This is a genomic window from Brumimicrobium sp., assembly GCF_048268645.1.
Classification (GTDB): domain Bacteria; phylum Bacteroidota; class Bacteroidia; order Flavobacteriales_D; family Crocinitomicaceae; genus Brumimicrobium; species Brumimicrobium ulvae.
The window spans coordinates 1-57,671 of sequence record NZ_JBLWVE010000007.1 but is presented as its reverse complement, the minus strand read 5'-3'; the positions used below and the strand labels follow the sequence as shown (position 1 = coordinate 57,671).

At 35.8% G+C, this 57,671-nt stretch carries 54 protein-coding genes and 1 riboswitch (1 of these 55 running past the window's edge); of the genes, 21 read left to right on the top strand and 33 right to left on the bottom strand.

Translation table 11 applies throughout. From position 1 onward, the window contains the following. The 3 genes from ACN0U3_RS07430 to ACN0U3_RS07420 form a co-directional block, all read left to right on the top strand. Positions 1 to 1,160: the 3' portion of a M16 family metallopeptidase gene (locus ACN0U3_RS07430; protein ID WP_417265706.1), read on the top strand. 91 nt of this gene lie to the left of the window's left edge; only the last 1,160 of its 1,251 coding nucleotides appear in the window; its start codon lies off the left edge, out of view; it ends in the stop codon at positions 1,158 to 1,160. Between the two features lie 67 nt (positions 1,161 to 1,227). Continuing rightward, entirely contained in the window at positions 1,228 to 2,766 is a 1,539-nt protein-coding gene (locus ACN0U3_RS07425; RefSeq protein WP_417265705.1) for a sensor histidine kinase, read from the top strand. 188 nt (positions 2,767 to 2,954) lie between these two features. Continuing rightward, positions 2,955 to 4,481 carry a histidine kinase dimerization/phosphoacceptor domain -containing protein gene (locus ACN0U3_RS07420; RefSeq protein ID WP_417265704.1) on the top strand — a complete coding sequence of 509 codons (1,527 nt, stop codon included), beginning with the start codon at positions 2,955 to 2,957 and terminating at the stop codon, positions 4,479 to 4,481. On the opposite strand, the gene ACN0U3_RS07415 is transcribed toward ACN0U3_RS07420, so the two are convergent. The 8 genes from ACN0U3_RS07415 to ACN0U3_RS07380 all read right to left on the bottom strand — a co-directional run bounded on the left by ACN0U3_RS07415 (position 4,482) and on the right by ACN0U3_RS07380 (position 12,296). Then, entirely contained in the window at positions 4,482 to 5,873 is a 1,392-nt protein-coding gene (locus ACN0U3_RS07415) for a hypothetical protein (protein WP_417265703.1), read from the bottom strand. Positions 5,874 to 5,901: 28 nt separating this feature from the next. Next, positions 5,902 to 6,315: a DUF6691 family protein gene (locus ACN0U3_RS07410; RefSeq protein ID WP_417265702.1), complete on the bottom strand. Its 414-nt coding sequence runs from the start codon at positions 6,313 to 6,315 to the stop codon at positions 5,902 to 5,904. 17 nt (positions 6,316 to 6,332) lie between these two features. After that, positions 6,333 to 6,893: a YeeE/YedE family protein gene (locus ACN0U3_RS07405; RefSeq protein ID WP_417265701.1), complete on the bottom strand. Its 561-nt coding sequence runs from the start codon at positions 6,891 to 6,893 to the stop codon at positions 6,333 to 6,335. 6 nt (positions 6,894 to 6,899) lie between these two features. Further along, on the bottom strand, positions 6,900 to 7,733 hold the full coding sequence (locus ACN0U3_RS07400; protein ID WP_417265700.1) for a universal stress protein: 834 nt from the start codon (positions 7,731 to 7,733) through the stop codon (positions 6,900 to 6,902). After that, positions 7,723 to 8,130, bottom strand: coding sequence for a rhodanese-like domain-containing protein (locus tag ACN0U3_RS07395; protein ID WP_417265699.1), 408 nt, complete (start codon positions 8,128 to 8,130; stop codon positions 7,723 to 7,725). The genes ACN0U3_RS07400 and ACN0U3_RS07395 overlap by 11 nt, the downstream gene beginning before the upstream one ends. A gap of 93 nt (positions 8,131 to 8,223) precedes the next feature. Further along, a complete protein-coding gene (locus ACN0U3_RS07390) occupies positions 8,224 to 9,636 on the bottom strand; it encodes an MBL fold metallo-hydrolase (protein WP_417265698.1) in 1,413 nt (470 codons plus the stop codon). 234 nt (positions 9,637 to 9,870) lie between these two features. Next, positions 9,871 to 10,470, bottom strand: a complete 600-nt coding sequence (locus tag ACN0U3_RS07385; protein ID WP_417265697.1) for a methyltransferase domain-containing protein — start codon at positions 10,468 to 10,470, stop codon at positions 9,871 to 9,873. Positions 10,471 to 10,562: 92 nt separating this feature from the next. Beyond that, complete coding sequence (locus tag ACN0U3_RS07380) at positions 10,563 to 12,296, bottom strand: SulP family inorganic anion transporter (protein WP_417265696.1); 1,734 nt, start codon at positions 12,294 to 12,296, stop codon at positions 10,563 to 10,565. 746 nt (positions 12,297 to 13,042) lie between these two features. On the opposite strand from ACN0U3_RS07380, the gene ACN0U3_RS07375 reads away from it, so the two are divergent. Beyond that, the gene (locus ACN0U3_RS07375) at positions 13,043 to 13,708 is read left to right on the top strand and encodes a hypothetical protein (RefSeq protein WP_417265695.1); all 666 of its coding nucleotides are present in this window, start codon (positions 13,043 to 13,045) and stop codon (positions 13,706 to 13,708) included. A gap of 112 nt (positions 13,709 to 13,820) precedes the next feature. After that, positions 13,821 to 14,243: a nucleoside-diphosphate kinase gene (locus ACN0U3_RS07370; RefSeq protein ID WP_417265694.1), complete on the top strand. Its 423-nt coding sequence runs from the start codon at positions 13,821 to 13,823 to the stop codon at positions 14,241 to 14,243. A gap of 582 nt (positions 14,244 to 14,825) precedes the next feature. Here the strand turns inward: ACN0U3_RS07370 and ACN0U3_RS07365 are convergent. The 3 genes from ACN0U3_RS07365 to cdd all read right to left on the bottom strand — a co-directional run bounded on the left by ACN0U3_RS07365 (position 14,826) and on the right by cdd (position 17,796). Continuing rightward, a complete protein-coding gene (locus tag ACN0U3_RS07365) occupies positions 14,826 to 16,100 on the bottom strand; it encodes a pyruvate dehydrogenase complex dihydrolipoamide acetyltransferase (protein WP_417265693.1) in 1,275 nt (424 codons plus the stop codon). Positions 16,101 to 16,114: 14 nt separating this feature from the next. Then, on the bottom strand, positions 16,115 to 17,167 hold the full coding sequence (gene pdhA, locus ACN0U3_RS07360) for a pyruvate dehydrogenase (acetyl-transferring) E1 component subunit alpha (RefSeq protein ID WP_299205342.1): 1,053 nt from the start codon (positions 17,165 to 17,167) through the stop codon (positions 16,115 to 16,117). A gap of 155 nt (positions 17,168 to 17,322) precedes the next feature. Then, a complete protein-coding gene (gene cdd / locus ACN0U3_RS07355) occupies positions 17,323 to 17,796 on the bottom strand; it encodes a cytidine deaminase (protein WP_417265692.1) in 474 nt (157 codons plus the stop codon). 249 nt (positions 17,797 to 18,045) lie between these two features. On the opposite strand from cdd, the gene ACN0U3_RS07350 reads away from it, so the two are divergent. From ACN0U3_RS07350 to ACN0U3_RS07340, 3 genes are all read left to right on the top strand, one after another. Continuing rightward, positions 18,046 to 18,801, top strand: coding sequence for a polyphosphate polymerase domain-containing protein (locus tag ACN0U3_RS07350; protein WP_417265691.1), 756 nt, complete (start codon positions 18,046 to 18,048; stop codon positions 18,799 to 18,801). Continuing rightward, positions 18,791 to 19,414, top strand: coding sequence for a DUF4956 domain-containing protein (locus tag ACN0U3_RS07345; protein ID WP_299205351.1), 624 nt, complete (start codon positions 18,791 to 18,793; stop codon positions 19,412 to 19,414). The genes ACN0U3_RS07350 and ACN0U3_RS07345 overlap by 11 nt, the downstream gene beginning before the upstream one ends. A gap of 101 nt (positions 19,415 to 19,515) precedes the next feature. Beyond that, positions 19,516 to 19,941, top strand: coding sequence for a hypothetical protein (locus tag ACN0U3_RS07340; protein WP_417265690.1), 426 nt, complete (start codon positions 19,516 to 19,518; stop codon positions 19,939 to 19,941). A 180-nt stretch (positions 19,942 to 20,121) separates the two neighbouring features. Here ACN0U3_RS07340 and ACN0U3_RS07335 read toward each other — a convergent pair whose 3' ends face one another. The 5 genes from ACN0U3_RS07335 to ACN0U3_RS07315 all read right to left on the bottom strand — a co-directional run bounded on the left by ACN0U3_RS07335 (position 20,122) and on the right by ACN0U3_RS07315 (position 28,228). Then, a complete protein-coding gene (locus ACN0U3_RS07335; protein ID WP_299205357.1) occupies positions 20,122 to 20,421 on the bottom strand; it encodes a type II toxin-antitoxin system RelE/ParE family toxin in 300 nt (99 codons plus the stop codon). Continuing rightward, positions 20,405 to 20,638, bottom strand: coding sequence for a hypothetical protein (locus ACN0U3_RS07330; RefSeq protein ID WP_299205360.1), 234 nt, complete (start codon positions 20,636 to 20,638; stop codon positions 20,405 to 20,407). The genes ACN0U3_RS07335 and ACN0U3_RS07330 overlap by 17 nt, the downstream gene beginning before the upstream one ends. 200 nt (positions 20,639 to 20,838) lie before the next feature. Beyond that, complete coding sequence (gene purL / locus ACN0U3_RS07325) at positions 20,839 to 24,525, bottom strand: phosphoribosylformylglycinamidine synthase (protein ID WP_417265689.1); 3,687 nt, start codon at positions 24,523 to 24,525, stop codon at positions 20,839 to 20,841. A 361-nt stretch (positions 24,526 to 24,886) separates the two neighbouring features. Next, on the bottom strand, positions 24,887 to 27,136 hold the full coding sequence (locus ACN0U3_RS07320; protein ID WP_417265688.1) for an FUSC family membrane protein: 2,250 nt from the start codon (positions 27,134 to 27,136) through the stop codon (positions 24,887 to 24,889). A 261-nt stretch (positions 27,137 to 27,397) separates the two neighbouring features. Beyond that, positions 27,398 to 28,228: a hypothetical protein gene (locus ACN0U3_RS07315; protein ID WP_417265687.1), complete on the bottom strand. Its 831-nt coding sequence runs from the start codon at positions 28,226 to 28,228 to the stop codon at positions 27,398 to 27,400. A 165-nt stretch (positions 28,229 to 28,393) separates the two neighbouring features. Beyond that, positions 28,394 to 28,577: riboswitch (cobalamin riboswitch) on the top strand. Between the two features lie 92 nt (positions 28,578 to 28,669). Here ACN0U3_RS07315 and ACN0U3_RS07310 point away from each other — a divergent pair. The 3 genes from ACN0U3_RS07310 (at position 28,670) to ACN0U3_RS07300 (ending at position 32,833) form a co-directional block, all read left to right on the top strand. Next, positions 28,670 to 30,397 carry a T9SS type A sorting domain-containing protein gene (locus ACN0U3_RS07310; protein ID WP_417265686.1) on the top strand — a complete coding sequence of 576 codons (1,728 nt, stop codon included), beginning with the start codon at positions 28,670 to 28,672 and terminating at the stop codon, positions 30,395 to 30,397. Between the two features lie 195 nt (positions 30,398 to 30,592). Beyond that, the gene (locus ACN0U3_RS07305) at positions 30,593 to 31,102 is read left to right on the top strand and encodes a T9SS type A sorting domain-containing protein (protein WP_417265685.1); all 510 of its coding nucleotides are present in this window, start codon (positions 30,593 to 30,595) and stop codon (positions 31,100 to 31,102) included. Positions 31,103 to 31,135: 33 nt separating this feature from the next. Then, positions 31,136 to 32,833: a tail fiber domain-containing protein gene (locus ACN0U3_RS07300; protein ID WP_417265684.1), complete on the top strand. Its 1,698-nt coding sequence runs from the start codon at positions 31,136 to 31,138 to the stop codon at positions 32,831 to 32,833. Positions 32,834 to 32,906: 73 nt separating this feature from the next. Here the strand turns inward: ACN0U3_RS07300 and ACN0U3_RS07295 are convergent, their stop codons facing one another. The 5 genes from ACN0U3_RS07295 to ACN0U3_RS07275 form a co-directional block, all read right to left on the bottom strand. Continuing rightward, positions 32,907 to 33,737 carry an efflux RND transporter permease subunit gene (locus ACN0U3_RS07295; protein ID WP_417265683.1) on the bottom strand — a complete coding sequence of 277 codons (831 nt, stop codon included), beginning with the start codon at positions 33,735 to 33,737 and terminating at the stop codon, positions 32,907 to 32,909. A 173-nt stretch (positions 33,738 to 33,910) separates the two neighbouring features. Beyond that, positions 33,911 to 34,732: a glycerophosphodiester phosphodiesterase gene (locus ACN0U3_RS07290; protein WP_417265682.1), complete on the bottom strand. Its 822-nt coding sequence runs from the start codon at positions 34,730 to 34,732 to the stop codon at positions 33,911 to 33,913. Positions 34,733 to 34,743: 11 nt separating this feature from the next. After that, complete coding sequence (locus tag ACN0U3_RS07285; RefSeq protein WP_417265681.1) at positions 34,744 to 35,250, bottom strand: hypothetical protein; 507 nt, start codon at positions 35,248 to 35,250, stop codon at positions 34,744 to 34,746. 151 nt (positions 35,251 to 35,401) lie between these two features. Further along, positions 35,402 to 36,118: a DUF4328 domain-containing protein gene (locus ACN0U3_RS07280; protein ID WP_417265680.1), complete on the bottom strand. Its 717-nt coding sequence runs from the start codon at positions 36,116 to 36,118 to the stop codon at positions 35,402 to 35,404. Positions 36,119 to 36,322: 204 nt separating this feature from the next. Further along, positions 36,323 to 37,771, bottom strand: a complete 1,449-nt coding sequence (locus tag ACN0U3_RS07275; RefSeq protein WP_417265679.1) for a DUF2079 domain-containing protein — start codon at positions 37,769 to 37,771, stop codon at positions 36,323 to 36,325. Between the two features lie 443 nt (positions 37,772 to 38,214). Between ACN0U3_RS07275 and ACN0U3_RS07270 the strand changes: the two genes are divergently transcribed. Together ACN0U3_RS07270 and ACN0U3_RS07265 are read left to right on the top strand one after the other, a co-directional pair. After that, entirely contained in the window at positions 38,215 to 38,676 is a 462-nt protein-coding gene (locus ACN0U3_RS07270) for a GbsR/MarR family transcriptional regulator (RefSeq protein ID WP_299205392.1), read from the top strand. Between the two features lie 10 nt (positions 38,677 to 38,686). Continuing rightward, positions 38,687 to 39,196, top strand: coding sequence for a DUF6653 family protein (locus ACN0U3_RS07265; RefSeq protein ID WP_417265678.1), 510 nt, complete (start codon positions 38,687 to 38,689; stop codon positions 39,194 to 39,196). Between the two features lie 259 nt (positions 39,197 to 39,455). On the opposite strand, the gene ACN0U3_RS07260 is transcribed toward ACN0U3_RS07265, so the two are convergent. The 4 genes from ACN0U3_RS07260 to ACN0U3_RS07245 all read right to left on the bottom strand — a co-directional run bounded on the left by ACN0U3_RS07260 (position 39,456) and on the right by ACN0U3_RS07245 (position 42,580). Then, on the bottom strand, positions 39,456 to 40,454 hold the full coding sequence (locus ACN0U3_RS07260) for a S41 family peptidase (RefSeq protein ID WP_417265677.1): 999 nt from the start codon (positions 40,452 to 40,454) through the stop codon (positions 39,456 to 39,458). Positions 40,455 to 40,457: 3 nt separating this feature from the next. Next, positions 40,458 to 41,348, bottom strand: coding sequence for a hypothetical protein (locus ACN0U3_RS07255; RefSeq protein ID WP_417265676.1), 891 nt, complete (start codon positions 41,346 to 41,348; stop codon positions 40,458 to 40,460). A 92-nt stretch (positions 41,349 to 41,440) separates the two neighbouring features. Further along, complete coding sequence (locus ACN0U3_RS07250; RefSeq protein ID WP_299205424.1) at positions 41,441 to 41,671, bottom strand: FeoA family protein; 231 nt, start codon at positions 41,669 to 41,671, stop codon at positions 41,441 to 41,443. Between the two features lie 135 nt (positions 41,672 to 41,806). Beyond that, on the bottom strand, positions 41,807 to 42,580 hold the full coding sequence (locus ACN0U3_RS07245) for a glucose 1-dehydrogenase (protein WP_417265675.1): 774 nt from the start codon (positions 42,578 to 42,580) through the stop codon (positions 41,807 to 41,809). 93 nt (positions 42,581 to 42,673) lie between these two features. Between ACN0U3_RS07245 and ACN0U3_RS07240 the strand changes: the two genes are divergently transcribed. The 3 genes from ACN0U3_RS07240 (at position 42,674) to ACN0U3_RS07230 (ending at position 44,200) form a co-directional block, all read left to right on the top strand. Continuing rightward, a complete protein-coding gene (locus tag ACN0U3_RS07240) occupies positions 42,674 to 43,069 on the top strand; it encodes a hypothetical protein (protein WP_417265674.1) in 396 nt (131 codons plus the stop codon). Between the two features lie 125 nt (positions 43,070 to 43,194). Beyond that, positions 43,195 to 43,677 (top strand): hypothetical protein, encoded by a 483-nt coding sequence (locus ACN0U3_RS07235; protein WP_299205433.1) that lies wholly within the window; start codon positions 43,195 to 43,197, stop codon positions 43,675 to 43,677. Positions 43,678 to 43,843: 166 nt separating this feature from the next. Next, positions 43,844 to 44,200: a hypothetical protein gene (locus ACN0U3_RS07230; protein ID WP_417265673.1), complete on the top strand. Its 357-nt coding sequence runs from the start codon at positions 43,844 to 43,846 to the stop codon at positions 44,198 to 44,200. Positions 44,201 to 44,289: 89 nt separating this feature from the next. Here ACN0U3_RS07230 and ACN0U3_RS07225 read toward each other — a convergent pair whose 3' ends face one another. Then, a complete protein-coding gene (locus tag ACN0U3_RS07225) occupies positions 44,290 to 44,652 on the bottom strand; it encodes a four helix bundle protein (RefSeq protein ID WP_299205438.1) in 363 nt (120 codons plus the stop codon). A 193-nt stretch (positions 44,653 to 44,845) separates the two neighbouring features. On the opposite strand from ACN0U3_RS07225, the gene ACN0U3_RS07220 reads away from it, so the two are divergent. From ACN0U3_RS07220 to ACN0U3_RS07205, 4 genes are read left to right on the top strand one after another with little or no spacing between them, the layout of a single operon-like run. Beyond that, positions 44,846 to 45,469: a 7-carboxy-7-deazaguanine synthase QueE gene (locus tag ACN0U3_RS07220; RefSeq protein WP_417265672.1), complete on the top strand. Its 624-nt coding sequence runs from the start codon at positions 44,846 to 44,848 to the stop codon at positions 45,467 to 45,469. Positions 45,470 to 45,473: 4 nt separating this feature from the next. Next, complete coding sequence (locus ACN0U3_RS07215) at positions 45,474 to 47,492, top strand: OmpA family protein (RefSeq protein WP_417265671.1); 2,019 nt, start codon at positions 45,474 to 45,476, stop codon at positions 47,490 to 47,492. Then, on the top strand, positions 47,489 to 48,445 hold the full coding sequence (locus ACN0U3_RS07210; RefSeq protein WP_299205447.1) for a geranylgeranylglycerol-phosphate geranylgeranyltransferase: 957 nt from the start codon (positions 47,489 to 47,491) through the stop codon (positions 48,443 to 48,445). The genes ACN0U3_RS07215 and ACN0U3_RS07210 overlap by 4 nt, the downstream gene beginning before the upstream one ends. Before the next feature lie 9 nt (positions 48,446 to 48,454). Then, positions 48,455 to 49,027, top strand: coding sequence for a Maf family nucleotide pyrophosphatase (locus ACN0U3_RS07205; RefSeq protein ID WP_417265670.1), 573 nt, complete (start codon positions 48,455 to 48,457; stop codon positions 49,025 to 49,027). 15 nt (positions 49,028 to 49,042) lie between these two features. Here ACN0U3_RS07205 and ACN0U3_RS07200 read toward each other — a convergent pair whose 3' ends face one another. Both ACN0U3_RS07200 and ACN0U3_RS07195 read right to left on the bottom strand, forming a co-directional pair. Beyond that, on the bottom strand, positions 49,043 to 49,939 hold the full coding sequence (locus ACN0U3_RS07200) for a J domain-containing protein (RefSeq protein WP_417265669.1): 897 nt from the start codon (positions 49,937 to 49,939) through the stop codon (positions 49,043 to 49,045). Continuing rightward, positions 49,936 to 50,928, bottom strand: coding sequence for an AMP-binding protein (locus tag ACN0U3_RS07195; protein ID WP_299205456.1), 993 nt, complete (start codon positions 50,926 to 50,928; stop codon positions 49,936 to 49,938). The genes ACN0U3_RS07200 and ACN0U3_RS07195 overlap by 4 nt, the downstream gene beginning before the upstream one ends. Before the next feature lie 107 nt (positions 50,929 to 51,035). On the opposite strand from ACN0U3_RS07195, the gene ACN0U3_RS07190 reads away from it, so the two are divergent. Beyond that, positions 51,036 to 51,464, top strand: coding sequence for a thioredoxin family protein (locus ACN0U3_RS07190; protein ID WP_417265668.1), 429 nt, complete (start codon positions 51,036 to 51,038; stop codon positions 51,462 to 51,464). Between the two features lie 61 nt (positions 51,465 to 51,525). Here the strand turns inward: ACN0U3_RS07190 and ACN0U3_RS07185 are convergent, their stop codons facing one another. The 5 genes from ACN0U3_RS07185 to ACN0U3_RS07165 form a co-directional block, all read right to left on the bottom strand. After that, entirely contained in the window at positions 51,526 to 52,608 is a 1,083-nt protein-coding gene (locus tag ACN0U3_RS07185) for a CaiB/BaiF CoA transferase family protein (RefSeq protein WP_417265667.1), read from the bottom strand. Between the two features lie 169 nt (positions 52,609 to 52,777). Next, positions 52,778 to 53,197 (bottom strand): lipocalin family protein, encoded by a 420-nt coding sequence (locus ACN0U3_RS07180; protein ID WP_299205465.1) that lies wholly within the window; start codon positions 53,195 to 53,197, stop codon positions 52,778 to 52,780. Between the two features lie 134 nt (positions 53,198 to 53,331). Then, the gene (locus ACN0U3_RS07175; protein WP_417265666.1) at positions 53,332 to 55,413 is read right to left on the bottom strand and encodes a TonB-dependent receptor; all 2,082 of its coding nucleotides are present in this window, start codon (positions 55,411 to 55,413) and stop codon (positions 53,332 to 53,334) included. 316 nt (positions 55,414 to 55,729) lie between these two features. Next, a complete protein-coding gene (locus ACN0U3_RS07170) occupies positions 55,730 to 56,080 on the bottom strand; it encodes a four helix bundle protein (protein WP_299205471.1) in 351 nt (116 codons plus the stop codon). A 152-nt stretch (positions 56,081 to 56,232) separates the two neighbouring features. Then, positions 56,233 to 57,477, bottom strand: coding sequence for a PQQ-dependent sugar dehydrogenase (locus ACN0U3_RS07165; protein ID WP_417265665.1), 1,245 nt, complete (start codon positions 57,475 to 57,477; stop codon positions 56,233 to 56,235). Between the last annotated feature and the right edge of the window lie 194 nt (positions 57,478 to 57,671).

The window sequence follows — 57,671 nt, the reverse complement described above, 5'->3', positions numbered from 1 at the left end:
TCATACGCGCAGGTTCAAGATTCGAAAATGAAGGAGAGGAAGGATTAGCTCATTTTTTAGAACACTGTATTTTTAAAGGAACAAAAAAGAGAAGGGCTTTTCATGTCTTGTCACGTCTTGATTCTGTTGGTGGAGAACTGAATGCTTATACCACAAAAGAGGAAATTTGTGTGTACAGTTCTTTTACCATTGAACATTTGAAAAGAGCCTCTGATTTATTGGCTGATATCCTTTTTAATTCGACTTTTCCAGAAAAAGAAATCGAAAAAGAAAAGGAAGTCGTTTTGGATGAAATCAACTCCTATTTAGATAGTCCTTCCGACAGGATTTTTGATGATTTTGAATCTTATTTGTTCCCGAACAATCCTTTAGGAAATAATATCTTAGGTACAGTAGCTTCAGTGCAATCTTTTAGCAGAGAAGATTTAGAAAGGTATGTAAAAAGATTCTTCTATCCTGAAAACATGGTGATTTCCTTTGTAGGGAACCTAAAAGCAGAAGCTGTATTAAAGAAACTCAATAAAGATTTTGGTCATTTTTCAAATCAACAAGAATTGATTGCACCGATTCCCCCAGCTCCCCTTCAACCATTTGATGTGGTAAGGGCAGAAGCCAATTATCAATCTCATATTATGATAGGAGGTAGGGCGCCAGGGTATAATCATCCGAATCGTCGGGTATTTACTTTATTGATTAATATTTTAGGCGGTCCAGCTTTGAACTCTCGTTTGGGCTTATCAATCCGTGAAAAATATGGATATACTTATAATATTGATGCGAGCTACACCCCGTTTGAAGAGGTCGGCTATTGGAATGTGTATGCAGGGACAGATCCAAAATATCAAAAAAAGACCATTCGACTGATTAAAAAGGAGATTCAGCGATTTATTGATGAACCACTAACTGAAAATCAATTGAAAAAGGCCAAACAGCAGATGAAAGGTCACTTTGCTTTAGGGATGGACAGTAATTCAGGTGTAATGCTAAATTTTGGAAAAAGTCTGTTGGTGTTTAATGAAATTGATACACTTGCCGAGATTTACGAGGTAATTGAAGGGATAACTCCTGAGGAAATTCAAAGCATAGCAAAAGAGTTTTTACACGAGACTAATATCTCTAGTTTGGTATTTAGTGTGAAAAAAACAGAAACAACAGCGTAATGTTTTTTTATTTTTTTTGTAAATTTATAAAAAACAAAAATTGTATTGTTTTGGGAATCAGTGTTCAATGATAGACGAACGAGAGAAGTTAAATTTAGAAATTCAAGAAACTAGAGCTAAACTGCTGAAGTTAAAAAAAAGAGCGCTTGAGCTCGATCCGAACAACACACCATTTGAGGACAGTTTTTCTAACGTGTTAAGAAATGAAAATTTAGAAAACTATAAGTCTAAATTCATAAAAGGTGATGATCAAATTCAAAGGGCGGAAACATTTTTTAAAGTTGGAAGATGGGCTTATTATTTTGAAACAGAGAGTCTAGTTTGGTCGGAGGAAACCTATAAAATTTTCGAGTTTCCAGAAGATTTCAAAGGAACTGTTCAAGAATATTACTTTACTTGTGTTGATGATAGGAGTATTGCTCGATTGCCAGAGCATATTAACTTTCTAATGAACAGTAAGGAAGATTCTATAATGAATCAAACCATTATTACAGCTGCAGGGAATAAAAAACTGCTGTCTTTTTCTTCTACACCAATTTTGAATGATGAAGGGGAAATCATTGGAGCAAAAGGGTTCGTAAAAGATATATCGGATAAAATTATTGGTAAGAATGGTTTGGATAATTTTTTTAATTTATCACTTGACCTTCATAGTATCATTCACTTAGACCGATACTTTGTTAAACTTAGTCCTGCGTGGACAAAATTGCTAGGGTATTCAGAAAAAGAATTGCTGTCTTCTTCTTTTCTCGAATTTATTCACCCTGATGATATTGAAAGTACTATTGAAGTCATTGAGAAAATAGCCAAAGAAGGATCTGCTGTTCAATTTGAAAACCGCTATCTTAAAAAGTCCGGAGAAATCGTTTACTTGAGTTGGAATTCTCAATTGGATGAAGAAACCCAATTGGCTTATTGTAATGCTACAGATATTACAAAGTCAAAATTAGATAAAGAAGCATTGATTGATGATTTGAATGTGAAGGATTTAATGCTCAGAGAAATTCACCATAGAATTAAAAATAACCTTCAGATTATCTCTAGCTTGTTGTCATTGCAGTCTGGAATGAATAGTGAGGAGGAGCGACTTACAAAGCTGTATTCGGACATGAAACATAGAATTCAATCAATGACAGCTATCCATGAAATGTTTTATCAATCAGAAGAGCTAGATAAAATTGAATTGAGTAAATACTTGAATAGAGTAACTGCAGATTTAGCCATATCTTTTGATTCGGCCGATAATACTTTTGATTATAAAATTGATGTCGATAATGTTTTTGTAAACCTAGATACTTCTATTCCATTAGGCTTATTAATTAATGAAATCATCACGAATTCAATGAAGCATGGAGCAAGTAAAGACGGTGATGTGCATGTTTTTATACGAATGAAAACGCTTGAAGACGGTCGGTTTGAAATTATAATTGGTGATAAAGGAGCCAATAGTTTTGCAAATATCCTACATCAAAAAACTGAAAGTTTAGGGGTTTTACTAATCAATAGTTTAGTTGAACAAATTGACGGTGATATTACTCAATTAGAAAATGTTGAAGGTACAGTTTACCGTTTGACCTTTATTAATAGATTAGGAAGACGATTGTAATTGATTTTTTAGTGAGTTATTGAACTGAGGGCTGTTGTCTGAGTCCTACCTATAAAGAAGTAAAGGGAATATAAAGTTAAATAAAACACTGTTTGGCTAAATAAAATAGTCGAATGATATCACTGTATAATATTGATTATTACTAATTTTAGTATTAATTTAGTTGACATAAATCAAGATACTACTTAATGAAACGCGACCTAGAATCATTACTTCAAGAAATCAAAAATACCAAAGAGCGATTGGCCTTCCTTAAAAGTAAGGCAAGCGAGTTAACTGCTCATATATATGATTCGACAATTACTGGGGTTTACGATAAAGAAAATGGAAGTGATATCGATCAATATACTGTTAGTTTATTAGAGTCAGAAATAAGGGATAGAAACATTGAAGATGAATCTCAAATTGGTATTTGGTCTTATGATTTTGAATCGTTGGATTTATATTGGTCGGAAGAAGTTTATGATATTTATGAGTATGAAGGAGGGTTTGATGGAACGTTAGCTGATTTCTTCATGTCATGTATGGATCCTATTTCTGTTTCTAGATTTAGGGAAAGAGGTGTTCTTTTAAGAACTTCAAAGGACAAACAAATACTAAATCAATTCATTATAACGCCTAAAGGAAATACTAAGTATTTGTCTTTTACCTCTATTCCTATACTCAATAAAAAAGGGGAAATTACTGGTGCGGAAGGCATTGTTACTGATTTGACTGATCGAATTATTGGGAAAAAAGGTTTGGACAATTTTTTTAACTTATCAAGTGATTTACATTGTATTGTACATACCGATCGGTACTTTGTAAAGGTGAGTCCTGCATGGTCTAAACTTCTTGGATATACTGAAAAGGAAATATTATCGAGCTCTTTTTTAGATTTTATACATCCAGATGATGTAGAGAAGTCTACTTTTGATGCCAATGATTTAGATCCTTATGGTATTATGACTTTTGAAAATAGGTATGTAACTAAGTCAGGGGAAATCGTTTATTTAAGTTGGAATTCTCGATTAGACAAAAGCTCTCAACTGGCTTATTGTACAGCACGAGATATAACAGCATCTAAAAAGGTGCAAGAAGATTTATTGAGTGACTTAAGCGAAAAAGAATTACTATTAAAAGAAATTCATCATCGTGTGAAAAACAATTTGCAGATTATTTCAAGTTTACTTTCTTTACAAGCTGGTGCAAATAGACATCAAAAAGAACTCAATAAGTTGTATGAAGACAGTCGCAATAGAATTAAGTCAATGGCGGCTATTCATGAAATGTTTTATCAATCCAAAGAATTAGATAAAATTGAATTTGGAAAATACCTCGATAAATTAATAGGGGATTTATCAAAATCCATTAGTTCTAGTCATAAATCTATTGACTTGTCCCTTAATGTCGAATCTGTTTTTGTTACACTTGATGTAGCTATTCCCCTGGGGCTTATCATTAATGAAATTGTAACTAACGCAATTAAACATGGAGCAGATGAAAACAATGAAGTAAAAATATTTGTTCACTTAGAAGTTGTTGAAGAAGGTCACTTTGAATTGATTATTGGAGACAAAGGATGTCAGGGTCTACAAGATATTCTAAATGAAAAAAGTGAAAGTCTTGGTGTGATGCTAATCAATAGTTTAGTAGAACAAATCAATGGAGAAATAATCCAACTGACGGATTATCCAGGTACTGTTTATAAACTGATCTTCTTTGGACGTATTTAATTAAAACTTGTAATCAATGACAAGATTAAGGTTGATCATATCCACTTTATTGAGTTTCTGTTGGGCTGTCATAACTCCTTGTCCAATCTCTTTTTTATAAGTTGCAATAAAACGTAAGCTTAATCCTTTCATGTATTTTTCAAAATGATATTTGTGTTCAATCAGAAAATGATAATAATTGTCTAGTCCGTATTTATTTAAACGCAAATTATCTATACTCGGCTGATCGATTACTCCTCCACTAATTATTGAAGTATGTTGTTTGTTTTTAGAAAAGTATTCATACCTCAAAACATAAGCATTGAGACCTCCGTATCCTTCAAATAATTCAGTGGTTTGACTGGCGTAAAACTGTTCACGTCCCCATTCTCGAGGGAATAAATACCGTCCTTGATCAGAAATACCTAAATAGTTAAAACTGATTTTATGTTGTTGGATAAATTCCAAGGCAAACTGACCACCAATAGCGAAGGTTGATTCATTTTTCAGCATATAAGCATGAGTTGGGTCATTGTTTCCACCATTGTTTAAAGCAGTTTGATATAAACCTTGAATTCCGAATAATAGTTTTGTAGAGTTGAGTTTTAGCGTGTAATCTGATTGAAGAAAACTGAGGTTAAAGACATTCTCACTCCAGAAGTTCCAAGCTTGGGTTTTCCAATTCTTTTCTTCGTATTGAAATCCTAAAATTCCCGTTCCATGTGTGTTGATGTATCCATGATAATCATTGTTCAGTCCACTAGGATGACGTCCTTGCCCATACACTCCAAAAGAGTTGGACATAGCGTATGTCTCCATTGTTCCACGGACAGCTTCGGAGGCAAACCAAGCGGCAGATATACTTACTTTTTGCAATTGATATTTTGCAGATAAACCATGAAATAAATTGGGACGTAAACGGTTGAAGTTTTTATTTAGGAGTGGTGTTTTATAGGCTTGCCGACCGAGTTTGAAACTAATTCCTTGATGCAGGTAGGAAAGGTAAACTTCATCGAGCCCTCCTAAATTGTATTTGCTTTGTGGGTGCTTAGTGTCGTAAAGTGCTTTTTCATATCGATTTTTGGTCCATTGACCTGTCTCAGAATCGATGAGGTTATATTCTGCTAATCGAAAAGAAAGGAATCCGCCTGTTTTAATTTGAAATCCGTGAAAAATCGGTGTTTCGTATGAAAAAATATTTCCATTGGCTAAAGTAAAAAAGTCATTCCCTTTTCCTTCATTGAGTGTCGACATCAGGTAGGTTCGCGAATGAAAACTTAATTTTCCTTTTTTAATGAAACCAACAAGGGATTTCGAAGTGTCTCTTTGATTCTGTTGTCCATAACCCAAAAAGGTAAAAGTGAACAACAGACTTAATCCAAGGATTAAATTTTGAGGCTTAAAACTTTTCATATTCATCGTATTGTTCACTTTTAAGTAATTAATGAGGAAGTTTGTCTCTAAATGCTCCGTACAAATATGTTCCAAGTAGTGCAAATACGAAGACTACTCCAAATGACATAAATCCATATCCTATATTTACCACCATTGGTCCAGGGCAAGCACCACTAAGTGCCCAGCCAAGTCCGAAAATTGTTCCGCCAATTAAATAACGTGCAATTGATTTATTTTTAGGGTAAAACAGAATAGGGTTTCCTGCCATGTCACGTAACTTAAACTTTTTGATCAGGGCAACGCCTATGATTGAAGTCACTACAGCAACTCCAATAATACCAAACATGTGAAAGGCTTGGAACCTGAACATTTCTTGGATTCTATACCATGAGATGGCTTCAGATTTAGCCATTACAATTCCGAATAGTGTCCCCACTATTAAATACTTTATAAATTTCATCTCTCTCTATATAATTTTTAAAAAATAAGTGGAAATATTCCGAAAGTCATGATGAGTCCACCGATAAAGAACCCTATCACTGCTATTAAGGAAGGCAGCTGAAGGTCAGCTAATCCACTGATGGCATGTCCAGATGTACATCCTCCTGCATAACGTGCACCAAATCCTACCATTAATCCACCAATTGCAAGAATTAAAAATCCTTTAAGTGTAAATAGCGCTTCACTATCAAAAAGTTCTGAAGGCTGAATGGATGTGGGTGCTGCAAAACCTAATGCCTGAAGGTCTTGAATAGTGTTTTCTGAAATGTCTACCACTTGATCAGGCAAGGTAAGGTATTGATTGGTGATGAATCCTCCTAGGATTGCACCTAAAAGAAATACAAGGTTCCAAGTTTGTTTCTTCCAATCAAAATCGAAGAATTTGACTTTTTTTCCTGCCCCACCAATAGAGCATATTGTACGTAGGTTTGCCGAGAATCCAAATGAATTTCCGAAGAACAATAGGCTGAACATAATGCCAGCAAGGATGAGCCCTGAGAACCACCATGGCCAAGGTTGTAATATAAAATCTAACATTTTTTTCTATTTAATTTTGTATGAAATAATGGGTTTGTAAAGGTGGTTGATCAGTGTTTCTGTTGCACTTTTGTGAAAGATTCCACCCTTTCCGTGCGTACCAATACAAATGATGTCCATATCATGAGATTCCATGAAATGATTGATTCCATCTTCAATATTGTGGTCGTGAATGACATGCGTTTCATAACTGACTAAGTCGTTCTTTTGTGCAAACACAGCCATGTTTTCTTTGATTTGATTTTCATCATCGCTTTTTGAAGCAATTTGTAAGAAATGAAGCTTTGTATCAAAAATATCTATGATGCGCTTCATTAGTTTTAAATTTTGAAGTTCATTTTCTTCAAAATTATGAACCAGGAGTATATCTTTTAATTCTAATCCTGAACGGTCGCACATTAAAGTCAATACTGGAATATCTGATTTACGTGCTATTAATTGTGCGTTACTTCCAATAAAGCGTTCTGCCAATCCAGAAGTACCTTTGGTACCTAGTGCAATAAGGTCGAAGTTATTTTCTTCAGCATAGCGAATAATTCCTGTTGTGGTGTGACCAAAAATGAGGTCTGTTTTGACACTCGGATTTTTCTCCTTTAGTTCGGCTAATTTTGATAAAGCCATGCTGCGTTGAACTTCTACGAAATTCACGTCTATTTCTCCACAAGTACTGATGGTATTATCCAAACCTAAAGTCACTGTATCGGGTACATTTAAAATATGTAAGAACGTAACTTCCATATTTGCCTTTTTTGATAGATTGTTGACCATCAGAAAAGCATATTCCGCCTCGATTGAGAAATCAGTAGGAATCAATACCTTGATTTTATTGTTATTTTCCATCTTGTTCCTTTTTTAACTTGTTCAAATGAGATAGGTTGATTGCATTAATGATATTGGTGTAACCGTTGCGTTCTAGAATTTTTTTCGCATTCCCAGATCGCGCACCACTTCTACAGTAAACTACAATTTGTTCTTCCCCATCAAACTTGCTTAGATTTTGTTCTACTTCATTTACAGGAATGTTAACCGCTCCTTCAAACTGACCTGAAGCAAATTCACCGGGTGTACGAACATCAACTATAAAAGCATTTTCAAAATTAATTGTTTCTTTTTGTGAATTGCTTTGCGTTGAGTTTTTAGCAATCGGTGTATCTGTTGTTTGAGAGTTTGAACAACTTGTAAAAACAATAGTTCCTAACATTATTGTTCCTAATCCTAATTGTTTTAAAAAGCTCATTTGATTTTGTTTTGAATCGGGTGTAAATCCGATGGGTTTGTAAAATACAGCGGTTCAAAAGTAGGAACCGCTGTAAATGCTATTTTACTTGTATTATGACATTGTTTTTGAAGCACAAACGAAGTCCGTTTTAGGTACGTTTGTTTTAGCAATTGCTCCCATTCCTCCTTCAATCTCGGTGAAGTTACGGTAACCTCTCGATTGTAAGATACTTGCAGCAATCATACTTCTGTATCCTCCAGCACAGTGCAAGAAGAAATGCTCTTTTGGATTGATTTCTCTGATCCAGTCGTTAAGATTCGATAAAGGACGTGAGAAAGCCTCGTCTACATGCTCTGCTTCGTATTCAGATTCTTTACGCACATCAAATACAACACTTTCTTCAGGCTTAAATCGACTTTCGAATTCTTGGGGTGTAATTCTGTCTACCTTGTCAATCTCACGATCTTCTTTTGTCCAAGACTCAAAGCCTCCTTTCAAGTATCCAACTACGTTGTCAAATCCAACTCGGCTTAGACGAATTACAACTTCCTCTTCCATTCCTGGTTCAGCAACCAAAAGTAATGGTTGTTGTACATCTCCGATCATTGCACCAACCCATGGGGCAAAATCACCACCGATTCCAATACTAATTGAGTTAGGAATAAATCCTTTTGCGAAATCTCCATTTGCTCGTGTGTCAAGAATCAAAGCGCCAGTTCCTTCTGCTGCAGCTTCAAACTCTTTTGGAGATAATGCAGTTAACCCAGTTTTGATTACTTCATCAACATTTTGGTATCCTTTTTTATTCATCGCCACGTTCGCCCCAAAGTAAGCTGGAGGCGGTAGTAGTCCATCTGTAACAGCCTCAATGAATGCTTCCTTGTTGGGCTGATTTAATGCGTAGTTTACTTTCTTTTGATTTCCTAAAGTATCTACTGTTTCTTTCATCATGTTTTTACCACATGCTGAACCTGCACCATGCGCTGGATAAACGATTACGTCATCTGCTAAAGGCATAATCTTCGTCATTAACGAATCGTATAAGTGACCTGCTAACTGCTCTTGGGTCATGTTTGCAGCTTTCTGTGCCAAATCTGGACGTCCCACATCTCCTAAGAATAAAGTATCTCCTGAGAAAATAGCATGGTCTTTTCCATCTTTATCAATCAATAGATAAGTTGAACTTTCCATGGTGTGACCTGGAGTGTGCATTAATTTAATTTTAATGTCTCCAATTTCAAAGATTTGCTCATCTTTTGCAATGATGCTATTAAACTCTGTCTCTGCGGTTGGACCAAAAACGATATCTGCTCCTGTAGCTTTCGCTAAATCAACGTGACCTGAAACGAAATCTGCGTGGAAATGTGTTTCGAAAATGTATTTCAATTTCACACCGTCTTTTTCTAATCGCTCTAAATAGGGTTGAATTTCACGCAATGGGTCAATAATCGCCGCTTCACCATTACTTGTTATGTAGTACGCACCTTGCGCTAAACATCCTGTGTAAATTTGCTCTATGTTCATATTTTCTTTTTTTTTAGTTTTTTTCTTTTGACTGGTACAAAGGTCGGGATTCATTAATGATATCTCGGTTACAATTGTTACAGTCTTTGCAAAAGTTTTCCAAATCCTGCGTTATGCTTGGTTTTAATTATCAGTTCCATTGTCAAAGTATCGTTTTTCGAACAGGCTCAATTACCTAAAAAACGATAGCGTTGACTAAACCTTTCTAAGGCAACATATAATCTAATTTCAAATTTAATGCTTTTGAAGGTTAATCCATAACTCTGTGTTTTTTCTTGCAGGGTGTGAGTTATAACAAACTTCCATTGTATTTACTTTTAATCTTCCTTCTATTAAGTTTAAATACTCTTCTTTGCTTCCTCCAAATGGAGGTCCGCCTATAAATTCTCTATTGAATAAAACGCCACATAGCTTTCCGTCCTTGGAAAGTAGGGATTTCATTTTTTGAATGTAATCCAGACGAAGTGAGGGATGAATTGCACAGAAAAAAGTTTGCTCTAAGATTAGGTCATACTTTCCATTGTGCTCAAAGAAATCTCCATGGATTAACTGAATAGCATTATTTCCTTTAAAATCTTGTTTTAACTTATCTATTAGCCTTGGGGCAATATCGATTACGGTTACATTGCTAAATCCTTTATCGATGAGATACTTGGCTTCGTAAGCATTTCCAGCGCCTGGAATTAAAATCTTTAATTTTTTAATTTGTAATTGATCAATATATTCTTTAATCGGTGGAGAGACTTCTCCCAAATCCCAACCTGCTAAATTATTCTCGTATTTGGAGTTCCAGAATTCTTGGTCTAGACTTTCTATAGTTTGTTTTTCTTTCAAGGTTTTGTAAATTTTAATTCAATAAGGAAAGATACAAAAAAATCCCTTCCGACTATTTGTCAAAAGGGATTTGTAAGAGGGGAGTGTAGGATTTAATTCACATTACTCTGTAACGCATACTTCTTGTTTTCAATCAAGTTCGCTTCTTCAGTCTTATTTAGATATTGTACAGCATCGTGCATGTTGATGAAGATGTAATCTTCTCCAAGTTTTTCGATCAGGTTCCACTTTACTAGAATGTCTCTAACGGGACCACGTGCTCCAGCAATAGCAACGCTTATTCCTTTCTTGTGCCAATTGTTGATCCAGTCTTCGATTTCATGTGCCCCAGTACTATCGATAGATATTACACTTTCAAAGTTGAGCACTACTTTTTTAAGGGCATTCGCTTTTTCTTTTTCCCATGCTTCAACCTGTTTTTGAATAAAACTGATGTTTGCAAAGTAAATTTGACCATCAATACGGATAAAAAGTTCGTCATTGTTTTCTTTTAATTCCTTGAATCGACGTGTGTTCCTGTAGAAATTTGTATTCGGTACGTGTGCTAGTTTTGCCATATGTGGACGAGAAACTTTGTATAAAACCGCAACTAAAGAAAGAATCATTCCTATGATAATTCCTGTTACAATACCTAAAGTAAGCGTAGAAACAAAAGTAATCATCAAGAGAGTAAAATCGGTTTTGTCTGTTTTCCATAACTTTTTCGGTGTTTTTGCGTCAATTAATCCATAAACAGCTACCATAACTACTGCTGCAAGAATTGATTTCGGCAAGTAGAAAAACAACTCAGTTAAAAACAATAATGTGATGATGATTAATGCAACACTGATGATTGAGGCTAAGGCTGTTTTTGCACCTGCTTGGTCATTCACAGCTGTTCTTGAGAATCCACCTGTAACGGGATATCCCATAAAGAATGCTGCTCCAAAGTTTGCCATTCCCAAGCCAATAAGCTCTTGGTTGGCGTCCAACTTATAATCTTTATGTTTGCCTTGAATAATCTTGGCAACCGCAAAGCTTTCAGCAAAACTCACCAATGAAATAGTGATGGCAATTGGGAGTAAAACACTCCACGTTTCCATAGAGAATGAAGGCGATGATAAGCCTGGGAGTCCCGAAGGAACTTCACCTAGAACTGAAACGCCATTTGCGGTAAGTCCAAATCCCCAAACCAATAAAATACCAAAGACTACCGCTAAAAGTGGTGTGGGCAGACTTTTGTGAATTTTCTTTCCGAATTTAATAATGATGATTCCACCCAGTCCTATTGCAAAGGCCGTCCAATTTATTCCACCGATGTTATGGTAAATGTTTACCATGATGTCCTGAAAGTATTCACTTCTTGGTAGCTCAATTCCAAAAAGATGCTTGGCTTGACTCAATCCGATGATAATTGCTGCTGCAGAAGTAAATCCGTTAATTACAGGATGTGATAGGAAGTTGACAAAGAACCCGAAGCGCAAAACTCCCATTCCAAATTGAATCAATCCAATCATGAAGGCAAGGGTTAAGGCATACAATAAATATTGTTCGGGGGAACTAGGATTTAATGCACCGATTCCCGCAGCGGTAAGTAAAGAAACCATAGCTACCGGACCAACCGCCAATTGTCTGGATGTTCCGAAAATAGCATACAATAGAATAGGAACCGTTACTGCGTATAAACCATGAATAGGATCTAGTCCAGCCAACATTGCGTAAGCCATTCCTTGAGGAATAAGCATGATTCCAACCGTTAATCCAGCAGATAAATCGCCTTGTAGGTTTTTCTTTTTGTAATTCGGAAGCCAGTCTAAAATAGGCAGGTACTTTTTTAGTAAATGCATTTTGTATATTTTTCTCTCGTGATTAATATTTTTTACAAAAGTCTAGAATTCTAGTTGAAATTTAGGTGACTTATGTAACGTAGACATCTTTCATTAGGAATTGAATTAAATCATGTGATTCCTTGCGACTATACCAGTAACATTTTTATAAGATTTCTCCATCCCAAAAATCAAAGATTTTGGAATGATCGAAATGACAGTCGTGTGGGGTAAGTTAGGAAAAAAGAAGAAAAGCTGAGCTTTTCTTCTTTTTTCCATTTGACCTAGCCTGAAACCTGTCTTTTCGACAGAATCCCAATTTATTGGGATGACGAGAAATCTTTATATATATCTTTTGAATTTCAATTTTTACAATAAAAGTCTTACAGATTGAGGGTTTTAACTTAAAGGTTGACTATCAAGCAAGATATCCATTAAAATTCTTAGTGGTAAGAAGACGGAGAATCAATACATCATTTCCCTTTTTGAAAGTTAATCATTTCTCGATTTCAACACGATTTATAGAAGTGTTCAACATGAAATGAAGGAAGCGTCAGGGACTGAGGATGTTAAAAGAAAATGAAATCAATTTTAGTAGGTTAAATATTTGGTTTTATTATAAATAGACTATAAGTTTGAGTATCAATCAATACATTACTATTATGAAGGAAATAACTATTTTCAGTAACAAGCAACAAAAAAAGATTGATTCTACTTTTTGCAACTTTATTTTTATCTACATTGTTAAGTGCTCAAAACCAACACCCATGAAAACAATAAAATATATACTCACTGCACTTTTACTAACATGCTTCCTGTTTGCTTGTGATAAAAGCAATGAAATCAAATATACAGTTAAAGGCCGTTTAATGCATGATTGTGGTGTTCCAGCTGCGAATGTAACGGATGTATCATTTAAGCAACACGGTCAACCATTGTTTGGACAAAAAGGAATGGTCTTATCTTTTAATACAGATGCTGAGGGTTATTTCGAGGTAGTTTATAACCGTAAAGACGCCAATTCTTTAGATATGGAAATATTGAAAAATGGTCCTATTTTAGAAGGAATACCCGCTATGAAAAACTTGGATTTAGGGGAAGTGTTTTGGGGGGTGCCACCATTCAACTTTATTTTAAGTTTAAATGTTTCAAACGCATATACAAACCTCGACACTTTGCATTATTATGATTGGAATTATCCTCAAAATGGAGCAGAACATTGGATGAAAAAGATTCCAGGTCCATTTGAAAGCGGAGTTTTAGATACTGTTTGGAATTGTATTTATATGAACAGTCCCACTTATGGAAAGGATCCATTAATGAATGTAAGTTACTTTATTAATGATTATCAGACCAATAAAAAAGAAATAACTTTTCCTTTGGTTGACCTTTGTTCAGACGAACTTTACGAAGCAGTCATAAAAATAGATTGATAAAAGTCATGAAAAATTTCCGTCCATTATAACAGTAAAATATATCTTTAGAAATCTACTTATTCAATTCTAATTCACTATTTTTGCGCCACAATTAGAAAAACACATTAAAATGGCAACGAATAGAACTTTTACAATGATTAAACCAGACGCAGTTAAGGCTGGTAACATCGGAAACATTATCCAAATGATTACTGATGGAGGATTTGAAATTAAAGCGATGAAATATACGCAATTGACAGAAGAACAAGCAAAAGAATTTTATGCTGTTCACAGTGAGCGTCCTTTCTATGGAGAGTTGGTTGAGTTTATGACATCAGGACCTATCGTTGCTGCAATTTTAGAGAAAGATAACGCTGTAGCAGATTTCCGTGCTTTAATTGGTGCAACTAATCCAGCAGAAGCAGCAGAAGGAACAATCCGTAAGAAATATGCAACTTCAATGGGAGAAAATGCAGTTCACGGTTCAGATTCTGATGAGAATGCAAAAATCGAAGGAGAATTTCACTTTACAGCTGATGAGGTTGTAGCGTAATTTGAACTTTATATAATATTTGAAAAGCTGTACTGAGAGGTATGGCTTTTTTATTTTCACCTCAATTTTTTACCGCAGAGATCCCGGAGGTTTTTCGCAGAGGAGCAGAGGTTCGCAGAGCTGTTGGGGTATAGAGAGTGCCGGTGGCACTCGAGTTTTTACACAGAGATAAAGGGGAGGGTTTTTACAGAGATTCACTGAGGAAGAATTACTCAGAGATTCGGAGGAGCGGAGGAACGTAAAGTTTTTGAGATGTAGGGAGCTCCTTCGGTTCTTGAAGATTTTACAGAGATTTGTAGAGTTTTTTCGTAGAATATAGAGGTAGAGCACTTTCGATGATTTAGAAACCTTGCAGAAGTATGCAAAAGAAAAGTTTTGTGCAATGAACTTCTATAAATAAAAAAAGTCCAAACGAAAAAGTCTGGACTCTCAAAAAGATTTTATGGAATTAGAAATCCAAAATTTTGAATTAGAAAGTTTGTTAGCAAGGCGCAAGTAGTTTTAAAAATCAAGGAGTTGACATTTGTCAATGACTGTTTTTAAAACTTCTTGCAACGCCGATAACGGACTTTCTAAACAAAATTAAACCAGCATCATCATTGGGTTTTCCATGTAAGACTTAAACGTGTTTAGGAATTCAGACCCTGTCACACCATCAACCACTCTGTGGTCACAAGAAAGTGTTACACGCATAACGTTACCTGGAACAACTTGTCCATCTTTAACAACTGGTACTTGTTTAATTGCTCCAATCGCTAAAATACAACTGTCTGGTGGATTAATAATGGCAGTAAATTCTTCAATGTTGAACATTCCTAAGTTAGAAATTGTAAAGGTATTCCCTTCCCAATCTTGTGGTTGAAGCTTTTTGTCTTTTGCTTTCTTTGCAAATTCTCTTACTTCCGAACCAATTGTCATCAGTCCTTTTGTATCTGCAAAACGTACAACTGGAACCAATAATCCATCTTCAACAGCAACTGCTACACCAATATTGATGTGATTGTATTTACGAATCTTATCGCCCAACCAAGCACTATTTACAGCAGGATGTTTTCTTAATGCAACAGCACAAGCTTTAATGACCATGTCGTTGAATGAAATGCGGACGTCTTCATTTGCGTTTACTGCTTTACGCGCAGCAATTGCATTGTCCATGTCAATATCCAAAGTCAAATAGAAGTGAGGGGCAGTGAATTTACTTTCTGCTAAACGCTTCGCAATGGTTTTACGCATTTGAGAAATATTTTCATCTGTGTAAGATTCTGTTAAAGCAGGACCGCTAGCTGCAACTTGTGCACTACCTTGAGGTCTTTCGTAAGGAACGTAATTTTCAATATCGCGTTTAACGATACGTCCGTTTTCTCCTGATCCTTTTACTGTATTCAGATCGATGTTTTTTTCTTCAGCTAATTTTTTCGCTAGAGGAGAAACAAAGATTCTTCCACCATCTCCGCTTGTAACTGGAGCTGCAGGTGTTTCTTTGGCAGCAGGTTTGCTTTCTGTTTGCGTTTTCTCTTCAACAACCTCTTTTTTCTCTACAGTTTCTGAACTGTCGTCCTCTGAGGCATCTGCGCTACTAGATTGTTTTGCTTCTTCGATTAACTTCTCAATGTCTTCGCCTTCTTCACCAATGATAGCTAGAATGTCGTTGACCGGTGCAGTTTGACCTTTTTCAATCCCTATATATAAAAGTTTTCCATCATAAAATGATTCAAACTCCATTGTTGCTTTGTCTGTCTCGATTTCTGCGAGTAATTCACCAGATTCTACGTCATCTCCAACCTTTTTGTGCCATTCTGCAACGACACCTTCAGTCATCGTATCTGATAATTTTGGCATTAAAATAACCTCAGCCATAATTCTTTAATTTTTTAGTATTCAATAATAAATGGATAACCCTCTGTCTTGTACACATCTTTGTACAATTCATCTTTTGTTGGGTATTCAGATTGCTCAGCAAACTCAATTGCCTCTGTAATTTCATTTGTTACCCACGATTGGATATCTTTAATCTCTTCTTCTGTAAGATATTTATTGTCTCTGATTACCTTCAAACAGTGTTCTATTGGATCCTTTGATTGGTATTCTTTTACTTCGTCCTTTGTTCTGTATTTTTGAGGATCAGACATTGAGTGCCCTTTGTATCGGTAGGTTTTAATGTCTAACAATGTTGGTCCATCTCCTTTTCGTGCACGCTCTGCAGCCATTGCAACAGCCTCGTGTACATCTTCTGGAGACATACCGTTTACAGAAAAAGAAGGCATTTCGTAAGAAGAACCTAATTTTGATAAATCCATTACGTTAGTTGTACGTTCAACAGAAGTTCCCATGGCGTAATTGTTATTTTCAACGATGAAAATTACAGGTAACTTCCAAAGCATCGCCATATTAAATGTCTCATGAAGCGCACCTTGACGAGCTGCTCCATCACCAAAAGAAACCATTGTTACGTTATCTGTTCCTTTGTATTTCTCAGCGAAAGCAACACCAGCACCCATTGGAATTTGTGCCCCAACAATACCATGTCCACCTAAAAAGTTTTTTTCCTTATCAAAAAAGTGCATTGAGCCTCCTTTTCCTTTAGAAACACCTGTTTGACGACCATATAATTCAGCCATCAAGCGACGAACATCTGTTCCTAGTCCGATTGGATGCGCATGGTCACGGTAGGCTGTCATGTGCAAATCTGTTGGTCTAGTAGCACTTACTGTTCCAGCTACGATAGCTTCTTGACCAATATATAAGTGACAGAAACCACCAAATTTTTGTTGGATATATAATTGTCCAGCCTTCTCTTCAAATTTTCTCATTAAAAGCATATCCTTATACCATTTGATATAAGTTTCTTTCGAGAACTTTATTTTTTTTGAAGCCGCTTCCTTCTTCGTGGTTTTCTTAGGCGTTTGTGATGATTTTGCTGCCATAATTTAATACAGTTTAATTCGAATAGACAAATATAGAATTTATATAATTTTAAAGAGTCAATTTTAAAACAGAATTAACAATTTAGCTGATTTTACTTTGGTTTTTGTAGGCGTTGAATCCATTGAATACAGTTAAACAACTGTTTTGCATTCCTTTATTTTGTGCCGAATGTAAATGGGAGTAAGTTGTAAATACTCTCAAAAATCAAAAAGCTGCCATCCTCATTTTTAATTAAAATTTCATAAGGAGCTTCTTGCATAGAGGCGTATTCTGCCATGACTTGACGACATCCACCGCAAGGGGAAAAGAATTGATCGTTTTTTAACATAGAACCATTGCTGGTGATGGCTAATATTTTTATGCCTTGTGTATTGTGTTGTGCACCATACGAAAATAAAGCCACGCGTTCTGCACAGAGTCCAGCAGGATAAGCCTTGTTTTCTTGATTACTACCTAGAACTAAGGTATCATCATTAAGTAAAAGTGCTGCCCCAACTTTAAATTTAGAATAAGGCGCATAAGCTTTTTTACATGCTTTTTCAGCAGCGGCAAAAACTTTCTTTTGATCGTCAGTTAATTCATCAATAGACTTTAAATGACGGTAAGAAAATGTAAATTCTTTTTTCATACTGAGTTTTAATTAACCAATTTTACCTTGTTAATCTTCTTTTATTTCACCTTAAGAGAAAAATATAAGCTCATCCTTTTAAAAGAGAGTTGCTTAAAGAAGTAACATTGGCATTCACCCATACGAAAACTCATCGCCTTGTATGGGGCACTAAAGTAATAGGATTATCTTAAGGGATAAAGTTTTAGAGGATGTTTTTCTTCAAAAAAGGTCATATTCATTACACAATGCTTATTTTTATTCAAATAAATGAAAAACCTTACACAAATACTCCATCAGTTTGAAAGCATTAGTTTAGAAAAGCTTTTAGATGCTGACCTTATGAATAGGGTGGATTCCAAATTTTTGGTAAACTTTTCTTTGTTGCCCAAATTGCTTGAAGAATTAAAAGACCATTATCATGTCTTGGAAATCGAAAACCAAAGGATTTCAAAGTATGAAAATTTTTATTTTGACTCCGATGATAGAAGGTTTTATCTGGATCATCACAACCACAAAAATCACCGTTTTAAAGTGAGATACCGCAAATATTCATCTACAAAAACCACCTATTTTGAAATAAAAGAGAGGTGTAAAAACAGAACGATTAAACAACGTTTTTTAGTAGAGCAATTTGTCGACGACCTGGGAAAAAAGGAAATGGATTTAGTTCAAAGTGTAATCGGTACAAAAGTAAAACTTTATCCTGTATTGGTTAATGAGTATCACCGTATAACTTTGGCTAGCACCGCCTTGAAGGAGCGTTTAACGATTGATGTTGGAGTAACCTACACTAAAGGAGAAGTAAAGAAACCTGTTGGTGATGTTGTTATTGTAGAATTGAAACAAGAAGAATTAAATAGGATGTCTCCTGCTTTTCAAGTGATGAATCAAAATAAAATACGACCTTTCCGATTCAGTAAATATTGTGTGGGTTCGGTTCTACTTTTTCCAAAAGAGGAAATCAAATACAATAATTTTAAATATATTATTCAAAAATTAAACACTTATAAAAATGCTATTTGATACAACTAGTAGCCTTCAAGATATTTTTAATATACAATTCTATAATAAGGATATTTATAGTTTGCTCTTTAGGCTGCTATTGAATTTCTTTTTTCTGACTTTGATCATCAGGTTTGTTTATTATCCAAAAACCAAAAGGAAGGATTATGTATTCACATATTTGTTGATCGGTTTGGTGACTTTCTTTCTCACTTTCGCATTGAAAAAGCTAGACATCGGAGTAGGGATGGGGCTGGGATTATTTGCCATCTTTGGAATCATTCGCTACCGAACTCAAACAATCGAGATCAAAGAAATGACTTATTTGTTTGTGGTGATTGGACTTTCGGTAATCAATTCATTGGCTACACAAGAAATCAGTTTATTGGAAGTTTTGTTGCTGAATGGTACTGCATTGTTGATTACAGCTGGGTTAGAATTCTTTTGGTGGAAAAATAATGAGCAAATGCGCACAGTAATTTATGAGAAAATTGATTTAATTACCCCGGAGAAGTACGATGAAATGAAACTTGATTTAGAACTTAGAACAGGTTTAGAAATTATTCGTTTTGAAATTGGTAAGACTAACTTTTTGAATGATACAGCAGAGGTGAGGGTTTATTTTGTCGAATAAAAAGGAGGTGCTAAATAATAGGTTGCTTTTTTAATTCGTTGTATTAAAGTAGTTTGGCACTTTGTTTGTCTTATTGCAATTAACTAATAAAATTATAAGTCATGAAAAAAATTAAAATCGTTTTACTTGGAATAGGAATTTTAGCTGGTTCTTCAGTATTTGCACAAGAACAAAAAGCTGTTGAAAAACCAAAAATGAAAAAGGAGCAACGCATGGAAAAGCTTGCTGAAGAATTAGATTTATCGGAGGAACAAAGAGAACAAGTGGATAAAATTCATAAAAACCATGTTTTAGAATCCCGAAAAATTAAAAATAATTCTGAAATGCCAGAAGATGCTAAAAAAGAAGCCCTTAAAAAACTTCGTTTAGATAAGAAAGCACAAATGGCAGAGGTTCTAACCGAAGAACAACGTCAGAAACTTGAAGAAATGAAAAAGGAAAGAAAAGAGAAACGTGTTGAACAAAAGAAAGTTGAACGCCATTCTATTAAAAAAGAGAAAAGAAATATACAGCCTGTAGAAAAATAGATTGTATTGTTGATTTCTAAACTGCTTATTTTCTGAAATAAGCAGTTTTTTTTTATGGATAAAATTGAATCAAAAAAAGGAGTCTCATTGCTGAAACTCCTTCTCAAAATATATTCTTAAAACGTTTCTTGAGTCTCAAACCATTTCCTGTCATTCAAAAAAAAACCTTTCGTTCATGTACTATTCAGGTGTTCTCTCTGGACTTTGTCGATTAGAAAAGAATGAAATAATTTCGATTTGATTTTTGTTCACTTTGTAATACATAGTATTGTACTTTTTGATTACAACTTTTCTGATTTCAAGCGATTCGGAAATAGGAAATAGTTTAGGTTTTTTTGATATTAGTTGAAGTACCTGATCTATTTCTAATGAAAGATTTTTCATTTCTCTCGGTGTAAAGTTTAGCTCTAAATACTCATAAGTGTCAGCTAATTCAGATAAAGCGTGATCAGTCCAAAAAATGTTATAACCACTTTCCATATATCTTTTTTGCTTCTGAATTTGGTTTTAATTTCCCATTATCAGCATCAGATAATCCTAATTCAATTGATTTTTTCTCAGGATCAGACAATTCATCTGACCAATCTTTAGTTTCACTGCGTCTCAATTCAATTATTTTTTGAATCAAATCACCATCCTCCAAAGTCGTTAACCATTGAATCAGTTCAATTTTGGCATTTTGAATATTCATTTCCATAAATCAAAGATATAGGATTTAATTTAAGATAACAAAAGGGCTAATGCAAATCTGATTCTTGATTATCTGTGAATATTGGAAATCCTGCCATGATATGCCAATTGGTTGTTTCAATTATTTACAACCAATGTCGCTAAAACCACAAAAAAAAAAGGAGTCTCATTGCTGAAACTCCTTCTCAAAATATTTATGCAAAATGCTTACTTCTCTTCAATCCACTTTCTAGCATTCACAAATGCCTCCAACCAAGGAGTCACTTCGTCTTTTCTGCCATCTGGATAGTTCGCCCAGTTCCATTGGAAAGTAGAACGTTCGATGTGTGGCATCGTTACCAAGTGTCTTCCTGAAGCGTCGCACATCATCGCGGTGTTGAAATCTGAACCATTTGGGTTCGCTGGATAGTGTTCGTATCCGTATTTCGCTACGATGTTGTATTTGTCTTCGCTGTAAGGTAAATCAAATTTTCCTTCACCGTGTGAAATCCAAACTCCTAATGTTGTTCCAGCTAATGAAGAAAGCATTACAGAGTTGTTTTCTTGGATTTTCACAGAAGTGAACCCACTTTCGTGTTTTTTAGAATCGTTGTAGGTCATTTTTCCGTGCTTGTCGTGGTCTGGGTTGACTAAATCTAGTTCCATCCATAATTGACAACCATTACAAATTCCCACTGAAAGTGTGTCTTCACGTTTGAAGAAATTTTCCAAAGCTGCTTTTGCTTTTTCATTGTGTAAGAAAGCACCGGCCCAACCTTTTGCAGAACCCAAAACATCAGAGTTAGAGAATCCTCCAACTGCTCCGATAAATTGAATGTCTTCTAAGTTTTCACGTCCCTCAATCAAGTCCGTCATGTGTATGTCTTTCACATCAAACCCAGCCAAATACATTGCATTGGCCATTTCTCGCTCACTGTTACTTCCTTTTTCACGTAAAATAGCCGCTTTAGGACGTGCTTTTGTCGTGTCTAATTCTGGAAGCTTCCCTGTGAAATGCTCTGGGAAAGTATAATTTAACGCTTGATTTTTATAGTTTTCGTAACGGTCTTTTGCTAATCCGTTTGCCGTTTGTTTTTGGTCTAGTAAATAAGAAGTTTTAAACCAAGTATCACGCAATTCGGAAACGGTCATTGTGAAGGCATCTGTTCCGTTGATGATGCTCACAAAATCGTTTTCTACTACTTTTCCAATTTCGTGGAAGGTGATGTTGTTTGCCTCTAATTCTTTCGCTACACTCGCATCTTTCGCTTGGAAAACAATTCCTGAATTCTCAGCAAACAAGATTTTAAATGAATCTTCTTCTTTTAATGATGTTAAATCATATTCTGCTCCGATGTTGTTATCGGCAAAACACATTTCCAATAGGGTAGTGATTAACCCTCCTGAAGCCACGTCATGGCCAGCAATGATGTGTTCTTTTTGAATTAAATCTTGAATGGTGTTGAAAACCGTTTTTACATATCCAGCGTCTTTTACATCTGGTGCTTCATTTCCGAGTTTTCCAATAATTTGAGAGAATGAACTTCCGCCCAATTTGAAATCATCCTGTGAAATGTTAATGTAGTAAATTGGACCGCCTTCTTTTTTGAAAACAGGCTCAACTACTTTTGAGATCGCATTACAATGTCCAGCTGCTGAGATGATTACTGTTCCTGGAGATATTACTTCATCATCAGGGTATTTTTGTTTCATCGATAAAGAATCCTTTCCTGTAGGAACATTGATTCCCAAAGCGATTGAAAAATCGGAAACCGCTTCGACTGCTTTGTACAAACGTGCATCTTCACCTGGGTTTTTACACGGCCACATCCAGTTAGCAGATAATGATACGCTTTTTAAACCTTCTTCTAAAGGTGCCCAAATGATGTTGGTTAAAGATTCTGTAATTGCATTTCTACTTCCAGCAGCAGGATCAATTAGTGCAGCAATAGGAGCATGTCCGATTGTAGTGGCAACTCCTTCTTTCCCTTTGTAGTCCAAGGCCATCACCCCAACGTTATTCAAAGGCAATTGTAAAGGACCAGCGCATTGTTGTTTGGCTACTTTACCACCCACACAGCGGTCTACTTTATTCGTTAACCAATCTTTTGAAGCCACTGCTTCTAGTTGCAATAACTGGTCTAAGTAGTCGTAAAATTTTTCTTTTTTGTAATCCAGATCAGAATAAACACGTTTTACTGTGCTGTCTGTCATGATTGTTTTTGGTGAACTTCCAAACATATCAATCAGTGCCAAGTCCATTGGCTTTTCACCTGTGGTTTTTGATTCGAAAGTAAAACGATTGTTGTTTTTTACGTCTCCAACGGTGTACATTGGCGAACGTTCACGATCTGCAATTTTTTGAAGTGTCTCTATATGCTTTTCAGCAATCACAAGCCCCATACGTTCTTGAGATTCGTTTCCGATAATTTCTTTTGCAGAAAGCGTTGGGTCTCCAACTGGAAGTTTATCCAAATCGATTAATCCTCCAGTATCTTCAACCAATTCACTTAGGCAGTTCAGGTGACCACCTGCACCATGGTCATGAATTGAAACGATGAGGTTTTCATCACTTTCAACCATTCCACGAACAGCATTAGCTGCACGTTTTTGCATTTCTGGGTTAGAGCGTTGTACCGCGTTCAATTCGATTCCTGAAGAAAATTCTCCAGTATCAGCACTAGAAACTGCTGCCCCCCCCATTCCAATACGGTAGTTTTCACCCCCTAAAATGACGATTTTATCACCGTCTTTTGGCGTGTCTTTTATTGCTTGATCTGCTTTTCCGTATCCAATTCCACCGGCTTGCATGATGACTTTATCGAAACCTAATTTTCTAAGATCGGCATCTGCATCTTTATTGTCTTTGTCGTGGTGTTCGAAGGTTAAAACAGAACCTGAAATTAAAGGTTGACCAAATTTATTTCCGAAATCTGAAGCACCATTCGACGCTTTGATTAAAATATCCATTGGCGTTTGGTACAACCATTTTCTTTCTTCGAAAGCTTGCTCCCATGGACGTTCTTTCTCTAGTCTAGAATAAGAAGTCATGTAAACCGCTGTTCCTGCTAAAGGCAAAGCACCTTTTCCGCCGGCTAATCGGTCTCTAATTTCTCCTCCAGAGCCTGTTGCAGCACCGTTGAATGGCTCCACAGTTGTTGGGAAATTATGTGTTTCAGCTTTTAATGAAATAACTGATTCGAAATCTTTGATGTTGTAATATTCAGGAATATCAGCACGTAAAGGTGCGAATTGCTCCACTTTTGGTCCTTTTACAAAAGCAACATTATCCTTATAAGCAGAAACAATTCCGTTTGGATTTTTATTTGACGTGTCACGAATCATTCTAAACAATGATTTGTCTTTTTCTTCTCCATCAATAACAAAAGTCCCATTAAAAATCTTGTGGCGACAGTGCTCTGAATTCACTTGTGAAAATCCAAAAACTTCTGAATCTGTTAAAGGACGACCGATTTTCTCGGACATATTTTCCAAATATTCAATTTCTTCGTCGTTCAATGCCAAACCTTCTTTTTCGTTATAGGCTGCAATGTCTTCGATTTCCAAAATGGGTTCTGGTTCGATTTGAATGTCAAATGAATCTTGGTGAAGTCCATTGTATTTTTCAGAAATCATAGGGTCGAAATCTTTGGTGTCTTTATCTACCGCTTGAAATTCTTCAATACGAATGATGTCAGAGATCCCCATGTTCTGTGTAATCTCAACTGCATTGGTGCTCCAAGGACTAATCATAGCCGCACGTGGTCCAACAAAAAAAGCATCGAGAGATGCTTGTTCTATTTTTGGCGCGTCGCCAAATAACCACACCAATTTAGCAGTGGTCTCAGTTGATAATTCTTTTGTTGTTTGAACAGCAAATACTTTACCGTTTGTGTTTCCAAAGAAATGAATCATTATATGTGTTGTTAGAATGTTATTTTATAGTTGCAAATTTAATCTTTTTAAATGATGTTTTAGTTATAAAATTGGATTTAAAAGAGGTGTAGTTGCAAGGTATGGTTAATTCATGCGGAACGCGTTACATTTTGTCGAGTTGAACAGAGTTCTGAGCCCGTTTAGATTGTCTTAAATCTGAAAGATTACTCTTTTAAATAGATATATCTAATATTTTTAATTGTTGTTTCCAATCAGCTTTGTGTAATCAAACGCCCTGAAGGGGCAGTTTTTTCCAACCCAATGGCATCGCCTTGGGTTGGAAAACTACTCAATGCGCTATCGCCCTGAAGGGGCAGCTCAACTTTTTCATGAACCAACTCTACCCAAAACTTTCTTGGTATTTCTCTATGGATTTTTTTAGGTTATGCGATAAAGAAACTAGCCAAATGAGTTGATTACTGACAAGGTGTGCTTCTTGAAGTTCATGTAAATCTTCTTTGTCTATTTTTAAAACGCCTTCTTTTATACTCTCATCTCGCTCTTGAGATAAAATTTGATAGCTTTCCAATAACTTTTCTTTAGCCGCTTTAATGTTTCCATGAGGGTGAACCTTGAATTGATAAGAGTCATCTAATAGACTGATTGTTTTTGATAAAGTATTGGCAGTTTTAGCAAATAGTGCTTTGGTTTCTTGAGAAATCGGAGTTGTTTTATGACTTTGAATAAAGCTTCCCAAAGAAGCAATTCCTGATAGAATGGTTTGATTCAAAGTAACAATTCCATAGATTAATCGAAATTCAATTTGTTTTGATTTGGGATCTTGCGTAATTCTTTGAAAAGCAGCACTAAGTTCACTTAATGCTAAAAATGCCTCTTTCCGGGCGACCTTATACGGAATTTGGTTGTTGTCTTTGTCTGCATAAAAGGCTTGAGTCGCTTTTAAATAAGCTTTGTTTTTTGCAATTGCGTTCACCAATATTGTTTTGATGTTCAGCACTTCCCAGGTGGGGAATAAGGTGTAAATTGCCGCGTAAGAAATGAAACCTCCTAAAATGGTATCGAAAATACGGTATTGAATGACTGCAAAGGCGTTGGGAGTAATGAAAGAATAAACAAAGACCACATTTAAGGTGATGAATGCCGCAGCCCATCTGTAATTTTGTTGAATCAGAGCAAATCCTAAAATTAATGAAGACACTGCTAGTACTCCATAAACAATTGGGTTTTGGGTAAGTATAACAATACCAAATGCAATGGCACCTCCGATGACGGTTCCTATGATTCTGTCTTTTGCGCGTTCTTTTGTTAACCCATAGTTTGGGCGTAAGATAACCAGCACGGTTAACATGATCCAATACGCATTTTGTATTTCAAAAAGATTACCCAATACATACGCAAAAACCATGGCGATGGTTAGCCTAAGCGCATGTCTGAAAATCACCGAATGAATGGAAAGGTGCTGGAGTAAAATTTTTGGTCTGTACTCTTGTAAGGTTAAGAATTGTTTTGCCTCGCTTCTCTTTAATGTCACTTTTGAGGTTCCACTAATGTTTACCAAAGCATAACGGATGGCCTCAACTTCTTGCAGGATTTGCTTTTGGAAATCATGAAGATTACGCATCATTAAAGCACCCTCACGAGCTTGTGGAAGTTTATAAATAGAAATATAATTGGCTATTGCATGATGTGCTTCGAGTAAACATTGTTCGATTTGCTTTTTATCAGGAACCTCTCCCTTGGTAATGAGTACATGCGATAATTGTATCAATTGCTCTCCCATAGAGACATTGAGTTGACTAAATTTCTTAAGGTGAACACTGTCCTTTCCAAATAATTCGTCAAATTTCTCATAGTCCCAGCTATTTGCAATCACCAATTCATAGATATCAATAATTGAAATAAAAATCAACAAGCGTTTTTCATCAAAATGAGAACGGCCAGATCGTTTTCTGCTGGCCAATAATAACTCTCTTAGCGTTTCATGTTTTTCATTGATTTGAGCTTGTAAAACGAAAGTGACTTTTGTGTTATCATGTCTGTTGGGCGCATCGATTAATAATTTAGCACGAAGTTTCAAATACTCACCTGTCAATTTTAAAGTTTCAGAAAGCAACTGGTCATCGTCCTTGTTGGGAATGATTTTATGAAAAATAATCGAAGCTAAAAGATACCAAAGTCCACCAAGTAAAATCAATATTCCGTGCATCCATATTTCGTATGGAGCAGAATCGTCAACAGCGAGGGCCAAAACCATTGCCAGTAATCCTGAGAATCCAACCAAAGAACCTCTAAAACCGTATGCAGAAAGAAAAGAAATTCCAAAAGTTAGGGCGCTGATGAGGACGAGCACCAAAGCAAAATTAGGTTTGGTAAAGAGGATGACTATGGTTACAAATACAGTAAGGGCTATACTAATCAGTGTTCCAATTACTTTTCTACGTAGGCTTCCAGGAACATCACTTGGAGCATTCAAAAAGGCTCCAAAAACAAATGCTGGAGCAAGACTGAAATATCCTAAGGCATTAAAAGTAAGAAGAGGAATGATTAAAGACGCTGTAATTACTACACCTCTAAAGAAGTGTGAACTTTTGACGAATAGTTCAAGTTGAGAACGTCTATTTTTTGTCATTTAATTATTTCTAGTTGACAAAGATAAGGGAAGATTTGTATTTGATCTTAACTTAAATATAGAAACTAACATGTTTAGTGATATCATAGCTGCAAAAGCATTTTTTAATGGACGTATGATGCTTGCTTATCGTATTTCTTTGTCAGGAAAGTAAGTCTAATTTCATTTTGTTTATTGGTGCTGACGTTCTTGCTTTACAGGTTGAGGTGCTGTAAATACACTAGTTTTACGATTAATTGAAAGAGGGGGTAGTCAACAGCACTATAATTGTTCTAAATAGCGACTGCTCATCCATCCAGAGACTTTATAAGGATATTCATTGTTGTTTCCTGAATGGAAAATAGAAAAGGAAGGGCTTGCATCGCGCTCAATAATAACAAACCACCAGACTCTGCCTGTACTGTCAATGTGCTCGGCTATTGCAACTCCTTTGGTTCCGGCGGGAAATTCAGCAATTACATTTCCTATGGATTCAAATTGTCGATCATTTTCTTCATGAATGGTATTGTCAATTTTTGGTTCAGACCTTAATCTGTACTTATCATTTGTTGTTATGAATTGTAGATTGATTTTGGGTTGATTGGGTAAATGGGTAAAGTAGTTGCAGGCGATTTTATCAATATGTCCAAATCTATTTTTTGAAGGATAAAAACGATATGTTTCATAATGATGTGTATATCCTGCACAGCAAGGGTAGTCATTAATCAGAAAGCTATTTAAACCATTTTTATCAAAGTATAGGCTTTGTAGTGCTCCGAAATAGTGAGCTTTCAGTTCGTAAACACCATTGTTGTTGATGTAGAAAAGAATCCTATCGCTTTCATATCCTGCATAACCACTGTAAATCAAATCAATTTTAGCATCATTGTTTAAATCGATGAAGTGAAATGAAGAATCATTAATATAATTAGTTTCTAAATGTCTGAAGGTTGTACTTGTTAGAATACTATCTACACGTTTTCTCTTTTCGATTTTTGAAATTTGATCAGGGTATTCACTCCATTTTACTTCTTTAGAAAAAATCCAATCATTGCTTTGTGAGGACACTTGACTAGAAAACACTAGAATGGTTGCTATTAAGAATTGTTTCATATTTCAAAGTTAAGTTTTTTAATCATTTTATGGAGTTGTAAGTATTTTAACCCATTAAGTATTTTTTTATAGGCAATGAATTTACCTACAGTGAATTATGAATTTAGTCTTGGTAGACCTAACGAAATATACTTTTTACTCCTATGAAATGAATTTTATATCACTACTTTTGCGCCACATTTTGGTTTCACTTTGTGAATGAAAAGGGAATGCTGTGAAAATCAGCAACTGTTCCCGCAACTGTAAAAGTTCGTATTTAATTGAGAATACCACTGATTGTCACCCGACAGTTGGGAAGGTTTGATTAAAGAACTAAGTCAGGAGACCTGCCAGGATGTAAATAATTCGCTTTCGGAGAAAAAGTAGAATGAGAGACAGTCTGGCCAGATGTCTGTACACTCTATCGTTTTTCCATTTTATTAATTTTTAATCATTTATAAAATGAGAACACAATTTACATTTTTATTTTTCGTCCTATTTTCGGCGCTAACATTCGGGCAAACCTTTTATAATTTAGAGCTTGCTGCAGAAGGAAACTTTGGAACTCCCAATGCAGATGTTTTTAATGTCACCAATACAACAAACCCAACTACTACTTCATCAGGATTGTATCAAACTGCAAACTCAACCACAGGGTTTGATGTTTTGCAAGATTATGGTGTTTATGGAAATAAAGCCTTATTGATTGAAAAGCCATCAGGACCTGGTAGAATTGTAATTGTTGATTACCCTGCTTTTACAGAAGTGCATACCTTTGCTACTTCAGAAGCACCACAAACTTTGGTCATGGCAAGTCAAACAAAAGGTTATGTCGCAACAGGAAACCCCAGTGGAATTCAATTTGTTGATTTGGCAAACAATACCATTGCCCCAGTAGCAGATCCAAATGATGATATTTCTTCAACTGCTCAATTTATGTTGCAAGCCAACGGATTTATCTATGCACAAATGAGTGCTAAAATCATTAAAATCGATACGCTAACGCAAACTGTTTCAGGAGTTATCTTGCCAGCAATTGGCTCAATCAAAGGAATGGTTTTCGATGAACAAACCAATTTAATTTGGGCAATGAATGGTTCAGGAAAGTTGATTTCAATCGATGTTGCAAATGGTGATGCTTTAGGAGCTGAAGTAGAGACTGGAGTTGCAGGATCTACTTTACTACGTATCTATGATTCGAAATTGTATTTCTGGAACTTGTCAAGCAAAAATCTCTATATATACAATACTGAAACGCCATCAACATTGCCGTTGGTTTCTTCCTATACAAGTACAATGGGGGGAGCTTCTTGGTCGTTTGGGTATGGACGTTCATTCGACATCGACCAAAATACAGGAGATTTTGCCATTTGTTCTGCAGATGGGTTTGTTGCTCCTTCTCTTTTCGAAGTTGTAGATGGAACTAGCTTTACTCTTATTGATTCTGGTGCTGCAAATGGAGTAGCTATAGCCAATAAATGTAGATTAAAAATAGTATCAACACCACCCATTCCAGATGTGGCTAACTTGCCAACAGTTAATGCTGAATGTGATGTGACTTTAACAGCACCTACAGCTGATGGGGGAACAATTACTGCAACAACTACAGATCCAATTACATATTCTGCACAAGGAACTTTCATTGTGACCTGGAATTATACCAATGACCATGGAACCTCTACGCAAACTCAAGAAGTAGAAATTGAAGATGTAACTGCCCCAGTGCCTAGTGAAGCAGCGTTGCCTAATTTAGAAATCTCTTGTGATGTAGAAATTACAGGTTTCCCCACTGCGATGGATAATTGTGACGGTGAAATTGTTGGAACAACTTCTGATCAACTGATTTATTCAGAGACCGGAACCTATATTATTACTTGGGTGTTTATTGATGATTCAGGAAATGAAATCCAGCAATCTCAAACAGTTGAAGTAACTTGTTCAAATGTTGGTCTAAACGATTATGCAATCCAAAATGTAAATATTTATCCAAATCCAGTAACTGATGTCTTATCTATAGAAACGAATGTGGAAAGCTGGGTTGGAAAATTAATGAATGCACAAGGTCAAGTAGTTTTGAAATTTACCGAAACGCAATCAATTCCAGTAGGACATTTACCAAAAGGAGTATATTACTTGCAAATGAGCAGTGCTAAACTTGGAACAGTTACGGAAAAGGTTGTGATTCAATAAGTATAGTTTTTTATTTCTAACCCCATTACCATCTAAATAAAAAGGCTGAAACATTTATGTTTCAGCTTTTTTTTGATTCCGAAATAATAGGAATCTTTGAGTGGTTAAGCTTAATTATGTGAAAATCAAGGGAAAACCCTTGACTTGGTCTTTCGTACTTGTCATAAATTTGAATAAATTAAAAAACATAAGTTTATGAAAGCACTAAAGATTTTACTATTAACATCAGGATTACTTGTCTATTATGACGCATCTGGACAAGTCTCTATCGATCGATCTGTGATAGGAGCTACAGGAACAAATGAAGTTAGTTCAGGCACTACTTCTGCGAGTTGGACTGTAGGAGAGACAGCCGTAAATACGGAGACTAACGGAACAATAACCTTATCTGAAGGATTCCATCAAGGAATTGAAGACAACCTATCTGTTGAAGTCAACACTCCAAGCGTAGATTTAAAAGTCTATCCTAACCCAACACAGGATAAGGTTTTTATCTCAGTAGATGCGACAAGCAAGCAAAGTATACATTTTGTCTTGTACACTGCGCTAGGTCAAGAAGTACTACTACCAGAGAATAGCATGAATGTATCAGGACATACAGAAAAGAGTTTGGACTTTAGTCATTTGACGAAAGGAACCTACTTATTGCATGTTACATCAGAAAATGGAGTGCATTTATCAACCATAAGAATTATTAAAAACTAGAATTTCAATCACATAAATTAAAAAACAGAAAATATGAAAAAGTCAATTTTAACCGTGTTAGCGGTACTGTGTAGTATAATAATCTCCTCGAGTGCGTGGGGACAAGCACCTGAAAAGTTTAATTATCAGGCTGTATTAAGAGATAACGGTAATGTTATGGTGAGTCAATCGGTCAATGTTCGATTTACTATTCATGATGGGTCGGCAACGGGTACAAATGTTTATCAAGAGACACAATTTCTTACCACAGATCAATATGGCCGTGTAAATTGTGCCGTTGGTGGTGGAACTGTAATAAGTGGTGATTTCTCAACTATTGATTGGGGTAATGGCGGTAAATATTTACAAGTAGAGATCGATAATGGATCTGGATTTGAAGATCTTGGCGCGAGTCAATTGTTGTCCGTTCCTTATGCGATACAAGCAGGAGGGCTAGATAATGAATTTGAAGGATGGGCTTTAGATGGGAATGCCGCCACTGGGACAGATTTTATTGGAACAACGAATGGAGAACCTTTACGTTTTAGGGTAGATGGTGAACGAGCAGGTTTAATATCACCAAACCCTTCATCGGTAATAATAAACACACCTGCATGGAATGTTGCGTATGGTTCAAGAGCTCTTAATGGGCTAACACAAGGACAAAGTAATACCGCTATTGGAACAGTTTCTCTAGAGAACAATACAACTGGTCTAGGTAATACAGGTTTAGGAAGGAGTTCGTTAAGGGCTAATGAAACAGGATCTTATAATAGTGCCTTTGGAGCATATGCAAATGTTGGACTTCCTGGATTAGAGAATGCGACCGCAATAGGAGCAAACGCCTTGGTAGAGCAGGATAACTCTATGGTTTTAGGAAGTATTGACGGAGTGAATAACGCTACCGCAAATACAAGAGTGGGTATTGGGACAACTACACCTAATCACTTGTTAGATGTAAATGGTAGCGTAGGAGTAGAAGATACTTTATTTTTGAATGGACCATATATAAGAGGAGATGTTGCTTTATTCTTTCCTTTCATGGAAGTGTTTACGACTTCTTTTGTTCCAACATCTAATTTCGGAGGAGTAGCGATGCTTGGTAGTAATACGACGCAATGGGGTTCTTTATATGTAAATGAAATCTTTGGTAGAGATGATGGTTTGCAAGCAGGAAAAACATTGAATATTTCAAGTAACGCGATTGTAACTTATGATACAGTAACAAATTCAATTACAGGGAATAAAAGTGGTTTTTCAATTGTGAATACAAGTAGTTCTGTTGATAAAAGTATTAATTTTCAAGTTGGAGCAGGTACTAATAGTTTATATTTATATGCTAATGGTTCACACTTAGGTACTTTTAATGGTACATCAGGAGCGTATACATCAACATCAGATGAGCGTTTGAAGACGAACTTCCAAGAAGTTGAAGGTACTCTAGAAAAACTGATGAAATTGAAACCTTTAACATATACTTACATCAATAATTCTGATAATGATCGTCGTCACCTTGGTTTTAAAGCGCAAGAAGTAGAGAAGCTATTCCCGACTTTAGTAAATTCTCCGAAAAATGCTGATTCTGATTCAGAAGATGGGGTTTACACAATGGACTATTCTGGGTTCGGTGTAATTGCTGTAAAAGCAATTCAAGAACAACAAGTTGAAATTGAAACTTTAAAAGAACAAAATGAAAGTCTTCAAAATCAAATTGAAGAAATTAAAAAGCAGTTAGAAGCTTTATCAAAATAAATAACGATTGCTTTTATTTTTAATGTAAGCCCTCTTTCGATTTGGAAAGGGGGCTTTTTGATAGTACTCATGCTCACTTCTGTTTTGAATTCCACCAATACAAAGGCGGAATCAATAAAGGAGCAAAAATCAAAGGGCTGGTCAATCCTCCAATAATTACTGTGGCTAATGGTCTTTGAACGTCAGAGCCAATTCCTGTAGAAGTAGCTGCTGGAACCAATCCTAAAATTGCAAGAATCAGAATTGTTAAAACAGCTTTTAATTGTTTTTTGGATGTTTCATTCACCAAATCCTTTGTGATTTCCGTTCTTAGTGTTGCTCTATTTAATGCGGAAACCAATAAGACTCCAGCCATAACTGAAATTCCAAAGATAGAAACGAATCCAACTCCTGCAGAAACGTTGAAATAATATCCACGCATCAATAGCGCAATTATTCCTCCTGCAAGAGCAAATAATACACAACTGATTGTAATTAAAGTGTGTTTGACGCTTTTGAAGAGCATGAATAAAAATGCAAAAACAACAACCAACGTGAGCGGAATGGTAATCATCAATTGTTTTCCAGCGCGCTCTAAGTTTTCGTATTGACCTCCATAAACCAATTCATATCCTTTTGGAATGGTAATTTCTGCTTGGATCCTATTTTGTAATTCAGCAACAAAACCACCTTGGTCTCGGTCACGAATATTCGTTCTGACAGTAATCTCTCGTTTGTTCTTGTAACGGTAAATATTGGTTTGTCCACCTTCAAATGTTACATCAGCCAATTGGTCCATTGGAATTAAAGCACCAGTTATGGAAGGAACAAGTAAGTTTTTTATTTCATCAAAAATGTCAATGAGTTGCCTAGCTGAACGGATGTCGCTCCTCTCTTCTAAGGATTTTGAAAGTAAACTGTCCATACTTTCTGGCATTTCAAAAATAAAATTTGTGATGGTCTCTACTTGAGCAGCTTCTTGTATGAATCAATTCAGCAACTCTAGAACCGTCTTCAATGATTAGAATTTCCATAAGGTTAAATATAGGGAAAATTCAATATGCTTATATTAAAATAGACAAGTTAGAAGGTGAAGTGCTAGTCTTTTAAAATCTTCAACAAGTGTTTTAGTCGGTCGGTATGATTATAATCTACATTGTATTTTACAGCGTCTATATTTCTTTGGTGAGAGTGTGTGTTAAATGTGGCTACCATTATATTTTTACTGTGTGCTAATTTCACTTTTTCATGTGTCAGTTTATCTATAGCAATTGTAATTCCTTGCAGGTTATATTGCTCTGCCAAGCTTAAGGCGTAATCAAAATCATTGTAGACAAATTGTTTAATATCTGGTCTAATGAGCTTGAGTTCAGAAATAGATTTCTCATTTTTAAATTCTACATAAACCTGTTCAACCAGTTCATAGCGATCAATAATATCAATAATCGCATTGTTTAGGGTTTCGAAATATAAAGAATCCTTGTTAGGTTTAAAGCTTTTGATGTCTAAAAAATAAGTATATTTCTCTCGATCAGGTATGTTTTGAAAAATGTCGTTTAAGCGAATAATTTTGTGATTTCCATAATGAGGATAAGAAAAACGAGCACCCTCAATTTCAGCCCAAGTTTTGTCATAAATTTTCCCAGACCTATTTGTCGATTCTTCTAGCTTTCCATCGTGAAAAGCTACCAAAATGCCGTCCTTGGTCATTTGGATATCTATTTCTACACCATCTGCTCCTATACTTAGACTATTCAAAATGCCTTCAAAAGAATTCATCGGATACGAGTGCCCAATCCCCATTCCTCCATGACCAATTGCAGAGACTTTATTACCGTTTAGATTATTGATGTCAAATTCGTTTTTATTACACGAAACGACAAAAAACATACTGATTAATAAAAAGAATATATTCTTCATGAGTTTTGTTATTAAAATGCAAATCCAACAGTTAAGGCTCCCCAATGCCTATAGTTCTCCTTAAACTCTATCAATGGCGTATAGCTAATTCCTAAAACTAATCTGCCACTTGGTTTTTGATAACGATATCCTATTGCAAAATTGGTATGTACGTTGGTTTCTCTTTTAGGAGAGCCATCTTGATGACTTGCGTGAATTGTATTTGCAATCAACTGCCCAAATCCTAGGTGTATCTTGTGATCTTTACCATAGAAGCCGTTAACAGTGACTGGGAAAAGTAAGTCTGGATTAAATGCTGAAGTAAAGTCGTAAATTCTAATTGTTCCCGCACCCACTCTTCCCGAAATAGAAAACAATCCTGGTAAATCAATCATTCGTTCATAATTTAATGAACCATAGCCTCCAATACCACCTGCCTCTGCATGAATAATGTTTTTATTAATAGCAGTCTTTTCTGTTTGCGCATGACCATTTATGGCCAGCCAAAGCAAAGGAATTAACAGGTGAATGACTTTCAACTTTATATTATTTTCTCGTTATTGAGATTATAACAACGCTAAAGACTATTAGTTTTGAAATGGAGAATTATGGTCGATAAGAAATTATAAATGATCTATTCCAACACTTTCTTTTGTAATGGAAATGATTTATTATTCTCACCCAATAGGTTTAATCATCTAACAAAGCGGTACTGCTTCCAATTTCGAATTCATCGTTGAGCATTTCTCCTTCTTCTTGGACTTCGAAAAGTAAGGGTTCAACTTTAGCGTAGTCCGAAATGACTTTCACCGTGATTAGACATAAGAAGATCCCAATTGTACTGCCTATCATTTCAATTTTAGTACTGGTCATAAAATCTTCTACACTTTCAGCACTTCTTGAATAGCGGAAAATAATTTGTCCCATAATGTTATTAAGGATCCAAAGAGACCACCAAAGTGCGAGGTTTCCTTTCCTCAGTTTTTCCTTCAGCGTTATGCCATTCTTTTCGAGGTACTCTTGCGTATAATTGTATAATTCGACCATGATTGTTATTGGTCTAAATAAGTTTAGAATCGGGATGAACCAACTTCCAGCTGCCCAACCGTCTTCATATTCTAGGTAAGAAACTTTTTGATGTAAGTTGTAATAAGCACGTCTAAACCATAAAATAAATGTGACTGCAGAAACAATAAAAGCAGCAGTATAGGTCCAACCAATAATAAGTTCGCGCAAATCATTTGCATTTACATTGTCTAAGAAATACATTAGATCAGTGTCTGCATAACCCAATAAGTTGAGTTGCATATAGGAAGAAATTAGCGATAATACTTCTAGTCCAAGAATGATCCAAATCAAAATGATTGCAGCTTTCGCTCTCCCGTCGTTAGGTTTCAATTTTTTCATAATAGTAAATTAATTGTGCATTAATGTTTTTACCAATGGTTGTCGGGAAAATCATAAAATTGCAATAAGTAATAGCTTTTAACCAGCTTGTAAAAAACATAAATATACTTTAAAGATTAATTTAAAAGCGAGGCAAGCGATGAAAATTGGGTCTGACCAAATGCTTCTGGGTGTAAGGGCTTGGTTTTTAAGGTGTTATTTTTTTTATTTCTTTTTTAGAATAACAACTTCTTCATTAGAGATAACTTCCCATTCTCCTGAAGATTCTAACGCTTGAATGGCATTGGTGAACTCTTCTTCATTCAAAGGATAAAAACCTTCTTTTTTTGAATAAACAATATACTCTGCATCCTTTATGATAGGAAATTGATAGATGTTTTCACGTAAAGATAAATGGGGTACAAAAGGAGATTGGGCACTAACACTGGCTTCTTTAGGAATCATTTTTAATTGTTGGTAGACTGTTTTAACAGCGTAGTCTTTTTGGTAGTGTTTGGCTTGATAGAATCTAATTCTTGATTTGTCTGTAAAATGTATGGTGCTGTCCATCGTTCGAATTGTAGAAGCAATTGAAAGGACCAATACCCCGATGGCTAAACCATTGACCAATTTTGTTTTTTTAAATTCTGAAATAACAATAAAAACACCAATGGCCATGATTGGTGCAAATTCAATGTTATAATGGTCACCAATTCCCCACATGGAATAATTGTCGTGGAATAACTTCTGAAAGTAAATGGGTAACAACATCAGAATGAAGTGGGGTTTTTTAAGAAGGAATAATAAGCCCGAAAACACCATGATGAAGTGTAATTCAAGTTTGATATAATCACCATAAATACTGTTGTTGTGGTTGGTAAAAAGCATTACAAAACTGTCTATTGGATGGGTAATGATGGTTTTTACTGCTTGAAATGGAGTTTCTCCTAATGAAGAATATAAAAATCCAGTGTAAGTGTTCTCTGCCGAAAATGAAGGAATTACGACAAACATTACCACCAAGAAATAAAGCAAGGAGATGGAGAATAGTTTGAGTAAGTGAAGGACTGTACTTCTATTTTTCCGATGTTCAATGATTAAGGCCAAACAAATGAAAAGTAAAGCAATAGAAACATTTTCTTGAGCCATCAACATCAGCAATAGCAAGACGGTTGACGTTGTTTTTTTGTGGGAATATACCGCCAGTAGAAACCAAGGGATGATACATGCGGCAATTACTACACTGTGATAGTCAAATGAAAATGCCCCAAACACTCCGAAGAAAGTGTAAAAATAAACAGTGGCGAATATTGGAATAAGTTGATGTTTGGGTTTTATTTTTTTAAAGAATTGATGCACTCCAATTCCACCAAAAACCACAGCTACCACCTGCACAATAAGCAAAGTGTAAGTTCCGAATAAATAAACCAATGGGGAGAAGATGATGAGGTACAAATCAAAATGTCCACCAAGAATAGGCTCTGAAACGCTTTTGATCATTTCACTGTCCGCTATTTGGAAATGCGCATATTTGTATATTGCATTGGTATACAAACCTAAGTCTAATGCATAGGTCCTGAACAAATAATGATTGACCAAAGAAATAGTAGCATATAAAAGTCCAAAAATTAAACTGGTCAGGAATAGGGCTTTATTTTTCTTAATCAATTGCATGTCGGGTACTAAAACAAAGTGCTAAAATAAGATTATTCTTGATGGGGTTGGTTGATAGTTTTTTCAATTCAACTAAAAAGCAATATTTTTTAACTGAGTCCGTAAAAGTAGATTTTCTATTCAGGTTTATTAATGAGAATTCACAGTTTTCTTCTTTTGATAGAATCCTACCAAAATATTGTGAATTGATTTCACCTCTGACGAAGGAAGAAGCATGAATACCATTAAAAACAGACAAGCATGAGCTAAATTGATACTTTTATGTGATGATTCACAGTAGGCAAGGGGAGTAAGTGTTTATCCAGTTGTTATGTGTCATAACCATACTACAAACATTCTACGAATAGTCTCACGCATCATTTCAATATATTTTGAAAAATAAATTCATTTAGTTCATTACTTACTGAACTTTATGTACTTTTATCATATTAACAAGTAGTTAAATGACAGAGAAAGAGAATTATATTGAACAAGTAGGATTGTTTTACGAACAATATGGACTACCTAAAATGGCTGGACGTATTTTAGGCTATCTAATTTCATCAGACTCAGACAATAATTCATTTGAAGACCTTCAAAAGTCATTAAAGGCCAGTAAAGGGTCAATCAGCGGAAACATAAACCTATTACTTAAACAAGGAATGATTGTGAAACATATGATATCTGGAGATAGAAAATCCTATTACAAGATGTCATTAAATAGTCTTGAAAGTATTTTAGACTCAAAAGTGAACTCGGTGACTCAATTCAAAATGATCCTTGAAACTGGACTTTCATTCGACTTGAATGATAACGGTCTAAAGAAAAAAAAACTAACTAAGATTTTGAATTATTATGAATTTCTAGAAAATGAAATTCCATTGTTGAGAAATAAATGGGAAGAAAAAGCAAACAATCAAATGTAACAATAAGATTATGACATTAGAGAGAAAAGTGGCTAAGGCCTTTAATTTGACACATGAAAACTGGATGAAACATTCAAATCCTTGGAGTGTATGGACTAGATACTCCGTTTTGCCACTAATAGTTTTCGCATTTTGGAGCAGAATTTGGATTGGATGGTGGTGTTTAATTCCAGGTTTGTTATCGCTTCTTTGGATGTTTTTTAATCCTGTATTTTTCAAGGCTCCAAGATCTACGAAAAATTGGGCATCAAAGTCTGTTATGGGGGAAAGGGTCTTCTTAAATAGAGATAATATCCATATTCCTGAAATTCATGACAAGCCTATCCACAAAATATTAAATCTTGTCTCTTCATCAGGAATGGCATTAGCTATTTGGGCAACAGTTGAATATTCAATATGGGGAGCGTGCTTTGGAATCGCATTGGCTTATCTAGGAAAAAGCTGGTATTTAGACAGAATGGTTTGGCTCTATGAAGATATGAAAAACAAAAATGAAGAATATAAAAGTTGGGACTATTGATAAAACGACACACAATAACAAAAGCTATAGTGCATGCCATGCGGGACACGCACCATAGCCAAACCGTTGTGAATTGATTTCACCTCTGACGAAGGAAGAAGCATGAATACCATTAAAAACAGACAAGCATGAACTAAATTGATACTTTTATGTGATGATTCACAGTACGGTGGAAATTGATACTACTGATTTTTCCGTTGTGAAAACATTTAAGCTGCCTCGACTTTCTTCGGGGCATTTTTTTTTATTCCCCCATTCCCTAATTCACTATCTCATCAATTGCTTGTTCTAAAATTTCATCTTTGCTTAGGTCTGACCAATCGAATGCAACGTTGATGTCTGCAGGGACTCCATTTTCGGCGTAGTTGTTACCGTTAACATCCAACAATTGGCTGATGCTAAAGCGGTAATTCCAACCATTGGGGAGTTGTCCTCCATTGGGAAGTCCTCCACCTCCTCCTGTGGCATCGCCCATTAAAGTAATGTTGGGAAATGCTTTTGTGGCCACTGCAAAAAACGTTGTAGCACTGTAGGAACCTTTGTCAATCAGGACAATAACAGGCTTGGTGTAGCGCACTCCTTCGTGTGGTGTGATGTAGAATTCTTCTTGTTCTCCAAATTCGTTGTGCCCAGGTCCATTCCGTGTGATGCTATACCCAACTAGAGTTTTTGATTCAATGAATCGTCCAAGAAGTAGAGGAACGTTGAAAATACTTCCACCTCCATTTTCGCGTAAATCTAAAACAATTCCTTTGGTGTCTTTATAGCGATTTAAAATGAGATCCATTTGTGCGTTTCCAATGGTTGACATGAAACTACTGTAACGGATATAACCAACTTCTTCGTTGCTTAAAAAGTCATGGGTCAATGCACCTGTTCTCCAAGGATTAGGAATGTAATGGTCTTGAATTGTTCGGTGCCTATAATTTTTTGGACCTGTTGCCGCAACATTATATGAAGAAACGTTGAAGGGAGTAATTAAATTGGTGTGATCGTCCTTAAGTTCATTGAGCATTGCAGCGAGCACCGTAAAGAGATCTTCTTCGCTTGAGTTTTCATTGAGCATTGGGCGGTAGGTCGACCTGATTTGATTCCAATTGATGTTCTTCAGTTCGAAATAACTGTATTTTTGGTCCACTTCATTCCATAAATAATCAAAGTTTTCTAGCGGATCTACGGAGCCTAAATCTTTTTTAAAAAGTATTTTTTCACACGAAAAAAGTAAGAATAGGGAAAGTAAGATGAATAAATATTTCATGATTTATCTTTGTTTAGTATGAAAATGAATGGTGTATTGAATGCGGTGACTGGCCATTTGAAAAGCTTCGTGTTTTCCCGGAGCATGGGCGGCTTCCCAAACATAGGATAAACTTCTGGCGTTTCCGTTAGGTAAATATTTAATGTATTCCAACTGTGTTTTCAGTCTAAATCCATTCAAAGACCATTTGTAATTGGAGAATGCCCAAGCTACAGGACCTGTTTCCGTACCGTTGATTTCACTGTCGTAAGTGTAGGCATATCCAGGACGATAATTAAAATTGAGCACACCCACATTCATAAGAAATCTCAAGTCTCGTTTTACGGGTTTAAAGGTCGGTTTGAAAAGCCAAAGGTTAACTTGCTTTTCTTCTGTTCTTGAAATGTCACGCGTCCATTGTGCTGAAGCCATTAAGTTGGTGAAATTCTCTAGACCCATAGCGTTATTTTGTAAGGCAGGATTTCCACGCACATTCTGGGTAATGATTATAGCGCCGCCAATTTTAGTGTTGTTTTTAGCATTGGAAAGGGCATCGATTTTCCAAAGTCTTTGATAAAACAACCTGAGATGAGCAAAACCAGACAGTCCACCAGGTTGAATGTAACTGCTTTGGGGAACCCTTGGTGAATGAGCACTAATACCTAATCCGATTTCGAAAATCCCCTCTTTTTTGTCAGCCCTTTTTAACCAAGCAGCATTTAGGTCTAGACCCAGTCCACTATAAAATAATGGAGAGGTCGCAAAATCACGATAGGTAGAATGGGTTAAACCTACAGAAAGAAGAGTGTAGTGATTGGTAGGGTAATGAATCGAACTATCTCTTTTCTGGCTAATAACCTTTTCGCTAACTGTTAATAGAAAAAGAAGGAGTATTGAAATTGAATATTTGTTCATTGTCTTGTGCTTTACACATATAAAATTAGTTTTTTAAGCGTAATTGACAAGTGGTCAATAAAAATGGGACGAAATATTTTAAGAGGCTACCTTTACTTCGAACGCACCATAATGTTTAATGCGTCTGACAATCTTAAGCTTACTGCGAAGTCATTTAACCGAATGGCAATTGAATCTCCAAAAGGAGAAATAGAACGGATCTTGAATGGAGTTCCTGGTGTTAAGCCCATTTCAATAAGTCGCTGAGAGACTTTACTGTATTTAACCTCAGTAATAATTCCGCTTGCTCCTTTTTTTAATTTGGTAATACTCGTGCTTTCCATACCACAAAAATAGGGTAGGAGTGGAGATTTAGCAATACCATGATTAAGGTATTTTGAATGAGTCTAAATAAGGGGGCGGCATAAGTCAGACCGTTATAGGGTTTTATGTTAAAGAATTAAAAATCTCTCCGTTTTTTACTCCAAAACTTGCTCACCTCCGCCATTTACAAAAATAGTTTGTCCACTGACCCATTCAGAAATAGGAGAGGCAAAATAGAGCATTGCCCCAGCGATGTCATCAACTGTTCCTAATCGTTTTATTGGTGTGTTTTTCAACATCGCTTGTTCAATTTCAGGTGTCAATACGCTTTCTAATGCTGCTGTTCTGGTAGCTCCAGGACCAACGGCGTTAATTCTAACTTCGGGTCCAAAGTCGTGTGCTAAATTGGCAACTGTGTGGTTAACCGCAGCTTTTGAACCTCCATATCCACTCATGTTTGGACTTTTGTTTACACTTGACATTGAAGTGGTGAAAACAATAGAACCATAGCCTGATTTTTTCATGTGGGGAACAGCCAGTTGACACAATCTCCAGCCACTAAAAACGTTTAATTCATAATCTCGGCGAATGTCATCCACTGATATCTTGAATGGATTTTCACGTCCACCTCCGCCACCTCCAGCGTTGTTGATAAGAATTTGAATTCCGCCTAGTTCTTCAACCGTTTTGTCGATGAGGTTTACCAAATCTTCGTCCTTTAGAACATTACATTCAATGGCAATGGCTTTTACGCCTAACTCTTCAATTTCTTTCGCTGTTTTTTTTGCATCTTCCAAATTGAAATCTCCAATAGAAATATTTGCACCATGCTTGGCTAAGATTAATGCAGTTGCTTTTCCAATACCGTTTGCGCCTCCCGTAACAATGGCTGTTTTCCCTTTTAGGTTGAATAATTCCGATGTGTTCATTTTAATCATTGTTTTACTGTGACTTGTAAGGTAAATATTAATGAAAGAATATCCGGATTTAATTAGATAAATATTCATAAAATAAATTCTTTTATGCTCTTTTTGATTTATCTTTACCTTGTGAAAACGATATTTAAAAATATATTTTTAACGCTCTGTTTTGCTGTTTACTGTTTTTCAGTATTCAGTAACATCAACATTCCATCGTTTGAACAAAAAACTACCCACCATAATCAAGAGGAACGCGCTCATTTTACAGCCTTATCAAAAATTCTTTTTCCTCAATCGATCAGTACCGAAGGTCATAATGTTTCAGTAGTTCATGCTGCTCCTGTATTTGATTTAACGAATGACAAAGCACAATTTGCTGCACAATCATTGTCAGAACTGCTTATTCAACGGGCAGTCAACTACTTCAAAGAAACGGAGTCTTTACGGTTAAAGTTTCGGTCGGTCGACATCATTTTTCCTTTCCATAATTTCTGGTAGAACTTAATTCCGTAACAGGGAGTTAGGAGCGTTTTATTAGGCTCTCATTATGTATGCTAGAACAGTTTAGCGTTGAATGAATATGAAATATCGCCAATAATGATTGGCTTAAAAAAATTATAGAAATGGAAATCGGAAATGTTTTAATCGGAGTAATCTCCGTTGTTGCAGTTATTTTACCTTTTGTTATTATGTACCGAAAAAGCAAAAGTACAGAAAGAGGTTTAGTCAAGAATTTAAAAGAGTATGCCAACAAAAATAACTTTCAATTGGATAAAGTTGAGTCTGTTGCTCATTTGGCGTTAGGTCTAGATCAAAAGAATAGAATCGCTTATTTTTCTGAAGTAGAAGAAGGTGTTTTTGACACTTGGCACTTAAATTTATCAGACTTCAATATTTGCAAGGTCAATAGAGAAGTTCGTGAGGTAGATTACCATGGTGAAAAAGACAGGGTAACCCATAGTTTGAAAATTGAGTTTTATCCAAAAAATAAAAAGGATCAATTGGCTTCTTTCTTGCTTTTTGATGAAGATAAAGACCGTATGTTAAGTGGAGAAATCCAGTTGGCCAACGAGTGGGTAGGGCATTTTAACGCCTTGCTGAATTAAATTCACAATAGTTTTTAGAGTCCCCTTGAGCAATCTTGGGGATTTTTTTGTTTTTAGATGAATAAATACGTTTGTACTTCAGTGGTTTACCGTTGAATAAAGAAATAGAATGAGCTAAAAGCCAACCATGACAAGGATTCTTGCGTTATATTAGAAAGCAATCATTATGGAAGCAAAAAACATCAGATCATTAAATTCGGCTGTTTATGTGATGCGCCATTTTGTAGAATTGAGCGCTAAACTATTACCGATTTACGAAAGGATTACACGCAACGAACCGCATAGCGTTCACTCTGAAGAGGATAAAAAGCGCATTGAAGTGATTTATCAAACCTACGATATCAATCCCAAAACAGGGGAGTTTCTACTGGGCTCAAACATTGTGGCCTTGATTAAAAAAGCATATTTGGAATTAAAGAATCGCTCTCATCAAAACGAAAAGGAAGCCCAAGAACAGCTTGAGGCATTTCAGGAAGAGTACGCACGATTGAAACAAGATTGGTACATTACTTTGATGAACTGAAAATAATGATGAATTATGAACGATGAATTATGAATATTGTACAATTCATCATTCGCAACAAACCAAGGTTCTCTGTAATTATCGTTATATCAAAGCTTCTGCTTAATTGTTAAAATAGAGCTTTTAATCATTTTTAATAACTCCACAGCATTTTGATTTACACTTTCAAATTGATTTTGATTTATGTATTCAGTTTCTTTTAATAACTCAAACCAATAACTTGTTTCATCGCATTCTTTTTGAGCAATCGCTAATTTATGGATAAAGTCCTTTTTGCTTTCTGCATTTTGAGCCTCTCTTATCAAAGCTCCTACGGCCGTTCCACTTCGTAAAAGCTGTTTACTCAAAACGTACTCTCGTTTATCAGTAGATAAATACTTGTATAGTTTGACGATTCTAATTGCAAATAATAAAGATTTTGAAAGCAAAACATTTTCATTGGATTTTTTCATGATACGATGATTTTAAGATGGTTATTCCAATTAAGATAAGAATATTATTTGGTAATTATGAATGAAATGCGATGAATTATAAATGGTAAAAACATTCATCTCTGACAAATAAGCCCATTCATCGTTCATAATTCATAACTCATCATTAAGGTCGATTCTAATTATTTAAAAGGTTTTCATTACATTTGAAGTAATGGAAGAAATTATTGAATCTAAACGTACATCATGGCCAGTGATGGAGTCTTTTTACACCATTCAAGGGGAAGGACATTATTCTGGAAGAGCTGCTTATTTTATTCGAACAGGAGGGTGCGATGTTGGTTGTGTGTGGTGCGATGTAAAAGAAAGTTGGGAGGCAGGAGATCATCCCGATACTTCTTTAGAAACTTTACTTAAAGGTGTAAATGATACAGCCACTGATTTTGTAGTGATCACAGGAGGTGAACCTGCAATGTATCCAATAGAAACTCTTGTTTCTGCACTACAAGAACAAGGAATAGAAGTTGCCATTGAGACTTCAGGATGTTATCCTTTAGATGCCAAAGTAGATTGGTATTGTTTCTCCCCAAAGAAGTTTAAAGCTCCTGTGGAAGAAGCCTATGAGAAAGCGAATGAACTCAAAGTAGTGATCTTCAACAAGCATGATTTTAAGTGGGCTGAAGAACATGCGGCCAAAGCTAACGCTGATTGTTTGTTGTATTTACAGCCTGAGTGGTCGAAAGAGGCACAAATGTTGCCTTTAATCATTGATTATGTAAAAGAAAATCCGAAATGGAAAATTTCTTTACAGACCCATAAATACATGAATATACCCTAGAACTATGATAAAAAATATTGGTCTTTTATTTACCCTTTTTGCTTTGCTATTCAATAGTTGTGCAACTGCCCAAATGGGATACAGTACGAAAAGTAAAAAAGCAATTAAACTCTTTGAACAAGGAAGAGAAGCTCCTCAAAAAAATGTAGACTTAAGAACAGGTCGACCAGATTTTGAAACCGGAATTGACTATCTGCAAAAAGCTTTAAAGAAAGATGAAAACTTCCTTGAAGCACATCAAATGATAGGAGAGTTTTACCGACTTTCAGGGAAGAGCAAAGAAGCTGTTCATCATTATAAAAGAGCCCTAGAAATACGACCTTCGGCGAATCTGAATGGACAGTTATACCTCGATATTGGAGAACTTCAAATGAGGAATAATGAATTTCAAGACGCAATAAAGTATTTTGATTATATCTTGAACAGCAACGACCGTAGAATTTCTGATCAGATGATTCACGCTGCTGAATACCTAAGAACAAGCGCAGAATTCTCACTCGAAGCAAGGAAAAACCCTTTAAATATTCAACCTATTAATATTGGAAAAGGAATCAATACGCAATACCCTGAATATTTTCCTACGATTACTGTTGATGGTAAAACCTTATTGTTTACTAGAGAAATTCCAAATAATGATGGAAGTCCAAGAGGGCAGGAAGACTTTTTTGTTTCTCATTTGACCGAAGGAAATGTTTGGGCTAAGGCTTATCCAATGCCACCCAATATCAATACCGAACAAAACGAAGGTGCACCAACAATTTCAGCAGATGGTAGAACATTGATTTTTGTTGCGTGTGCAGATGAAACAGGACGTAATTACGGCCCGAACAGAGAAGGGAAAGGAAGTTGTGATTTGTTTGTGACTGAGCGTATCGGTGACCGATGGACTAACCCGGTGAACCTTCCTGGAAATGTAAATACGTTTACTTGGGAGTCTCAACCTTCGCTTTCAGCAGATGGGAAAACATTGTACTTTATCCGCCGTGTGGGACAACAAAGAATACAAAGAAGTGATATCTACGTTAGTGAGAAACAAGCGGATGGAACATGGGGTAAAGCTGTTCCACTGCCCAATAATATCAATACAGAACGCATGGAGTCTTCGGTGATGATTCACCCAGATGGACAAACATTATATTTTGCTTCGAATGGACATATAGGCTTAGGTGGAACTGATATTTACATGTCAAGAAAAGATCCTTTAGGAAATTGGGGAGATCCAGTTAATTTGGGGTATCCAATCAATACAGAGAGCAATGAGAATTCATTACTGGTTGGACCGGATGGAGAAATTGCTTTCTTTGCTTCCGATAGAGCTGGAGGAGAAGGAAGTCTAGATATCTACTACTTTGAAATGCCAGAAGAGCTTAGACCGGTGAAAACGACTTATTTTGAAGGTTTGGTGTATGATGCAATAACAAAGAAACCTTTGAAAGGAAAGTTTGAGTTGATTGATTTGTCTTCAGGAAAGGAAGTTATTGCTTCGGAAGCGGATCCAATTACGGGAGAATTCTTGGTCGCACTCCCAACGAAAAAAGAATATGCTTTAAACGTCTCTTTTCCAGGGTATTCTTTCTTTTCTAAAAACTTTAATATGATTGAAAGCGATGAAGCTGTTCGTATGGATGTGCCCTTAGTGCCGATTACTGATGAACAACCCATTCTTTTGGCAAATGTCTTTTTCGATCTAGGAAAATCAACCTTAAGAAAAGAGTCTTATGTCGAGTTGAATAAACTAGAGTCTTTCTTGAAGGAAAACAACAGTATTAAAATTGAAATTGGAGGACACACGGATACACGTGGAGACAATCGCGCCAATCAAAAGTTATCTGAAGATAGGGCAAAAGCAGTTTACGATTTCATAGTCAATAAGGGTGTTGAAGCAGAACGACTAAGCTACAAAGGTTATGGGGAAGAAAATCCTATGAACACGGATGAAGAAATTGCTAAATTAACGACTGAAGAAGCCAAAGAAAAGGCTCATCAAGAGAATAGACGTACTGAATATAGAATTGTAAAATGATTCACTTTTTAAGGTTAATTCGTCCCGTCAACTTGCTGATTATCGCTGTAACAATGTACAGTGTCGGCGGATATCTGGATCTTGTTTATGCAGAATCCAACGAGGGTTTATTGTTGATTCAAACCTTTAACTTTTTTTTATTGGTCATTTCAACGGTCTTTATTGCAGCTGCAGGAAACATAATCAATGATTATTTTGACGTTCGAGCTGATAGGGTCAATAGACCTGATCGATTAGTCATTACCAAACACATCAAAAGAAGATGGGCAATTGTTTTTCATTGGATACTCAATTTTGTTGCTTTTGGAATGGCAATTCACCTTGGATTGGTGCTAGAAACTTTTTGGTATGTATTTATTCACCTCTTGTCTATTAATTTATTGTGGTTCTATTCAATGCAACTGAAAAGAACGCTTGTAATTGGGAATGTAGTGATTGCATTATTGACGGGATTGGTTCCTGTTTTGGTTGGAATCTACTATCAAGACTTTTTTAAAACAGTGACTTTGGATTCGGCTTACCCTTTTCATTTGAAGGGATATCAGTTTTTCCCAGTCTACCTAGGTATAACCTTAGGTGTTTTTGCTTTTGTGTTGAATTTAACACGCGAAATTATCAAAGATATGCAGGATGTTAAAGGGGACCTGATTATCAAAGCCCGAACCATTCCAATCGTCTACGGAGTGAAGAAGTCAAGGTCTATAGCAGTGGGATTTGTTTTAATAAACATGGCTTTATCGATTCCTATCGTATGGTTTTGGCAAACAGGATATATCGAAGGAATGGCATTGGCTCCACTATTCTTAAGTGCTCTTTTCGCTATTTTCACATTGGTAATACTCTTAAATCCAATTACCGATAGAAACTTAAAAACGGCCAACTTAGGGATAAAGCTAACCATCATTTTCGGTATGCTTTTGCCCTTATTTTGGGTTGTACAATTGCTGAATTAAATCCACATTATGTTCTCCAAAAAAATAATTTTAGGTTCTGCTTCTCCACGGAGGAAACAATTGATCGAACAACTTGGCGTACGTTGTGAAATTCGAAAGAAAGAAGTGAATGAGGTTTTTCCTAAGGAACTTTCTCATTTTGATGTACCCATTTATCTTGCAGAGTTAAAAGCTGAACCACTTAGAAACTCGATTTTAAGTGATGAGGTTTTATTGACTTCTGACACAGTGGTCATTCACAATAATCAAATTTTAGAAAAGCCAAAAAACCATGAAGCTGCCGTTGAAATGTTGGAACGTTTGTCAGGGTCAATCAACGAAGTTGTAACTGGAGTTCATTTATATTCTCCTCAGAAGAAATATTCTTTCGCAGTTCGAACGAAAGTGTTTTTTAAAGAATTAACAGCAGATGAAATAGAGTATTACGTGAGTAAATATCAACCTTATGATAAAGCCGGGGCATACGGAATCCAAGAGTGGATTGGAATGATAGGTGTAGAAAAGATAGAAGGTTGTTTTTATAATGTTATGGGGTTGCCTATGAATGAATTATGGAAGGTTTTGAATAAAGAGTTTATTTAACGAAAAATAAGGTGTTTAAATCAAGCCAAATGTCAATAAGTGTATCCATCGGTCGTTGGAGAACATCACAACAAACAAAAATAATGGTATAGCATACATGCTTAAATGGAAAAATAGTGTAAATGTAAAGGTTTTGCTTTTAATGAAATAGGTGAGTAGAGGAAATAGCAACACAAAAGGAATGAGTGGAAATGTACTGGGGAGACTGTAGTCTGGTGTATAATAAACCCACCGATCAAATTGCCATACTTTTACATATTTGATGTCTTTAAATAGTGGAGTCTTTTCTAAATAAAGGTATTCATATTTTGACATTTCTATGAATTTTTGAGAAAGCCAAGCTTTTTGTCCATTCTCAAATTTTACTGGAGAAGTTGAATGCTTATTAGCTCCAGAATATCTTGAAGAAGTATTTACTTTTACGATTTGACTTACTTCGGTTACCGCAGGGAAATAAAGCATATCCAGTGTCATTAAAAGCGAGATTAAAGTGCTCACATACATCACCCTTTTGAAGCGTTTCCACCATTTTCCATTGGTTAATGTACGAAAATAAGCATCGTTTTCTTCAGCTTCTCTTCTTTTGTTTTGCTCATAACGCATACGTGCTTTTTTAATTCTTTCTTCACGTATTTCGCTTGCTGTTTTTTGTCGGGTTCTTGTTCTTTGAGTTGAAGTCTGGCGATAAGTTGTCCTGTTTTGAGACGTGCTGTTAGGATCTATTCCTCGTTCTAATGCCTCAAGAATGTTTTCATAAGCTTCGGTAACCTCAATAAACTTATCTTTTGCAGCTGCAGTGGGGTTCCTGTCAGGATGATATTTTAAAGCTTTCTTTCTGTAAGCTTTCTTAATGAGCGCTTCATTCTTTGTGGGCGATATCCCTAATATTTTAAAGTATGATCTTAAACTCATTGAATTTCTGCAGTAGTTTGAATTCGGTCTATCTTTCCCGATGCTGTTCTTTTTAACGAAGATATAAAAAAGTATGCCTTTGGACGTTCATACTTGCTTAATTCTTGTTCTATCTCTGCTTTTAACTCGGTTCTATCTAAGTGTTTTTCACCTATGAATATAACCTTGTTGCCTAGTTTTTGATCTGGTAAAGAGCTGATGATGAAATCTGTTGATTTAATTCTGTTTTTTATTTTTCGTTCCACCTCCTCTGGATGAATTTTTACTCCACCTGAGTTGATTACAAAATCTGCTCTTCCTAACCAATGGAAACTTTTTTCATCAATTAATTCAACAATGTCTGTTGTTTTTAAATTATAGATCTGCAAGTCTGTATTGTCAATGACCAAACAATCATCTATGGTGCTTAGCTTGGTGTTTCCAATAGCACGATATGGTGCCGATTTTTCTTTTAAGTTCTTTAAAGCAATGTGAGAAACGGTTTCCGTCATTCCAAAAGTAGAATAGGCATGACAAGAATAGTTCTGTATTTGTTCGACAAGTTCATCTGAAACTGGCGCACCACCAATGATTAAATGTTTGATTAGATTTAGTTTTTCTGGATTTTTTTGTAAAGCTTCTTCCACTTGTAATGGAACCATTGCTACAAAATCAATCGGTTGGTTTAGGTTTGCCAGTGGATTACTTGTAACATTTGTTACATAAAGCGTGAGGTCAAAAAGCTGTGATCGAACGACCATCATTTTTCCGCCTATATAATTTGTAGACATGCATAGAAGCGCTGATTCACAGCTTGATAAGTTAAGGAAGTCTCCTGTCATTTGTGCGGATGTCTTCATTTTCCATTTCGGAATTTCAATGGCTTTTGGTGGTCCTGTTGAACCAGAGCTTAACTGTATAATCGATTGACTGTCATCGTTCCACACGGTTAAAAAGTCTTGAGTTTCTTGAGCAATTTCTGTTGAACTGTCTAATGTTTGAATGCGCATGCGTTTAATTTAAGAGGCACGAAATTTGATTCTCTTTCTTTAATATTAATTCAAATATGCTGATTTTAAATCTAGAATTGTAACTTTAGCATAATAAATAAACGAATATGAAATATCTTAGTATAATCACAATTGTTGTAGCTCTGCTTACTTCGTCCTTTATTTGGGCGCCTGCAAATACCGATGAACCAGGAATTAAATTTGAAAATCTCACCTTTGATGAGGCCATTCAAAAAGCGAAAGAAGAAAATAAATTGATTTTCCTTGATGCTTATGCTGTTTGGTGTGGACCATGTAAAATGATGGACAGAACAACATTTAAAGACGAAAAAGTAGGAGAGGTATTCAACGAGAACTTTATCAATATTAAAATTGATATGGAGAAAGGAGAAGGACCAAACATCGCAAAAAAATATCAAGTTCGTGCATATCCAACAATGATGTTGATTAATGGGGAAGGCAAAGTAGAAAAAAGAATATTAGGAGCAGTTCGAAATACGCAATTGCTTGAAGAGGTAAAAGACTTTGTGAAATAAGTTTGAATTCCTATAAAATTATGAGGTGTGGCTAAAAAAAAGCTGCACCTTTTTTGTTCTTCTATTTGTCTACCCTAAATGCTATTCCTGTTACTCTTTTTGTTTCCACACCTTCAATAACCTCTGTTCTCACTAGGTCTTGTGCCATTTTTGAATTGAATACTGCAGCCAAATCTTTTACTTCTCCGCAAGGAACAAAGTGAGCATGCATATATTCTAAAATGTCATCCGCAGGAAAGTGAAGGACTTTTTCTTTGAGTAATTCAAACAATTGAACTCTGTTTTTTACCCGTAGTTGCACCGAAGAAAAACGTTGGTCCTTGGCAAGCTCAGATAGTTTTAAAAAATCACAAAGTTGTTCAAAGTGTCGGTTGCTTCCAATGGCAAAAGTGATTGTTCTTTGGTCTGAAGTGGTGAAAAGCTCACCGTAAGGCGCAATATTCGGATGCAAAGAACCTATGCGTTGAGGAACATAATTGTTCATTAAATAATTTGATGCTTGATTCACCAATGAGCTTACTGCCGCATCGTATAATGAAACACTGATGCTTTTGCCTTTGTAATTTGGATTTCCTTTTTTTGCAAAGAGTTCAATTAAGAGTCCTTCTTTCAAATGATGTGCTGCTAAAACATCAATCAAAGCAATGGGCATTTTTACAGGACCACTTTCTGGCGTTCCATTCATGGACATGATGCCTGACTCTGCTTGTAAAATCAAATCATAGGCTACGCGGTCACTTGTTGTTCCAAAACCATTGATTTTTCCAATGATCAATTGTGGGTTGATGGAATGTAATTGTGCATCGCTAATTTTTAACTTTTCTTGGTCGCCCAATTTGAAGTTCATCAGAATGAGGTCTGCATCCTTTAGCATTTCAAAGAGTTTTTTACGTTGATTTTCCTCTTTGAGGTTGAGTCGTTGATAGCTTTTCTTGTAGTTGATGCTCGAGAAATACGCGGAAACAGTACTGTTTTTGTCCTCATTGGGCAATTTCCAAGATCGCGTAATATCAGGATAAACCGAGTTTTCAACCTTTATGACCTGAGCACCTAATTCTGCAAAAAAGGAACCGATAGATGGTCCAGCTAAAACGGTGGATAAATCGATGATTTTGAGGGTATGGAAAATGGAGAAATGTGACATTTAAAAAATGATGTTTGGTAGAGGTAAAGATAGGCAAATAATTACGAAGTTTTAAAATTGAATTTCGGAATTAGGGGTGGGGAAAATGTTCAATTTTATATTTGTTATGATCCCAATTTTTGTGTTGGAACCATAACAAATAGTCATGACCAGTAAATGACGTTTTGGATTACTTTTCTAGGGTGATTTCTTTATCTAAAGATTTTAGAACCATTTTAGATTCAGAGAGTTCTAGAATTGTCATTACTCCTGCTAAAGATGCTCCTCCCATACCTCCAATTCTACAGTTTGAAATAAATAACTTTCCGTCTGTCAGCATCCATTGTGCATCAAAATCATAGAATTCGCAATGGTCAGGTGCTTTTCCATCCAATTTTTTAACCGCTGTTCCATCAATCAAATCTCCACCAGCCCCCAGACTAAAACTCCAGATGGTTTGTTTATCACATTCCGTAAGTTCAATGTTTTCACCATCACTTGTGAATCCTGTTAAATTCCAATCTCCAACGATTTGATTTTCATTCACTCCTCCACAAGAAAAAAACAAAGTAGTGACCAATAGCAAAGCACTTAGCTTTAATAGTTTCATAATTTAAATTTTAGTGAATTATAAATATAGTCATTTGATTGAACTCTTTTTTGAAAGAGAGGTTTAAATTTAGCAGATTGATCAATTGCTGTTCTCAAAAGAAGAAGATGAAATTCGAATTACCACGAACAAGTTTAAAATTCAATTTTCACTCCGCCATAATAGTTTCTTACAGCAGCAGGATTAAAATAGCGCTTCCCATAAGCATTGATATCGTTCCCTAAACTGTATTTTTCGTTGAGCAAATTGTCCACCCCTGCAAACAACTGAAGTTGAATTATTGGCGAGATATTCCACGTCCATGTACCTTTGATTTGCACCAAATTAAAAGCTTTTGCAAAAACCGTATTGGCATCGTTCAAAGGCATAGAAGAAGTGTAATTGTGTAAGATGTTTAATTTGAATGTATAAGGGAGTTCAAAGCTTAAGCTATTGGACCACACGTGATTTGGCACAGCAGTAACTTTGTTCTCTGAGAAATCATTGTCTTTTACCATGTAATTCCCAAATCGGTAATGGTTGAAGGTGAAAGCAGTTTGGAAATTAAGACTTTTAAAAAAGCTTTTAGCCTTGTATGGAAGAAGCTTAGCTTCAACGGAAGATTCTATTCCTTTTTGATTGATTTCACCTGCATTTACAAAATATTCAGCACCATCTTCGTTCAATTGTCTAACAATTCCGTTATTCATGTCGTAATTGTAGGCGCTTAAATCTGTAGTAATCCTTCTGTTTGAACTTTCCCAACGCATCCCAATTTCATAGTTTATTCCGGTCTCTGGATTTAAATTGGTGTTGATGGTGTTGTCGGAAGAACGTACCTCAGCAATGGTCGGTGGAGAATATCCTTTAGCGACTAATGCTCGCACGGCAAAGTTTTTATTAATGACATAAGATGTAGCCACTCTTGGCATGAATATATTGCCGAAATTAATTTCTCCTGATGGATTTGTAGTCACTGGATAAAGGGAGTTGTAATTGATTTTTGCCTGATTCAATCCCAAAGAAGCTTCTATTGTCCAGCGTTTGTATAGCTTAATCATGGCGCGATAAAAGAAACTTCCTTGTAAATTATCTAGTTCATCAAAGGCTTGCGGATTTCCAGGTGTCCCTTGGTTGTTGTCATAGTTTTCAATACTTGACCAACCTTTTTGACCTTCAAACCCGAGTTGCATTTGCCAAGTGACTTGCTTTTGAATGGTGTCTTTGTAGGATAGATAAGCTCGAAGTCCTAAGTTTTTTTCTTTTCGAAATTCATAGTTGGTGATGAACGGATTTTTAAAGTCAGTATAGGAACCAAAAACGCTTAAGGTGTGACTGAATTTACTTGTGATATTGGCTTCATGTGCAACTCCACCAAAAAAGGTTTTGTTGTAAATCCCTGCTTTTTGTTCACTCGCCGAAGGATTAGGTCCACCTGCTGGACGTGCCATAGTGGGGTCTTTTTCCATCTGACTTTCAGTTAATCCGCCAGGAGTTTGATAATGTAAATCACTATACAAAGCCAAAATTCTCAATTCATTCTTTTTTGAATACTTCCATTGATGAGCAGTCTGAATGGTTTTTTTATTCAATCCAGAATTTTCTCTGTATCCATCAGAACGCGTAAAAGATTGATCCACAGAAAAGGCATATTTTTCATTTACTTTGCGTTGAATAGAAAACTGTTCCTGAAACAATCCAAAAGAGCCTCCGTTGAGTAAAAGAGATCCTTTGTTTTCAGTAACATCGAATCCTTTCGGTTGAATCCTTATGACTCCACCAGAATTTGCACCATAAAGTGATCCGTCAGGACCTTTGGTGACATGAATTGAAGCAATCGAAGCGGGATCGATTAAGTTGAGATAAGTGTTTCCTCCTGCATCTGTCAATGGAAATTCATCCATGTAAATTTTCGTATTTCGAATACCAAAAGGAGAACGAATCAAACTGCCACGCATAGCTAATCGGTAACTTCCTGGAGAACGTTCTTCCATGCGGATTCCAGGGACTGTATTCAAAGCGGGCAATAAGGTTGTGGTCTGTTGACTCTCGATTTGTTCAGCAGAAATTGATTGTGCCGAAGAGGTAAGACCTAAGATCTTTTGCTTGTTGAAATAAGCAATGATTTCTACAGCTTCGAATTCAACTTCTTGAACTTTGGAAATACTGTCTGGTTTTTGACCGTAAAGCGTTAAAAAAGAAAATGTAAATATTAGAACTGTAATGTTTTTGATCATATTCTTTTTTATCGTCTTGTAAATGTTTATAAAGGTTGATGATTTTTAAAGAAAAAGCATAACTTTTTGTCTGAATGATATTGTCTTTCTTTAGGTTTTTATAGTTGGCTATTGAAACTACAAAAAAATATAACAATACCACCCATTTATTCAATAAAAATCATCCTCCCAAACAATTCGTAACTCCCCAATTCGTAATTCCCTAATTCGTAATTCGTAATTGACTAATTAACTTCGTTGAGGGCTAAAGCCGTTCGTAATTGTCTAATTCGTAATTCGTAATTGACTAATTCGTAATTGTCTATCTCGTAATCGTCTAACTTTTTCTAATTGTTTTTTGAATACTACCAATAATCCTTAAAATCTCCTCAATATCATATAATAATTCTTGACTAATAGTCGGTTCTATATATTGTGCATCTCGTAAAAGTCTAATCCAGTATTTCGTTTCCCGAGCTTCTTTATATGAAATAGTAAGTTTGGCAAAAAAGTCTTTCCTAGATTGACCTCCAATTGCTTCTTCGATATTTGCTCCAATTGATGTCCCACAACGTAAAATCTGTTTACTCAGAACATATTCTTTTTTATCGTCTTGTAAATGTTTATAAAGGTTGATGATTTTTAAAGAAAAAGCATAACTTTTTGTCTGAATGATATTGTCTTTCATGATTTAGGTTTTTATAGTTGGCTATTGAAACTACAAAAAAATATAACGATACCACCCATTTATTCAATAAAATTCATCATCCCGAACAATTCGTAATTCCATAATTCGTAATTGAACCATTCGTAATTCGTAATTGACTAATTCGTAATTGTCTAATTCGTAATTGAATACAATTTCCCTTCATCTGTTACCACATACAAAGCTCCATTCTTCCCTTGGATAATATCTCTAAATCGCTCATCATCTTTGACCAATATCCTTTCTTCTCCAACAACTTTGTTGTTTTCCAAAACGATTCTAGCGATGTGATTACTGTTTAATCCACACAAGAATAAGTTGTTTTCCCATTCTGGAATCTTATCTCCTTTGTAAAAGGTCATTCCGCTTGGAGAAAGCACAGGGTCCCAATAATAAACCGGCTGTTCCATGCCTTCTTTTTGTTGAAGCACAGGCTCTCCAATTTTCCCTCCGGCATATTCTATTCCGTATGTAATTACCGGCCAACCATAATTTTTTCCAGGTTTTATAAGGTTTAATTCATCTCCTCCTCGTGGACCAAATTCGTTGCTCCATAATTCACCTGTTTCTGGATGAAATGCTAAACCTTGGGGGTTACGGTGACCATAGGTGTAAATTTCCGGACGTGCATCTGGCTGACCTTCGAAAGGATTTCCAGCAACGGGTTTTCCATCTGTTGTAATGCGAATGATTTTTCCAAATGAAGAATTTAAATGTTGCGCTTGAACACGTGGCTCTTTGTCTGATCTTTCACCTATGCTTGCAAATAAATTTCCTTCCTTATCAAAAATTACACGTCCACCATAATGACGAATTCCATCATAGCTTGGACTCGCTCTGTAAATAACCTTTGCGTTTTGAATGGTCTTTTCATCCTCAGAAAGTTCTCCTTTGGCTATTGCTGTGTGATTTCCTTCTTTGACTTGTTCGGTAAATGCCCAATACACCATGCGATTTGATGCGAAATCAGGGTCTATAGTCAATCCTAACAATCCTCCTTGCGCCCTACTGTCCACTGCAGGAATCCCTGAAATGGCTTCACTTACTTCACCGCTTTCTGTATTCACGATGCGCATTACTCCTTCTTTTTCAGTGATGAGTAGGCGTCCGTCAGGAAGCTCTGCAATTCCCCATGGTTTATTTAACTCTTCTGTAATCACTTCTGTGGTGTAAGGACTTGTAGTTTTAACTCCAGCAACTCTTGTTTGGCCTTCAAAAGCAGGTTTGAAATCTGTGTTGGCTTCTTCAGTTTCAACTGGTGGTAGTGTATCCGTACTTTTTGGATCATCGTTAAGTTGCTTTTGATTCGTTGTTGAATTAAGATCGCTGCAAGAAATTATTATCATCGAAACAAGTAAAGTTGTGTAAATGAGCTTCATATTGTTTGTTTTTATCTGTTGAATTTCAACAAACTTATGATAAAATTGTTTAATTTTTTAAAGTTGAACCTATAAAATGTTCTTCCCTAAATAGGTACTTTACCCTCTACACCCTCAGCGCCCTCTGCGAAATCTTGGCGGACTCTGCGGTTCAAAAAAATCCGTAAAAATCCGCGTTCTTAGATCTGCGTCAT

Bases quoted from the DNA above. Each gene is read 5' to 3' on its own strand.
- ACN0U3_RS07195 (WP_299205456.1), bottom strand. From the start codon at position 50,928: ATGCGCATTCAAACATTAGACAGTTCAACAGAAATTGCTCAAGAAACT.
- ACN0U3_RS07275 (WP_417265679.1), bottom strand. From the start codon at position 37,771: ATGCAATTGATTAAGAAAAATAAAGCCCTATTCCTGACCAGTTTAATT.
- purL (WP_417265689.1), bottom strand. From the start codon at position 24,525: ATGATTCATTTCTTTGGAAACACAAACGGTAAAGTATTTGCTGTTCAA.
- ACN0U3_RS07365 (WP_417265693.1), bottom strand. From the start codon at position 16,100: ATGGCTGAGGTTATTTTAATGCCAAAATTATCAGATACGATGACTGAA.
- ACN0U3_RS07350 (WP_417265691.1), top strand. From the start codon at position 18,046: ATGAAAAACCTTACACAAATACTCCATCAGTTTGAAAGCATTAGTTTA.
- ACN0U3_RS07380 (WP_417265696.1), bottom strand. From the start codon at position 12,296: ATGCATTTACTAAAAAAGTACCTGCCTATTTTAGACTGGCTTCCGAAT.
- ACN0U3_RS07400 (WP_417265700.1), bottom strand. From the start codon at position 7,733: ATGGAAAATAACAATAAAATCAAGGTATTGATTCCTACTGATTTCTCA.
- ACN0U3_RS07425 (WP_417265705.1), top strand. From the start codon at position 1,228: ATGATAGACGAACGAGAGAAGTTAAATTTAGAAATTCAAGAAACTAGA.
- ACN0U3_RS07340 (WP_417265690.1), top strand. From the start codon at position 19,516: ATGAAAAAAATTAAAATCGTTTTACTTGGAATAGGAATTTTAGCTGGT.
- ACN0U3_RS07315 (WP_417265687.1), bottom strand. From the start codon at position 28,228: ATGAAACAATTCTTAATAGCAACCATTCTAGTGTTTTCTAGTCAAGTG.
- ACN0U3_RS07220 (WP_417265672.1), top strand. From the start codon at position 44,846: ATGGAAGAAATTATTGAATCTAAACGTACATCATGGCCAGTGATGGAG.
- ACN0U3_RS07265 (WP_417265678.1), top strand. From the start codon at position 38,687: ATGACATTAGAGAGAAAAGTGGCTAAGGCCTTTAATTTGACACATGAA.
- ACN0U3_RS07270 (WP_299205392.1), top strand. From the start codon at position 38,215: ATGACAGAGAAAGAGAATTATATTGAACAAGTAGGATTGTTTTACGAA.
- ACN0U3_RS07185 (WP_417265667.1), bottom strand. From the start codon at position 52,608: ATGTCACATTTCTCCATTTTCCATACCCTCAAAATCATCGATTTATCC.
- cdd (WP_417265692.1), bottom strand. From the start codon at position 17,796: ATGAAAAAAGAATTTACATTTTCTTACCGTCATTTAAAGTCTATTGAT.
- ACN0U3_RS07310 (WP_417265686.1), top strand. From the start codon at position 28,670: ATGAGAACACAATTTACATTTTTATTTTTCGTCCTATTTTCGGCGCTA.
- pdhA (WP_299205342.1), bottom strand. From the start codon at position 17,167: ATGGCAGCAAAATCATCACAAACGCCTAAGAAAACCACGAAGAAGGAA.
- ACN0U3_RS07245 (WP_417265675.1), bottom strand. From the start codon at position 42,580: ATGAACACATCGGAATTATTCAACCTAAAAGGGAAAACAGCCATTGTT.
- ACN0U3_RS07290 (WP_417265682.1), bottom strand. From the start codon at position 34,732: ATGAAGAATATATTCTTTTTATTAATCAGTATGTTTTTTGTCGTTTCG.
- ACN0U3_RS07255 (WP_417265676.1), bottom strand. From the start codon at position 41,348: ATGAACAAATATTCAATTTCAATACTCCTTCTTTTTCTATTAACAGTT.
- ACN0U3_RS07190 (WP_417265668.1), top strand. From the start codon at position 51,036: ATGAAATATCTTAGTATAATCACAATTGTTGTAGCTCTGCTTACTTCG.
- ACN0U3_RS07170 (WP_299205471.1), bottom strand. From the start codon at position 56,080: ATGAAAGACAATATCATTCAGACAAAAAGTTATGCTTTTTCTTTAAAA.
- ACN0U3_RS07320 (WP_417265688.1), bottom strand. From the start codon at position 27,136: ATGACAAAAAATAGACGTTCTCAACTTGAACTATTCGTCAAAAGTTCA.
- ACN0U3_RS07370 (WP_417265694.1), top strand. From the start codon at position 13,821: ATGGCAACGAATAGAACTTTTACAATGATTAAACCAGACGCAGTTAAG.
- ACN0U3_RS07210 (WP_299205447.1), top strand. From the start codon at position 47,489: ATGATTCACTTTTTAAGGTTAATTCGTCCCGTCAACTTGCTGATTATC.
- ACN0U3_RS07420 (WP_417265704.1), top strand. From the start codon at position 2,955: ATGAAACGCGACCTAGAATCATTACTTCAAGAAATCAAAAATACCAAA.
- ACN0U3_RS07345 (WP_299205351.1), top strand. From the start codon at position 18,791: ATGCTATTTGATACAACTAGTAGCCTTCAAGATATTTTTAATATACAA.
- ACN0U3_RS07395 (WP_417265699.1), bottom strand. From the start codon at position 8,130: ATGAGCTTTTTAAAACAATTAGGATTAGGAACAATAATGTTAGGAACT.
- ACN0U3_RS07200 (WP_417265669.1), bottom strand. From the start codon at position 49,939: ATGAGTTTAAGATCATACTTTAAAATATTAGGGATATCGCCCACAAAG.
- ACN0U3_RS07295 (WP_417265683.1), bottom strand. From the start codon at position 33,737: ATGGACAGTTTACTTTCAAAATCCTTAGAAGAGAGGAGCGACATCCGT.
- ACN0U3_RS07305 (WP_417265685.1), top strand. From the start codon at position 30,593: ATGAAAGCACTAAAGATTTTACTATTAACATCAGGATTACTTGTCTAT.
- ACN0U3_RS07405 (WP_417265701.1), bottom strand. From the start codon at position 6,893: ATGTTAGATTTTATATTACAACCTTGGCCATGGTGGTTCTCAGGGCTC.
- ACN0U3_RS07165 (WP_417265665.1), bottom strand. From the start codon at position 57,477: ATGAAGCTCATTTACACAACTTTACTTGTTTCGATGATAATAATTTCT.
- ACN0U3_RS07330 (WP_299205360.1), bottom strand. From the start codon at position 20,638: ATGGAAATGAATATTCAAAATGCCAAAATTGAACTGATTCAATGGTTA.
- ACN0U3_RS07225 (WP_299205438.1), bottom strand. From the start codon at position 44,652: ATGAAAAAATCCAATGAAAATGTTTTGCTTTCAAAATCTTTATTATTT.
- ACN0U3_RS07390 (WP_417265698.1), bottom strand. From the start codon at position 9,636: ATGAACATAGAGCAAATTTACACAGGATGTTTAGCGCAAGGTGCGTAC.
- ACN0U3_RS07410 (WP_417265702.1), bottom strand. From the start codon at position 6,315: ATGAAATTTATAAAGTATTTAATAGTGGGGACACTATTCGGAATTGTA.
- ACN0U3_RS07300 (WP_417265684.1), top strand. From the start codon at position 31,136: ATGAAAAAGTCAATTTTAACCGTGTTAGCGGTACTGTGTAGTATAATA.
- ACN0U3_RS07240 (WP_417265674.1), top strand. From the start codon at position 42,674: ATGCTCTTTTTGATTTATCTTTACCTTGTGAAAACGATATTTAAAAAT.
- ACN0U3_RS07205 (WP_417265670.1), top strand. From the start codon at position 48,455: ATGTTCTCCAAAAAAATAATTTTAGGTTCTGCTTCTCCACGGAGGAAA.
- ACN0U3_RS07375 (WP_417265695.1), top strand. From the start codon at position 13,043: ATGAAAACAATAAAATATATACTCACTGCACTTTTACTAACATGCTTC.
- ACN0U3_RS07215 (WP_417265671.1), top strand. From the start codon at position 45,474: ATGATAAAAAATATTGGTCTTTTATTTACCCTTTTTGCTTTGCTATTC.
- ACN0U3_RS07175 (WP_417265666.1), bottom strand. From the start codon at position 55,413: ATGATCAAAAACATTACAGTTCTAATATTTACATTTTCTTTTTTAACG.
- ACN0U3_RS07280 (WP_417265680.1), bottom strand. From the start codon at position 36,118: ATGAAAAAATTGAAACCTAACGACGGGAGAGCGAAAGCTGCAATCATT.
- ACN0U3_RS07335 (WP_299205357.1), bottom strand. From the start codon at position 20,421: ATGGAAAGTGGTTATAACATTTTTTGGACTGATCACGCTTTATCTGAA.
- ACN0U3_RS07235 (WP_299205433.1), top strand. From the start codon at position 43,195: ATGGAAATCGGAAATGTTTTAATCGGAGTAATCTCCGTTGTTGCAGTT.
- ACN0U3_RS07250 (WP_299205424.1), bottom strand. From the start codon at position 41,671: ATGGAAAGCACGAGTATTACCAAATTAAAAAAAGGAGCAAGCGGAATT.
- ACN0U3_RS07180 (WP_299205465.1), bottom strand. From the start codon at position 53,197: ATGAAACTATTAAAGCTAAGTGCTTTGCTATTGGTCACTACTTTGTTT.
- ACN0U3_RS07260 (WP_417265677.1), bottom strand. From the start codon at position 40,454: ATGAAATATTTATTCATCTTACTTTCCCTATTCTTACTTTTTTCGTGT.
- ACN0U3_RS07230 (WP_417265673.1), top strand. From the start codon at position 43,844: ATGGAAGCAAAAAACATCAGATCATTAAATTCGGCTGTTTATGTGATG.
- ACN0U3_RS07415 (WP_417265703.1), bottom strand. From the start codon at position 5,873: ATGAAAAGTTTTAAGCCTCAAAATTTAATCCTTGGATTAAGTCTGTTG.